This window comes from Aeromonas sp. PS2Canimalfood6 (assembly GCF_048276795.1).
In the GTDB taxonomy this organism is placed as follows: domain Bacteria; phylum Pseudomonadota; class Gammaproteobacteria; order Enterobacterales; family Aeromonadaceae; genus Aeromonas; species Aeromonas caviae.
Genome location: NZ_JBLUXC010000001.1, coordinates 170,086 through 216,323 on the forward strand (window position 1 = coordinate 170,086; position 46,238 = coordinate 216,323).

At 60.1% G+C, this 46,238-nt stretch carries 44 protein-coding genes and 3 tRNA genes (1 of these 47 running past the window's edge); 37 read left to right on the plus strand and 10 right to left on the minus strand.

What is annotated here, in order from left to right:
* A protein-coding gene (asnC, locus tag ACNPAA_RS00760; protein ID WP_010675986.1) for a transcriptional regulator AsnC crosses the window boundary here: on the plus strand, positions 1-58 show its 3' portion. 404 nt of this gene lie to the left of the window's left edge; only the last 58 of its 462 coding nucleotides appear in the window; its start codon lies beyond the left edge, outside the window; the stop codon is at positions 56-58.
* A 93-nt stretch (positions 59-151) separates the two neighbouring features.
* On the opposite strand, the gene ACNPAA_RS00765 is transcribed toward asnC, so the two are convergent.
* Positions 152-907 (minus strand): substrate-binding periplasmic protein, encoded by a 756-nt coding sequence (locus tag ACNPAA_RS00765; RefSeq protein ID WP_233466804.1) that lies wholly within the window; start codon positions 905-907, stop codon positions 152-154.
* Between the two features lie 257 nt (positions 908-1,164).
* Positions 1,165-1,569, minus strand: coding sequence for a CBS domain-containing protein (locus ACNPAA_RS00770; RefSeq protein ID WP_103243872.1), 405 nt, complete (start codon positions 1,567-1,569; stop codon positions 1,165-1,167).
* Between the two features lie 159 nt (positions 1,570-1,728).
* Here ACNPAA_RS00770 and ACNPAA_RS00775 point away from each other — a divergent pair, with 159 nt between their 5' ends.
* The gene (locus ACNPAA_RS00775) at positions 1,729-2,433 is read left to right on the plus strand and encodes an SDR family oxidoreductase (RefSeq protein ID WP_039039618.1); all 705 of its coding nucleotides are present in this window, start codon (positions 1,729-1,731) and stop codon (positions 2,431-2,433) included.
* 58 nt (positions 2,434-2,491) lie between these two features.
* Here the strand turns inward: ACNPAA_RS00775 and folK are convergent, their stop codons facing one another.
* Complete coding sequence (folK, locus tag ACNPAA_RS00780; RefSeq protein ID WP_053288038.1) at positions 2,492-3,037, minus strand: 2-amino-4-hydroxy-6-hydroxymethyldihydropteridine diphosphokinase; 546 nt, start codon at positions 3,035-3,037, stop codon at positions 2,492-2,494.
* Positions 3,038-3,162: 125 nt separating this feature from the next.
* Between folK and ACNPAA_RS00785 the strand changes: the two genes are divergently transcribed.
* The 4 genes from ACNPAA_RS00785 (at position 3,163) to ACNPAA_RS00800 (ending at position 6,720) form a co-directional block, all read left to right on the plus strand.
* The gene (locus tag ACNPAA_RS00785; protein ID WP_010675981.1) at positions 3,163-3,255 is read left to right on the plus strand and encodes a YnhF family membrane protein; all 93 of its coding nucleotides are present in this window, start codon (positions 3,163-3,165) and stop codon (positions 3,253-3,255) included.
* Positions 3,256-3,357: 102 nt separating this feature from the next.
* Positions 3,358-4,770 (plus strand): sensor histidine kinase, encoded by a 1,413-nt coding sequence (locus tag ACNPAA_RS00790; protein ID WP_045522797.1) that lies wholly within the window; start codon positions 3,358-3,360, stop codon positions 4,768-4,770.
* A 105-nt stretch (positions 4,771-4,875) separates the two neighbouring features.
* Complete coding sequence (locus ACNPAA_RS00795) at positions 4,876-5,385, plus strand: hypothetical protein (RefSeq protein ID WP_053288189.1); 510 nt, start codon at positions 4,876-4,878, stop codon at positions 5,383-5,385.
* Between the two features lie 54 nt (positions 5,386-5,439).
* Positions 5,440-6,720 carry a sigma 54-interacting transcriptional regulator gene (locus tag ACNPAA_RS00800; protein ID WP_041214273.1) on the plus strand — a complete coding sequence of 427 codons (1,281 nt, stop codon included), beginning with the start codon at positions 5,440-5,442 and terminating at the stop codon, positions 6,718-6,720.
* A 303-nt stretch (positions 6,721-7,023) separates the two neighbouring features.
* Here ACNPAA_RS00800 and ACNPAA_RS00805 read toward each other — a convergent pair whose 3' ends face one another.
* A complete protein-coding gene (locus ACNPAA_RS00805; RefSeq protein ID WP_042014355.1) occupies positions 7,024-7,497 on the minus strand; it encodes a DUF1097 domain-containing protein in 474 nt (157 codons plus the stop codon).
* A 371-nt stretch (positions 7,498-7,868) separates the two neighbouring features.
* Here ACNPAA_RS00805 and msrP point away from each other — a divergent pair, with 371 nt between their 5' ends.
* The gene (gene msrP, locus ACNPAA_RS00810) at positions 7,869-8,879 is read left to right on the plus strand and encodes a protein-methionine-sulfoxide reductase catalytic subunit MsrP (protein WP_053288039.1); all 1,011 of its coding nucleotides are present in this window, start codon (positions 7,869-7,871) and stop codon (positions 8,877-8,879) included.
* 91 nt (positions 8,880-8,970) lie between these two features.
* The gene (locus ACNPAA_RS00815) at positions 8,971-9,624 is read left to right on the plus strand and encodes a protein-methionine-sulfoxide reductase heme-binding subunit MsrQ (RefSeq protein WP_417891506.1); all 654 of its coding nucleotides are present in this window, start codon (positions 8,971-8,973) and stop codon (positions 9,622-9,624) included.
* A 10-nt stretch (positions 9,625-9,634) separates the two neighbouring features.
* Here ACNPAA_RS00815 and ACNPAA_RS00820 read toward each other — a convergent pair whose 3' ends face one another.
* A complete protein-coding gene (locus tag ACNPAA_RS00820) occupies positions 9,635-9,883 on the minus strand; it encodes a PepSY domain-containing protein (protein WP_010675973.1) in 249 nt (82 codons plus the stop codon).
* Positions 9,884-9,946: 63 nt separating this feature from the next.
* Between ACNPAA_RS00820 and ACNPAA_RS00825 the strand changes: the two genes are divergently transcribed.
* The 4 genes from ACNPAA_RS00825 to ACNPAA_RS00840 all read left to right on the plus strand — a co-directional run bounded on the left by ACNPAA_RS00825 (position 9,947) and on the right by ACNPAA_RS00840 (position 12,972).
* Entirely contained in the window at positions 9,947-10,279 is a 333-nt protein-coding gene (locus ACNPAA_RS00825) for a PepSY domain-containing protein (RefSeq protein ID WP_210538284.1), read from the plus strand.
* Between the two features lie 94 nt (positions 10,280-10,373).
* The gene (locus ACNPAA_RS00830) at positions 10,374-11,030 is read left to right on the plus strand and encodes a response regulator transcription factor (protein WP_005332666.1); all 657 of its coding nucleotides are present in this window, start codon (positions 10,374-10,376) and stop codon (positions 11,028-11,030) included.
* A gap of 31 nt (positions 11,031-11,061) precedes the next feature.
* Positions 11,062-12,408: a sensor histidine kinase gene (locus ACNPAA_RS00835; protein ID WP_010675971.1), complete on the plus strand. Its 1,347-nt coding sequence runs from the start codon at positions 11,062-11,064 to the stop codon at positions 12,406-12,408.
* A 102-nt stretch (positions 12,409-12,510) separates the two neighbouring features.
* Positions 12,511-12,972, plus strand: a complete 462-nt coding sequence (locus ACNPAA_RS00840) for a hypothetical protein (RefSeq protein ID WP_043153921.1) — start codon at positions 12,511-12,513, stop codon at positions 12,970-12,972.
* Between the two features lie 68 nt (positions 12,973-13,040).
* On the opposite strand, the gene torA is transcribed toward ACNPAA_RS00840, so the two are convergent.
* Both torA and ACNPAA_RS00850 read right to left on the minus strand, forming a co-directional pair.
* Positions 13,041-15,521 (minus strand): trimethylamine-N-oxide reductase TorA, encoded by a 2,481-nt coding sequence (gene torA, locus ACNPAA_RS00845; RefSeq protein ID WP_417891507.1) that lies wholly within the window; start codon positions 15,519-15,521, stop codon positions 13,041-13,043.
* 22 nt (positions 15,522-15,543) lie between these two features.
* Positions 15,544-16,674 carry a NapC/NirT family cytochrome c gene (locus ACNPAA_RS00850; RefSeq protein ID WP_202016798.1) on the minus strand — a complete coding sequence of 377 codons (1,131 nt, stop codon included), beginning with the start codon at positions 16,672-16,674 and terminating at the stop codon, positions 15,544-15,546.
* A gap of 298 nt (positions 16,675-16,972) precedes the next feature.
* Between ACNPAA_RS00850 and ACNPAA_RS00855 the strand changes: the two genes are divergently transcribed.
* Positions 16,973-18,982 (plus strand): DNA topoisomerase III, encoded by a 2,010-nt coding sequence (locus ACNPAA_RS00855; protein WP_417891508.1) that lies wholly within the window; start codon positions 16,973-16,975, stop codon positions 18,980-18,982.
* Between the two features lie 73 nt (positions 18,983-19,055).
* Here the strand turns inward: ACNPAA_RS00855 and ACNPAA_RS00860 are convergent, their stop codons facing one another.
* Positions 19,056-20,411: a TrkH family potassium uptake protein gene (locus tag ACNPAA_RS00860; protein WP_309563046.1), complete on the minus strand. Its 1,356-nt coding sequence runs from the start codon at positions 20,409-20,411 to the stop codon at positions 19,056-19,058.
* Complete coding sequence (locus ACNPAA_RS00865; protein ID WP_010675965.1) at positions 20,408-21,061, minus strand: potassium channel family protein; 654 nt, start codon at positions 21,059-21,061, stop codon at positions 20,408-20,410. The genes ACNPAA_RS00860 and ACNPAA_RS00865 overlap by 4 nt, the downstream gene beginning before the upstream one ends.
* Before the next feature lie 125 nt (positions 21,062-21,186).
* Here ACNPAA_RS00865 and murB point away from each other — a divergent pair, with 125 nt between their 5' ends.
* Positions 21,187-22,224, plus strand: a complete 1,038-nt coding sequence (murB, locus tag ACNPAA_RS00870) for a UDP-N-acetylmuramate dehydrogenase (RefSeq protein WP_319886911.1) — start codon at positions 21,187-21,189, stop codon at positions 22,222-22,224.
* On the plus strand, positions 22,221-23,186 hold the full coding sequence (gene birA, locus ACNPAA_RS00875) for a bifunctional biotin--[acetyl-CoA-carboxylase] ligase/biotin operon repressor BirA (RefSeq protein WP_319886912.1): 966 nt from the start codon (positions 22,221-22,223) through the stop codon (positions 23,184-23,186). Before murB ends, birA begins: the two co-directional genes overlap by 4 nt.
* A 76-nt stretch (positions 23,187-23,262) precedes the next feature.
* Here the strand turns inward: birA and coaA are convergent, their stop codons facing one another.
* The gene (coaA, locus tag ACNPAA_RS00880) at positions 23,263-24,201 is read right to left on the minus strand and encodes a type I pantothenate kinase (protein WP_029314861.1); all 939 of its coding nucleotides are present in this window, start codon (positions 24,199-24,201) and stop codon (positions 23,263-23,265) included.
* 263 nt (positions 24,202-24,464) lie between these two features.
* Between coaA and ACNPAA_RS00885 the strand changes: the two genes are divergently transcribed.
* The 22 genes from ACNPAA_RS00885 to gmhB all read left to right on the plus strand — a co-directional run bounded on the left by ACNPAA_RS00885 (position 24,465) and on the right by gmhB (position 45,880).
* Positions 24,465-24,549: transfer RNA gene (locus tag ACNPAA_RS00885), tRNA-Tyr, on the plus strand.
* 38 nt (positions 24,550-24,587) lie between these two features.
* Positions 24,588-24,662 (plus strand) — tRNA-Gly (locus tag ACNPAA_RS00890).
* Positions 24,663-24,834: 172 nt separating this feature from the next.
* The gene (gene tuf, locus ACNPAA_RS00895; protein WP_005306325.1) at positions 24,835-26,019 is read left to right on the plus strand and encodes an elongation factor Tu; all 1,185 of its coding nucleotides are present in this window, start codon (positions 24,835-24,837) and stop codon (positions 26,017-26,019) included.
* A 52-nt stretch (positions 26,020-26,071) separates the two neighbouring features.
* Positions 26,072-26,148: transfer RNA gene (locus ACNPAA_RS00900), tRNA-Trp, on the plus strand.
* 60 nt (positions 26,149-26,208) lie between these two features.
* Entirely contained in the window at positions 26,209-26,580 is a 372-nt protein-coding gene (secE, locus tag ACNPAA_RS00905; protein WP_010675960.1) for a preprotein translocase subunit SecE, read from the plus strand.
* Between the two features lie 33 nt (positions 26,581-26,613).
* Positions 26,614-27,141 carry a transcription termination/antitermination protein NusG gene (gene nusG / locus ACNPAA_RS00910; RefSeq protein WP_197055467.1) on the plus strand — a complete coding sequence of 176 codons (528 nt, stop codon included), beginning with the start codon at positions 26,614-26,616 and terminating at the stop codon, positions 27,139-27,141.
* A 134-nt stretch (positions 27,142-27,275) separates the two neighbouring features.
* A complete protein-coding gene (gene rplK, locus ACNPAA_RS00915; RefSeq protein ID WP_005306313.1) occupies positions 27,276-27,704 on the plus strand; it encodes a 50S ribosomal protein L11 in 429 nt (142 codons plus the stop codon).
* Positions 27,705-27,708: 4 nt separating this feature from the next.
* The gene (gene rplA / locus ACNPAA_RS00920; protein ID WP_010675958.1) at positions 27,709-28,410 is read left to right on the plus strand and encodes a 50S ribosomal protein L1; all 702 of its coding nucleotides are present in this window, start codon (positions 27,709-27,711) and stop codon (positions 28,408-28,410) included.
* 256 nt (positions 28,411-28,666) lie between these two features.
* Positions 28,667-29,167: a 50S ribosomal protein L10 gene (gene rplJ / locus ACNPAA_RS00925; protein ID WP_005339895.1), complete on the plus strand. Its 501-nt coding sequence runs from the start codon at positions 28,667-28,669 to the stop codon at positions 29,165-29,167.
* Positions 29,168-29,218: 51 nt separating this feature from the next.
* Positions 29,219-29,584 (plus strand): 50S ribosomal protein L7/L12, encoded by a 366-nt coding sequence (rplL, locus tag ACNPAA_RS00930; protein ID WP_010675957.1) that lies wholly within the window; start codon positions 29,219-29,221, stop codon positions 29,582-29,584.
* A 223-nt stretch (positions 29,585-29,807) separates the two neighbouring features.
* Positions 29,808-33,836: a DNA-directed RNA polymerase subunit beta gene (gene rpoB / locus ACNPAA_RS00935; RefSeq protein ID WP_010675956.1), complete on the plus strand. Its 4,029-nt coding sequence runs from the start codon at positions 29,808-29,810 to the stop codon at positions 33,834-33,836.
* Positions 33,837-33,927: 91 nt separating this feature from the next.
* The gene (gene rpoC / locus ACNPAA_RS00940) at positions 33,928-38,232 is read left to right on the plus strand and encodes a DNA-directed RNA polymerase subunit beta' (RefSeq protein ID WP_010675955.1); all 4,305 of its coding nucleotides are present in this window, start codon (positions 33,928-33,930) and stop codon (positions 38,230-38,232) included.
* Positions 38,233-38,429: 197 nt separating this feature from the next.
* The gene (locus tag ACNPAA_RS00945) at positions 38,430-39,146 is read left to right on the plus strand and encodes a helix-turn-helix transcriptional regulator (RefSeq protein WP_010675954.1); all 717 of its coding nucleotides are present in this window, start codon (positions 38,430-38,432) and stop codon (positions 39,144-39,146) included.
* A 26-nt stretch (positions 39,147-39,172) separates the two neighbouring features.
* Positions 39,173-39,553, plus strand: a complete 381-nt coding sequence (locus ACNPAA_RS00950; protein ID WP_010675953.1) for a RidA family protein — start codon at positions 39,173-39,175, stop codon at positions 39,551-39,553.
* A gap of 86 nt (positions 39,554-39,639) precedes the next feature.
* Positions 39,640-40,032 carry a sulfurtransferase complex subunit TusD gene (gene tusD / locus ACNPAA_RS00955; protein ID WP_010675952.1) on the plus strand — a complete coding sequence of 131 codons (393 nt, stop codon included), beginning with the start codon at positions 39,640-39,642 and terminating at the stop codon, positions 40,030-40,032.
* Positions 40,033-40,041: 9 nt separating this feature from the next.
* Complete coding sequence (tusC, locus tag ACNPAA_RS00960; protein ID WP_041214281.1) at positions 40,042-40,398, plus strand: sulfurtransferase complex subunit TusC; 357 nt, start codon at positions 40,042-40,044, stop codon at positions 40,396-40,398.
* A 7-nt stretch (positions 40,399-40,405) separates the two neighbouring features.
* Positions 40,406-40,684, plus strand: coding sequence for a sulfurtransferase complex subunit TusB (gene tusB, locus ACNPAA_RS00965; RefSeq protein ID WP_113978517.1), 279 nt, complete (start codon positions 40,406-40,408; stop codon positions 40,682-40,684).
* Positions 40,685-40,865: 181 nt separating this feature from the next.
* Positions 40,866-41,240: a 30S ribosomal protein S12 gene (rpsL, locus tag ACNPAA_RS00970; RefSeq protein ID WP_005306278.1), complete on the plus strand. Its 375-nt coding sequence runs from the start codon at positions 40,866-40,868 to the stop codon at positions 41,238-41,240.
* A gap of 93 nt (positions 41,241-41,333) precedes the next feature.
* Positions 41,334-41,804 carry a 30S ribosomal protein S7 gene (rpsG, locus tag ACNPAA_RS00975; protein WP_010675949.1) on the plus strand — a complete coding sequence of 157 codons (471 nt, stop codon included), beginning with the start codon at positions 41,334-41,336 and terminating at the stop codon, positions 41,802-41,804.
* A 75-nt stretch (positions 41,805-41,879) separates the two neighbouring features.
* Positions 41,880-43,985 carry an elongation factor G gene (fusA, locus tag ACNPAA_RS00980; protein WP_010675948.1) on the plus strand — a complete coding sequence of 702 codons (2,106 nt, stop codon included), beginning with the start codon at positions 41,880-41,882 and terminating at the stop codon, positions 43,983-43,985.
* 54 nt (positions 43,986-44,039) lie between these two features.
* Positions 44,040-45,224 (plus strand): elongation factor Tu, encoded by a 1,185-nt coding sequence (gene tuf / locus ACNPAA_RS00985; protein WP_005306325.1) that lies wholly within the window; start codon positions 44,040-44,042, stop codon positions 45,222-45,224.
* A gap of 113 nt (positions 45,225-45,337) precedes the next feature.
* On the plus strand, positions 45,338-45,880 hold the full coding sequence (gmhB, locus tag ACNPAA_RS00990) for a D-glycero-beta-D-manno-heptose 1,7-bisphosphate 7-phosphatase (protein WP_043153901.1): 543 nt from the start codon (positions 45,338-45,340) through the stop codon (positions 45,878-45,880).
* Positions 45,881-46,238: the final 358 nt, after the last annotated feature.

Genomic DNA, 46,238 nt, shown 5'->3' on the forward strand with positions numbered 1-46,238 from the left:
GTCCACCGAGACGCTGATTTCGCTGCAAAACCCGATCCTGCGGGATGTGAAACCTTAAGGACTGAGGGACGCGGGAGACCCATTTCACAGGCGAAACCCTGATCTCACTGCATAGCCGATCTTGCGAGGCGTGCAGCCCTGACAGTCGGGATCAGGGTTCGATATAGGGGATGCCGTATTTGTCGTAGAGGGCTTTGAGCCGGCCGTCCCGCTTCATGTGCAGCAGTTCGGCATCATAGGCGGCCATCAGGGCCGGGGTGTCGGCATCGGCCCGGGAACGGGTCCAGACATTGAAGTAGGGGCTGGTCTTGAGGGGTTTTGGCAGGTAGTCGAGCTTGCCTTCCAGTCCCTCCTCTCTTATCTGGGTGAAGGCGGTGACCAGGGACATGGGCACCACGTCGATGCGACCGGCGATGAGTTTGCGCAGTTGCAGCTGGTTGATGGGGATCTCCTGGAAGTGATAGCTCGGGTCTGTCATGGCTGCCGCGAGCTCGGGGGTATAGGAGAAATCCCGGGTGACACCGATGCGCCAGGGTTTGAGATCCGTCAGATGGTCATAATGGATCCGGCCTGCGGACTCCTTGCGTATGAAGAAGTGCCAGCTATGGAGCATATGGGCCTGTTTGGGGTAGAGCAGATAGGCCTCCCGCTCCGGTTTGTAGGAGTGGGTCAGCAGCAGGTCATAGAAGCCGCTTTCGGCATTGCGGGTGAGCCTGGCCCCCGAATCGATGAGCTCAATCCTGATGGGGGTATGGAGCGTGCCGAAGATGGCGGTGACGAGATCCACATCCAGCCCGCGAGGGTGTCCCTGTGCATCCAGCCACTTGAGAGGGGGCTCCAGGATGCCACCAATGACCAGCTCCCTGGCTGACAGCCAGCAGGGCAGCAGCAAGCAGAATACGAGCAAGCGTCGCACGTTACATCTCCTGAGCACTCGGGACGGGGTCGCATCCGGCAGGGACTGTGACCGGCACCTATCTAACTAGAGACGACCACGGATGGCAAACCCTGAAATGGGGAGGGGACAAACGAACGGTGGCGGTGGGAGGGGGGCGGGCTGCATCGACAGGCCGCCCCGTGGCAGAGTCGGGCGGGGTGGACCAGCCACTCGCCGGCTGTGGGCGGGAGGGTGGTCGGCATGAAACGTGTGCGAGGTTGCCTGCCTCAGGTTGCCTGACACTGTTTCATCTGGGTGTTGAGGGCCTGCATCACCTGACGACGGCTGATGATGCCCGTCACCTTGCCTCCCTCCATTACCGGATAGACCTTGGGTCTGGCCCCGGCCATCTGACGGGCGAGATCCACGATGTTGTCATCAGGAGAGACGAACAGCGGGGTCCGGCTCATCAGATCTTCGACCAGAGTACGGGTGTCGCAGTGATAGCTGCCCGTGAGCAGGGCGGGAATGCAATCCTGCTCGGAGAGAAATCCGACGAGGTGCTGATGGTCATCCAGTACCGGCAGGCCCCCCAGGTTTGCCCGATGGAGTCTGTCCAGCGCCTCGGTCAGACCGAGGCCGGGGTGCAGTGAGTGGGTCAATGGCTGCATATGATCGCGAATTTGTAGCATGATGGTGGCTCCATGGAGGTCGATGGGGCCACTATGCCCGGTGGCCGTGACAGGGGGCCAATGGGTTTTGCCTCGGACATCGATAGGTCATGGCCGATGAATGGGCCCTCCGTGCGATCCTGCATGGATCGGGGAGGGCGACAACCACAAGGAGAGTGTATGCGTGCATTGGTAACGGGCTGTGGCCGTCGCCTGGGATTCTATCTGTGCGAGCAGCTGGTGGCCGCTGGCTGGCAGGTGACGGGCAGCTATCGCAGCGAACGGCCCGAGCTGGATCGTCTGCGAGACGTGGGCGTCGAGCTGGTACAGGCGGACTTCACCCGGGAAGAGGAGGTGGGCGCCGTGGTGACGGCGCTGGCGGCCCATGAGGATCTTGCCCTGATCATCCACAATGCCTCCGCCTTCGAGCCCCAGGCGGCGGATCCTGCGGTGCAGCTGGCCCAGTTTGATCAGTTCTACCGGGTACACATGGCGGCTCCCTTCCAGCTCAACCGGGCGCTGGCCCCTGCCCTTGCCCGCCAGCCCAACGGGGGCATCATCCACATCACCGATATCTACATCCATGCTCCGGCGCCCCAGTTTGCCGCCTACGTGGCCACCAAGGCGGGAGCCCATTCCCTGGCCATGAGCTTTGCCCGCGAACTGGCGCCTGCCGTGCGGGTCAACACCATAGAGCCTGGCCCCATCCTGTTTCTCGACGAGCACGGGGATGACTGGCGCCAGCAGGTGCTGGCGAAGACGCCGCTGGCGCGGGAAGGGGGTCTGGAGCCCATCTGGCAGGCGGTACAGATGCTGATGAAGAACGACTACATGACCGGGGCCAGCATCCGGGTGGACGGGGGGCGCGCCCTCGCCGTCATCTAGGGCAAGGCGGGCCGCCATGACATGAGGCGCCTTTGGGCGCCTCATGTGTGTGAACGACTCAAGGGTGCCGGATGGCGGCGTGCCGGGAAGGGGGGCCGGGGTGGCCGTTGCCGGGAAGCAGGGCCTCGTCTTGCTGGCAGAGATGGATGGGGGCCTGGCCGATGCGCTGCTTCGCAAACACCTTGCTGCCCGGCAGGCCGAGGGTCACCTTGCCGGAGTCCACACTGCCGCCCTGATACATCTCCGCCAGCAGATCCCCCAGGTAGGCATCCACCCCGGCCTCGGCGAAGTCATCCCGTTCGCCGCAGGCCAGTATGTCGATGTCCAGTGGCCTGTCCGCCACCTTGCACAGGGGGTTGCTGCGATCCCGGCCATGGGCCAGCTCCATGGTGACAAACTCGGCCTTGAGCTGGACGGGGGAGAGGTCGCTCTGGACGGCGAACAGGCAGTTGAGGAAGTCGTGGCGCGAATGCATGCCCACGGGTTTGGTCTGGATGACGGAACTCAGGTGAAGGCGACCAAAGCGGGCCAGCAATTCGGCGACGACCTGACTGACGTGCAGGGCGGGGTCGAGATTGGATCCAATGCTACAGAGGTAAAACATGCTTTCCATTCCTTGGGTTGGGCTCGTCTGAAATATATACGCAGCTCACGGTTATGGGATTCACTATGAATTAACATGTCGTTATCTGTTGTGATCCAACGCTGATTGGCAGAAAGGAGGTTTGCATGAGCGTAGAAATGAAATGGGCACTGTTGGCCGCGTCAGGGGCCCTTGCCATGATCATTGTCATCTGTGTGGCGTCCGTCGGCCTGGCGTGAATCCGGCCTCGGTGAGCAATCAAACCGGCTTTATGGCCGGTTTTGCTTTTTGGGGCAGTGCGGATATGCTGGCTCCCCCATGACGAATCGAGACCGCAGAAGATGACCAAGGTTCGGCCCCGCTCCCTGCTCCAGGTAGTACTGATGGGCTTCGTGCTGGTGCTGATGCCCCTGGGGGGCATGATCTGGCACGACAGTCAGGCTCTCTCCCACCTGGGCCAGCTCACCAGCGACGAGATGGAACGTGCGGTGCGGGACACTCGCCGGGCGACGCTGCTCTCCACTCAGGCCATCGATCTGGAGCGCACCCTGCGCCGCTATGCGGTCCTGGGTGATGACCGCATCCTGGCCAGCTATCGGCAGCAGCTGGTGCGCTACCGGGAACTGCTCGCGACCCATCAGGACTCCATTCCGGATGCCGAGGTCTACGGAGATCTCGAGGCGACGCTGGTCTGGCTCGATGGCCTGCAGGATCTGCGCAAGGCCAGGCAGGAGGCGACCAGCCCCCGTTTCACCGACTTCAACGAACTGAACCAGCAACTGGAAGTGGTCACCCGCAGCCAGGTGGATGATCACGTGACCCGCATGCGGGGCGCCATCGTGGAGCTGAAACAGCAGATCTGGTGGGTCAGCGGCTTCGTGGTCGGGCTCAGCCTGCTGCTGGTGTTGCTCTTTACCTACCTCATCATCCACCCGGTACGTCAGATTGAGTCGCGGATCCTGAGTCTGGGCGCAGGCGTCGAGCCGGATCAGCGCCCGGTGGATGGCCCGGCCGAACTGGTGCTGCTGGGGGAGCGGATCAGCTGGCTGCACGACAAGCTCAAGGAGCTGGAACAGCAGAAATACCAGTTCCTGCGCCACGTATCCCACGAGCTGAAAACCCCCCTTGCCGTGCTGCGGGAGGGGGCTGATCTGCTCTCGGAGCAGCTGGTGGGGCCCCTCAACGGGGATCAGCAGGAGATCTGCCAGATGCTGGAGGAGAACAGCCGCCGTCTGCAGACCCTGATCGAGCGGCTGCTCGACTTCAATCGCCTCAGCCAGCAGGAGGTGTTCACCCTGTCCGAGGTGCCCCTGGCGCCCTTGTTGTCAGACTTGTCCGAAGAGTACCGGCTCGCGCTGGAATCCAAGCAAATCAGTGTACACTTGCCGCCCGAGCCCATCAGCCTGCGGGCAGAGCCCTACCGCCTGCGACTCATCCTCGACAATCTCTTTTCCAACGCGGTCAGCTATGGCGCCAGGGGCGGACAGATCTGGATCCGCGCCGGGGCGGGAGCGGGCGGCGGCTGGCTGGAGGTGGCCAACGAAGGGCCTGTCATCCCGCCAGACGAACGGGAGCGCATCTTCGAGCCCTTTGAGCAGGGCAGCATAGTGCGCCAGGGATTGCTGAAAGGCTCCGGCATGGGCCTCTCCATTGCCCGTGAGTCTGCCATGAGTCTGGGCGGTGAGCTCAGGCTGATCGAGGATGCCCAGGCGGATGTCTGTTTCCGGCTGGATTTGAACGTGCGCCCGAGCTGACGGGCGTGGCGGCGACCCCGCAGGTGCGGGTGGCGCCTTGACACCGAATATTGAGAGGAGCGGGCAGGTGCCTGTTCCCCACCAGGATCTGAAGTGACATTCAAGATGAAACGATTTGTGATTCCCGTATTGATGATGGGCCTGCTCGCTGGCTGTTCCCTGCTGCCTTCTACCAGCCTCACCGAGCCTTCCCAGGAGGCGATCGCCAGGCGGATGGAGTTTGCCAACAAGGAGATGCAGGTGCGCCTGCAATACTCGGACTGGCTGCTGGCCAGCCATCCCCAGCAGCGGATGCAGGAGCGCCAGCGACTGGCCGGCGCCACCGACCTCGAGAGCCGGGTCAGCCTGGCCATGGTCAACACCCACCCGTCCGAATCGGTGGCCAGCCGCCGGGCCGGGCTGGATCAGCTGAAAGCTCTGTTGCCGGAGCTCGGTCTCGATGCCCAGGCCTTCCTGCGCAGCTGGATCGCCCTCGGGGAGGAGCTGCTGGTGCGAGACAGCCGCCGCGACGATCAGAGTCAGGAGGTGAAGCGTCTACGCCAGCAGATAGAGCAGCTCTCCGCCATCGACGAGCAGCTCAACCAGCGTAAGCTCAATGGGGGAGGTCAGCCATGACAGCTCCGGACCGCGCCGCAATGACCGCGTTTTTCGCCAAGAGGGGGTGAGAGCATGAGCCGTATTCTGCTGGTGGACGATGATGCCAGCCTGCTCAAGCTGATGAGCATGCGCCTGCGCAGCCAGGGTTACGAGGTGGATACCGCCGACAGCGCCGAAGGAGCGCTGGACAGGCTGCGCCAGCAACGGGCCGACCTGGTGCTGAGCGATCTGCGCATGGGGGGCATGGACGGGCTGGCGCTGTTCGAGCGGATCCAGTCCCAGTGGCTCGGCATGCCGGTGATCATCATGACCGCCCACGGCACCATTCCCGACGCCATCCAGGCGACCCGCTCCGGGGTGTTCAGCTTCCTCACCAAGCCCATCGACAAGGACGAGCTGCTGGTCACCATAGAACATGCTCTCAGCCTGACCCGTCCGAAGCAGCAGCAGGAGTGGCAGTCCCTCATCCAGACCCGCAACCCGCAGATGGAGCAGTTGCTGATCCAGGCGAGCAGCATCGCCACCATGGACGTGCCCGTGCTGATCCTGGGCCCCTCCGGCGCCGGCAAGGGGGTGATGACCCAGGCGCTGCACCAGGCCAGCCACCGCCGCGACAAGCCGCTGCATACCATCAACTGTGCGGCTCTGCCCTGGCCCGTGCTGGACTTGCAGCTGTTTGGCGAGGATGGCCAGTCCGGCCTGTTTGCCGAGGCCAAAGGCGGCACCCTCTTCCTCGACGAGATAGGGGATCTGTCGGAGTCACTCCAGGCCAAGTTGCTCCAGGTGCTGGCGGAGTATGGTCAGGGTACCCCCGAGGTGCGGGTCATCAGCTCCAGCCATCAGGATCTGGTGACCGCCATGGAAGAGGGGCGTTTTCGCGAGGATCTCTTCTACCGCCTCAACGTGGCCAACATCACCCTGCCGCCGCTGAGCGCCCGCAGCGAGGACATCCCCCTGCTGGCCCGTCAGGCGCTGGACGATTACCGCAACCGTCACCCCGATTGCGCCGCCCTCGGCTTCTCGCCGGAGGCGCTGGCCCTGCTGGCCGCCGCGGCCTGGCCGGGCAACGTGCGCCAGCTCTGCGGGGTGGTGGAGCAGCTCGCCAGCCTCTGCTGCAGCCCGGTGATAGGCGCGGCGATGGTGGAGTCGGCCCTGAGTGGCGGCGGTGGCGGTATTCCCTCGTTCAACGAGGCGCGGGCCGAGTTCGAGAAGGAGTATCTGATCCGGCTGCTGCGCACCACGGAGGGGAACGTGACCCTGGCGGCCAACATGGCGGGGCGAAACCGCACCGACTTCTACAAGCTATTGAATCGGCACGGCATCGAGGCGGCAAATTTCAAGTCGAAGGGATAAATGACAGAGGGGCGGGGGGGGGGGGGGGGGGGGGGGGGGGGGGGGGGGGGGGGGGGGGGGGGGAGGCAGGAGGACGCGAGGGGGAGGGCGCGGCGCGCCGGCGGGCGGCGGGGGGGGGGGCCGCCCCCCCGCCCCACCCCTACCCCTCTTCTCCCCCCCCCCCCGCGCCGGCCGCCCCCCCCCGCCCCCCCCCCCCCCCCCCCCCCCCCCCCCCCCCCCCCCCCCCCCCCCCCGCCCCTCTGGTTTCCGACCGAATCGGTTACCTTGCCAGGCTCAGGCTCAGGCTCAGGCTCAGGCTCAGGCTTATGCCGGGTCGCTGACGCCGCCGGTGGAGAGGGTCTTCTGGGAGAGCCAGAGGCCGCTCGCCTTCATCAGATAGCCAAACAGGGCGCCGATGATGAGGGAGGGCAGAATGAGCCGCCACTCGCCTGCGGCGCCGAAGGTGGCACAGCACCCGGCGAAGGTGCCGGGAATGTAGGCGAGCCACTGCTGCCTGGCCTGCACGCACATCAGGGTGGCCACCACCCCTGTCATCAGATAACCCGCCATGCCGGCTCCCCACCAGGTCTCCCCGTGGATCAGCAGGAGTGCCCACAGCATGCCGGTGGTGTTGCACAGCAGGGTCTGCAACAGCGCCTTGTAACCGCCACTCGAGGCGAAGTAGCTGGTGCAGCCGAGGAAGCCGACCCAGGAGATGAGACCGAGTGCGGCGGCCAGTCCACCCCAGACGGCGGAGAGGATCCCGGTCGTGATGGCGATGGCGAACAGTGGGCTCATGGCGTGACTCTCAGTGGTTGAATCCGGAAAAGGAGGCAGCCTACTCCGCGGTAGAGCGGCAGCAAGCGGGGGCCGGATTGTGTGTGATCCCGATCACTCTTTGCAACTCTGGAATACGCTTGCGCTCGCGAAAAAAATTCATTGGAGACGCCGCAGACCTTGTTCCATAGTTAGAGGCCCTGTCCTGCTCATGGAGTGAGTCTGATGGTGCCAAACGTGATCGTTCCTCTGCTGGTGTTCGTAGTGCTCTTCCTGGCCGGTACCATGGCCAAGGCACTGCCCCTTTACCAACTCATGTAATTCTGTGTGAAATAAAACTTGGCCGGGGCGGGTCTTATGGTTGTCAACCTCATCGTCCCGGGAGTTTTTTCATGTTGATCAAGCGCCGTACTTCTCATCATCCCACAGAGCAGGATGTCACGCCGGAAACCGTCTATCAGGATCGTCGCCGCATCCTGAAAGGGCTGGGCCTGGGCGTCGGTGCCGCCACCCTGGCGTTTCCGGTGAAGGCCAGCCTGCTGGATCTCTTCGCATCGGACAAGCAGGCCCCCGTGGCCCCCACCAGACCCCTCAACATCCGTGCCGCGACCCGGCCAGAGGGATTGATCCTCACCCCGGAGGAGAAGGCCACCACCCACAACAATTTCTACGAGCTGGGGACCGACAAGGGGGATCCGGCCCGCAACGGCCATTACCTCAAGCCCGAGCCCTGGACCCTGAAGGTGGAAGGGGAGGTAGCCAAACCCTTCACCCTGGATGTGTGGGATCTCATCAACAAAAGCACGCTGGAGGAGCGCATCTATCGGCTGCGCTGCGTGGAGGCCTGGTCCATGGTGCTGCCCTGGAGCGGCATTGCGCTGGCGGATCTGATCCGCCGTGCCGAGCCCACCAGTCGCGCCAAGTTCGTGGCCTTCGAGACGCTCTATGATCCGGAACAGTTGCCGGGGCAGGCCTCCCGTGCCCTGGGGGGCGGCATCGATTATCCCTATGTGGAGGGCTTGCGCCTCGACGAGGCCATGCACCCCCTCTCCTTCCTCGCCATGGGGCTCTATGGCAAGACCCTGCCCGCCCAGAACGGGGCTCCCATCCGGCTGGTGGTGCCCTGGAAGTACGGCTTCAAGAGCATCAAGAGCATCGTCTCCATCCGCCTGGTGGAGGAGATGCCCCCCACCACCTGGAACCTGCTGGCCCCCAACGAATATGGCTTCTACGCCAACGTCAACCCGAGCGTGGATCACCCGCGCTGGAGCCAGGCGAGCGAGCGTTTCATCGGCGAGGGGGGTATCTTCGGGGCCAAGCGCCAGCCGACCCTGATGTTCAATGGCTACGGCGACGAGGTGGCGTCCCTCTATCAGGGGATGGATCTGCGTAAATGGTATTGAGACTGACGCGCTGTCCGACTGATCTCTTGCCCCCTTCTCCCCTGGTGGGAGAGGGGATGAGAAGCGGGAAAAACATGACGGGAACTGCAATATGATGCCGAGACTGAAAACAGCCCATGTCAACGGCTTGCGGGCGCTGGTGCACCTTGGTTCGCTCGGCTTTCTGCTCTGGCTGGGCTATGCCGTGCCAGCCGGGCTGCTGGGGGGAGATCCGGTCCAGGGGCTGACCCATTACCTTGGCAAGGGGGCCCTCCACCTGCTGTTGCTGACCCTGCTGGTGTCGCCGCTCGCCAAGCGCTGGCGCCAGGGGCAGCTCATCAAGTTGCGTCGCCCCCTCGGGCTCTGGTGCGCCGCCTGGGCGTCCCTGCACTTCATGGTCTGGCTGGGGCTGGATCTGCAGTTCGACTGGGGGCTGATTGGCGGCGAGCTGGTGAAGCGCAGCTACATAGTGGTGGGCATGGTGGCGCTGCTACTGTTGCTGGCGCTCGGCATCACCTCGATCCCGGCCCTGTTGCGGCGCATGGGGCCTGTCTGGCAGAAGCTGCACAACTGGATCTACGGGGTGGCTCTGCTGGTGCCGGTACACTACTGGTGGTCGGTCAAGAGCGGGTGGCAGGAGCCTCTCATCTATCTGGTGCTGGCCTGCGCCCTGCTGTGGCCCCGTCGGGAAAAGCTGCTGCGCCCCTGGCGCAGGCGAGCGCAAGTAGCCGGGAGGGGGGCGGCGCAACAGCCGTCACGCCCATAGCAAAAGAGGCCTATTCGGCCTCTTTTTTGGTGATCTCGCCGGTGTTGGCATCGACCTGCAACTGGACGCGCTGATCGTCGGCATTCAGGGTATCGACCTCGAATTTGTCCCCTTCCAGCTCCACTTCTCGAATGTCGTGATAACCTTGTGCCAGCAACAACTTGACCAGTCCGGCCATGTCGAGACGTGTCTGCGCCGCCCAGCCAAAGGTGGAAAAGAGGCACAAGATCAGCAGGATACTGCGTGGGATCATATTCATTCCGGATTCATGGCTGGCACACTATAAACGGCATTATGTTAGGTTTTGAGAGATGAATCACCCATGAATAGCGCGCTGCCCCTGCTTGGATTGCTGCTGCCGATGCTGGTTCAGGCGGCCCAGCCGAACGAGGCCTTGCTGCAACAGGCGGTCAGCGAGGGGCGGGTCCGCCCGTTTCATGTGTTGATGGAGGTGGCCTCCCGCCTGCCGGTGCGCGTGCTGCGCGTCGATCTGGGTGAGGAGGATGGCGTCTGGCTCTACGAGCTCAGGCTCATCGACGAGGAGAACAGCGTCATCAAGGTGGGCTATCGGGCTGACAATCTGGAGATGGTGTGGCTCAAGGGTCACCATCTGGAGCGCCTGTTCGCTCCGCGCCCGCCCCCGGAAGAGGAGTAAGGAGTAACGGCGTGAGTCCGCGAACCTACCGTCATCCGGTTCGTCCCCCCAACCGTTGCCGGTGCCGGCACAACCCTGTTTTGGATACCCATGTATGCGCATTCTGATAGTTGAAGATGAAAAGATCCTCGCGGGCCAGCTGGCGGAACAGCTGCGTCTGTCCGGTTTCGTCACCGATCTCTGCCACGATGGCAATGAGGCGGGCTTTCTCGGCGAGACCGAACCCTATGACGCCATCATCCTGGATCTCGGCCTGCCCGGTCGCGACGGCCTGAGCGTACTGAAGGAGTGGCGCAGCAAGGGGATGGACACCCCGGTGCTGGTGCTGACCGCCCGTGGCCAGTTGCACGAGAAGATTGAAGGGCTCAACGCCGGGGCGGACGACTACCTCACCAAGCCCTTCCAGGTGGCGGAGCTGGTGGCGAGGGTGCAGGCGCTGGTGCGCCGGGCGGCGGGGAACGCCAGCTCCATCCTCGAGATCGGTGGCGTGCGTCTCGACATGGCGGCTTCCCAGGTGTGGTACGAGGGGACCCCCATCAAGCTCACCGCCCACGAGTTCCGGGTGCTGGGCTACCTGATGCAGCACAGGGGCAAGGTGGTGTCCCGCAGCGAGCTGATCGACCACATCTATGCCCAGGATTTCGATCGCGACTCCAACACCGTGGAGGTGTTCATCGGCCGCATTCGCAAGAAGACCCACGCCGATCTCATCGAGACGGTGCGCGGCCTCGGCTACCGGATCAACGAATGACATCCTCGCAACCGATGGCGGGGTGGGTTGAATGAGGCTGGTACGCACCCTGCGAGGTCGGCTGGTGGTGATCGCCATGGTCTGGTGCGGTCTCTTCCTGTTCGCCACCGGCTTCAGCCTGCAGACCATGATGCGCAACTACTGGCAGGAGGCGGAGGCCGATGGCCTGCGCCTGCAGCTCTACGATCTGCTCTCCCGCCTCGAGATCCAGCCGGACGGCATGCCGGTGGTCACCGAGCCCATGGCCGACCCCCGTTATCGCCAGCCCTACTCCGGCTACTACTGGCAACTGGAGCTGGGGGAGACGGTGGTCAGTCGCTCCCGCTCCCTGTGGGATGCCCATTTGAGCGCCCACGGCCTGAAGTCGGCCTTCGGCGATCCGGATCTCTTTGTCGGCAAAGGGCCCAACAAGGAGCCCCTGCTCATCATGACCCGTACCGTGCTGCTGCCGGGGTCTGATCGGGTCTTCACCCTGGTGATGGCCAAGGACAGCAGCGCCCTGACCCAGACCCTGAAGAAGACCCGCATCAGCCTGTTCCTCGGCCTCGGCTTCGCCGCCACCGGCCTGGTGCTCGGCTTCATGTTCCAGATCCTCTACGGCCTGCGCCCGCTGCACTTGCTGCGCCGCGAGCTGAGCCGCGTCCATCAGGGTCATCAGGAGGGGTTCCGGCTTCGCTACCCCCTGGAGATCCAGCCGCTGGTGGAGGACATCAACCGCCTGCTGCACCACTATGGCGAGCTGCTGCAGCGGGCCCGCTCCCACACCGGCAACCTGGCCCACGCCCTCAAGACGCCGCTCAGCATCATGCGCAACCAGGTGACCCAGTTGCCGCCGGAGGATCAGGCCGCCCTCGGCGAGCAGCTCGACCAGATCCAGCGCCACATCGACTACCACCTCGGCAAGGCGCGGGTGACCGGCGCCGCCAAGATCCTCGGGGTGTCGACCCCGGTGCGGGCCCGGGTGGAGTACATCTGCCGCGCCTTCTCCCGCCTCTATCCCGGCAAGACGGTGGACTTGCAGGTGCCGGTCAATCTGGCGGTCGGGGTGGAGGAGCAGGACTTCGACGAGATGGTGGGCAACCTGCTGGAGAACGCCTTCAAGTGGTCCGCCAGCGAGCTGCGCATCTCCAGTGCCGAGCTGGGGGGCTGGATCACCCTGCGCATCGAGGACGACGGCCCCGGCATGAGCGAGGATCAGATCGCCAAGGCGGTGCTGCGGGGGGTGCGCCTCGACGAGAAGGTGCCGGGTTCCGGGCTCGGTCTCAACATAGTGTCAGACCTGGCGGAGGCTTACCGTGGCAGCCTCATCATGGGGCGGGCCGAGCTGGGGGGGCTCGCCGCTTCCCTCTCCCTGCCCAAGGTGGCCAGGGTCGAGTGACGGGGGGCCCCGTCGGGGGGCCCCTTTTGTGCCGCCGTGCTGGCAAGGGTGCGGCACCCGGCATAAGATACGTCTCTTGTTTCAGGTGTAGGAAGGGTAGCAATGACTGACGATCCTTGGGCTTTGTGCCATCTCGATGATTCGTTCGATGCCTCGGTGCTGGGCACTAAGGGGGCCCAGATCCAGTGGTTCGAGGACAGGGATGCCCTGATCCAGTTCCTGCTGGAGGATTTTGTCGACCTGCTGGCCGACGTGGGCGAGCTGGACGAGGAGCAGACCGAGAGCGCCCGCGAGCGCTTCACCCTGCTGGTGGAGCAGAGCCTGGATGATCGCACCCTGATGGATGCCATCAACGATCTCGCCTCCGGCCTGCGCCGCATTGCCTGGCTGGGGCCCCTCTCCGAACTGGCGGAGTTGAGCGACGACTTCGCAAGCGGGCTGCGAGCCTTCTTCTGGAGCCAATATGACGGTGACGAGGATGACCCCGAGGCCTGGGTGCCGGAAGATCTCTGGCCCCAGCTGGCGGAGTGCGCCGAAGAGTACATGGTGGAAGGAGACTTCTGAGCCACACCACAAACTGCGATAAGAAAACGGCGCCTTGATGGCGCCGTTTTTGTTGCTCAGTCCTCTACTCAGCCGTTGGCCGGTACCTCGTGCGCCGTGTTGGCGAGCACTGGCCCGATATACTTCTCTATCTGCAATTGGGCCATGTGGCCGCAGTTGCCCTGGGCCAGACTGGACGAACCCTCGTCGAAGGTGAGGCAGTTGACGTTGCCGTTCTTGCAGATGCTGCCCGCTTCCCCCGGCTTGGCCGGATCGTACCAGGCCCCTTCACACACCCGCACTACCCCGGGCCGGATATCGGCGGAGATCAGGGCCCCCACCAGGATCTGGCCGCGCTCGTTGAAGGCCCGCACCAGATCGCCATCCTGGATGCCGCGCGCCTTGGCGTCGTCCGGATGGATCAGGATCGCCTCCCGATCGGCGATGGCGAACTTGTCCCGCAGCGGGGTGTTGTCGAGCTGGGAGTGCAACCGCTGGGTCGGGTGGGAGGTGTTGAGCGACAGCGGATAGCGCGCCGCCACCTCGCTCTTCACCCACTCCTTGGGCTCATACCACTTGGGATGACCGGCGCAGTCGGCATAACCCATCCCCGCCACCGTGTTGGAGAAGATCTCGATCTTGCCGGACGGGGTACCGAGCGGGTTGAGCAGCGGGTTCTCGCGAAAATCGGCGTGACGGATCCACTGGCGGTTGGCCTCCGGGATCGGGAAGCGGATGTAGTTGTTGGACTCCCAGAACATGTTGAACGGCGGCAGCGCCACACGGGCGCCACGGGCCTGCGCCGCCATGCCGTCGTACATCTGCTTGAGCCACAGCATCTCGTCCTTCCCTTCGGTGTACTGCTCCTGCACACCCAGCTTGGCGGCGATGGCGCTGAAGATGTCGAAGTCGTTGCGGGCTTCAAACTGGGGCGGCACGCACTGGTGCATCGGGAACACATAGCGCTGGGAGTAGTCGCCCCCCATCTCCAGATCATTGCGCTCGTAGCTGGTGGTGACCGGCAGCACGATATCGGCGTGCTTGGCGGTAGCGGTCCAGTAAGGCTCGTGAACGATCACGGTCTGCGGTTTGCGCCACGCCTGCAGCAGGTTGTTGGTGTCCTGATGGTGGTGGAAGGGGTTGCCGCCCGCCACGTAGACCAGCTTGATGTCCGGATAGGTCACCTTGCGGCCGTTGAAGTCGATGGTCTTGCCCGGGTTGGCGAGACAGTCGGCGATGCGGGCCACCGGGATGGGGGCCGGGCTGTTCTTCGGGGCATTGCCGGCGGAGATACCCGCCAGAATGCCGCCCTTGGCGCTGGGGCTGCCACCGGAGGAGTAGTGGTAGCTGAAGCCGTAGCCGCCCCCCGGCAGGCCGATCTGGCCCAGCATGGAGGCCAGAGTGACCAGCATCCAGTTCGGCTGCTCCCCGTGGTGCTGACGCTGCATGCCCCAACCGGCCATGATCATGGTGCGCTTGGCGGCCATGTCGAGGGCCAGCTGGCGAATCACCTTGGCCTCGACGCCGCAGATGGCGCTCGCCCACTCGGCGCTCTTGGGCTGACCGTCATCCTTGCCGAGCAGGTAGGCGAGGAAGGTGTCGAAGCCGACGGTGTAGCGATCGAGGAAGGCCTGATCGTGCTTCTTCTCGCTGTAGAGGGTGTGAGCGACACCCAACATCATGGCCACGTCGGTATAGGCGTTCGGGGCAATCCACTCGGCGCCGACCAGCTTGGCGGTCTCGTTGTAGACGGGGTCGATGCTGATGACCCGGGTGCCTTTCTCTTTCAGCGCCTTGAAGCCGGCCTGCCCCTCGTGATCCGGCATGTTCCAGCTGTTCTTCAGGGTCACCTGGGCGTTGACCCCCCAGAGCACCACCAGTTCGGCGTGTTCCACCACGTTGGGCCAGGCGGTCTGCTGCTCGTACACCTCGATGGAGCCCATCACGTGGGACATGATCACCTGGGCCGCGCCGGTGGAGTAGTCACCGGCATAGCCGGTGAAACCCCCGGCCAGGTTCATCAGGCGGTGCAGAAGGGTGCGGCTGTTGTGGAACATGCCCACGCTCTTCCAGCCGTAGGATCCGGCGTGGATCGCCTGCGGGCCGAAATCAGACTGGACGCGCTGGATCTCGCCGGCCACCAGTTCGGTGGCCTTCTCCCAGCTCACTCGCACCCACTCGTCGGCACCGCGCAGCTCCGGTCTGGCACCCGGGCCGTGCTCCAGCCAGCTCTTGCGCACCATGGGGTACTTGATGCGGTTCTTGGCGTGGACCTGGAACGGTGCCATGTCGATGAGGTCATTCGGCGCTGGGTCATCGGCCACCGGCTGGACCCGCACCATGCGGCCCTCGGAGACGATGGCCTCGAAGGCCCCCCAGTGGGCGCCGGTCAGGATGCCTTTCTGGGCGGGCACCAGGGTGGGGAACTGTTCAAGGGCCGTGCTGACGGCCTTGGCCAGGGCGCTTTTCGGGAAGAGACCAGCCAGCAGGGGCAGGGCGGCACAGGCCCCCAGCCCCTTGAGCAGAGTACGGCGGGAGAGGTTGGTCTGTTGGTCATTGAAAAAAGTCATGGGAGAGTCCTCTGTTCCTGCCTTAATGGGCCGCGCTCATGTCGCTGGCGTGTTTCTGCACGTATTGGGTGAGCATGCGCGCCTGCTCCGGGGTGAGGGAGGTACGGGACTCCATCCCCTTGATGACGCCGATCCACTGATTGGCGTTGAAGTGATCCAGCGCGGTGAGGCCGTGACAGCCGGTGCAGTTGTTGGACATCAGGGTGGAGGCGTATTTCCACAGCTTGCCCTGATCGCCGATGAGCTGGCTCTGATCGACCCAGGCGGTCAGGCTGACCTGATGCCAGGTGAGGTTGGTGGCGCTGTCGGTCTCGCTCTTGCCGGTCACGAGGGCTTTTCTGGCGGCTTCGCCGACCAGCACGCTCAGGATCCGTTTGCCGGGGGCGGCGTAGAACACCTCGCTCACACCGTCCTGTTGCCAGCCGTCGATGCGCACCTGGGCGCGGCCGTTGTCGTTGGCCAGCACTTCCACCTGGGTGGAGGGCATCAGAGTGCCTTCGTCAGTCTTGGCGCCGGCATCCAGATAGAGCGGGGTGGTGGCGATGGCATAGCGGGTGGTGACGGTGGCCGGGGTCTGGGCCGCGGCGGCGGCCAGTTCGCTGGCACCGGCGGCAGCCAGGCCGCTCATGTCCGGCATGATGTGGGCGACGCCGCGGTGGCAGTCGATGCAGGTCTGACCCTCCTTGATGGCGACCGGGTGCTCGGCACGGGCATTGGGGCGCTGGGCCAGGATATCCATCGCCGCGTAGCTGTGGCAGCTGCGACAGGTGGCGGAGTCATTGGCTTTGAGCTGATCCCACACGGTCTGGGCCATGCGCAGCTTGTGGGCCTCGTATTTCTCCGGGGTGTCGAGGGTGCCGATCGCCTCGTGATAGATGTCTTTCACGGCGCGGATCTTGGTCCAGAGATAGGCGGCGGGTTCACTGGGGATGTGGCAGTCGGCGCACTCGGCGCGGATCCCCTTCACGTTCTGGAAGTGGACACTGCCCTGATATTCGGCGAGGGGGGTCTGCATGGAGTGGCAGGAGACGCAGAACTCGGTGGAGCTGGTCTTGTGCAGCACGGTGACGGTGACGCCCAGTGCAGCGACCCCCAGCAGGGCCCCGAGCAGCAGAAGCCAGAACCAGGTCTTTCTCAACAGTTTTCCAAGCATGGTGACGGTGTCCTTCGAATTCGGGTATTACCAATATAGTAGTAGTCCCAAGATTCGATGGGTTGACCTCGGTCATGGTTTTTATTTCGTCATATAATTAGTTTTTGGTTTTGTTATTTGTTTTGGCATGATTTCTTGAATTTAAATCGCATTTTTCCCATACAGCGGGAGCGGGATGCGCTGTGGTGAGAGCGATGCCCAAGCCGGGGTGAGGAGGCAGTAGGCCACCCCGGGGCTTGGGGTTTGTGGCGAGAGGATTGTATACTGTTCACATATACAGTATTCAGGTGTATCCATCATGCGACTCTTTATCGCCGAGAAACCCAGCCTTGGCCGCGCCATCGCCGATGTCCTCCCCAAACCGCACAAGAAGGGGGATGGTTTCATCGAGACGGCGCAGGGAGACGTGGTGACCTGGTGCATCGGCCACCTGCTGGAGCAGGCCGAGCCCGATGCCTACGATGCCGCCTACAAGCAGTGGCGCATGGAATCCCTTCCCATTGTCCCGACCCAGTGGCAGCTGGTGGCCAAACCCAAGACCAAGGCCCAGCTGGCCGTCATCAAGGGGCTCATCAAGCAGGCGGACTGCGTGGTCAACGCCGGTGACCCGGACAGGGAAGGGCAACTGCTGGTGGACGAGGTGATCGACTTTCTCGGCTATCCCAAGACCAAACCGGTTCAGCGCTGCCTCATCAGCGATCTCAATCCCCCCGCCGTGCGCCGCGCCCTCGACAAGCTCAGGGACAACAAGGAGTTCGTGCCGCTGGCGGTGTCAGCGCTGGCCCGTAGCCGTGCCGACTGGCTCTATGGCATCAACATGACCCGGGCCTATACCCTGCTTGGCCGCAAGGGGGGTTGCAGCGAACTGCTGTCGGTGGGCCGGGTACAGACCCCCTTGCTCGGTCTGGTGGTGCGCCGGGATCTCGAGATCGAGGCCTTCGTTCCCAAGCCGTTCTACGAGGTGATGGCCCATCTGCTGACCCAGGGCAACGAACGCTTCACCGCCAGGTGGCTGCCATCGGAGGCCTGCCTGCGCTGGCAGGATGAGGAGGGACGGGTGCTCAACCGGGCGCTGGCCGCCAAGGTGGTGGAGCGGATCCAGGGGCAACCTGCCCGGGTGGAGGCGGTGGAGGAGCAGGCGCGCAAGCAGGCGGCGCCGCTCCCCTACAACCTCTCCAGCCTGCAGATCGACGCTGCCAAGCGCTTTGGCATGGATGCCAAGCGGGTGCTGGATATCTGCCAGAGCCTCTACGAGCGGCACAAGCTCATCACCTATCCCAGATCCGACAGCCGCCATCTGCCGAGCGAGCACTTCAACCGGGCCGGCCAGGTGCGGGAGGCCATCGCCAGCACGGCCCCTGCGCTGGCCAGGGCGGTCGCCGAAGCGGATGGCAGGATCCGCAGCAAGGCGTGGAACGACAGCAAGGTGGATGCCCACCACGCCATCATTCCCACCGAGAAGAGGGGGAACGAGGCGAGCCTGGGGGCCGACGAGGCGAAGCTGTACGGCCTGATTGCCCGCCAGTATCTGCTGCAGTTCTACCCGCCGTTCGAGTACAACGACAGCAAGGTGTTGCTGCGCATCGCCGGAGGGCTGTTCCAGGCCAAGGCGCGCCGCATCCTCAAGGCGGGCTGGAAGGCGCTGCTCGGAGTGGAAGAGGATGACGAGGAGGAGGCGGGAACCCTGCCTGCCCTGAAAGAGGGGGAGGAACTGCTGTGCGAGCGGGGGGAACTGCTGGAGAAGATGACCCAGCCCCCCAAGCCGTTTACCGATGCCACCCTGCTGGCCGCCATGACCGGCATCGCCCGTTATGTGCAGGATCCCGAGATCCGTAAGACCCTGCGGGAGACCGACGGTCTGGGCACCGAGGCGACCCGGGCCGGGATCATCGATCTGCTGTTCAAGCGCCGCTTCCTGGTGCGCCAGGGCAAGAGCATCAAGGCCACCCCGACCGGGCGAGCCCTGGTCCAGGCGCTGCCCACGACCGCCACGACACCGGACATGACGGCACTGTGGGAGCAGAGTCTGGGTCAGATCGCCGAACGTCACGGCAGCTACCAGCAGTTCATGGGGCCGCTCACCGAGCAGCTCAACGGCCTGATCGAGGGGGCGCGGCAGGATTCCGGCGCCAGCTTCAGCGCGCTGCCCAAGGCGGCGCCCGGTGACAGCAAGCACCGCTTTGCCCGCCGCAAGCGGACTGCGTCCACCGCCGCACGCCCCCGCACGAGCACAGGCAAGAGTGCTCGTGCGGGGAAGAGCCCTGGAAAGAGCCCCGGCAAGGGGACGACCAGGGGCAAGGCTGCCTGAGGCTGGCGCGCGCCGTGATCACATAAAAATAAGAAGAGGGGCCAGTGGCCCCTCTTTGCATGGGTGGAGCGGCTTACCCCGTGTAGACGCTCTCTTCCGGATAACGGATGCGGGTCTCCACCGGGCGGGCCAGCATGATCGCCAGGGTGAGGGGCCCCAGACGGCCGCAGATCATCACCAGCACCAGGATCAGTTTGCCCGGTTCGCTCAGTGAGGCGGTGATGCCTGTGGACAGACCCACGGTGGCAAAGGCCGAGATGGTCTCGAACATGATCTTGTCGAAGGGTTGCGACTCCGTGAGCATCAGCAGGAACATCGCCAGCATCAGCACCATGGTACTGACGATGATGATGGCCAGGGAACGGGTCACTATCTGGGGTGACAGGGTGCGGCCGAAGGCGGTGACATGGGGGCGCTTGGTCAGAAACGCCCGGGTCGCCAGCAGGACGACGGCAAAGGTGGTGACCTTGATACCGCCCCCGGTCGAGGTTGCCCCGGCACCGATGAACATCAGCATCATCATGAACAGCAGGGAGGCCGGTACCATCTGGCCGATATCCACCGTGTTGAAGCCCGCCGTGCGCGCGGTGGCCGACTGGAAGAAGGCTGCCAGCCACTGGCTCCCGAAGGAGGCGTTGCCCAGGGTGCCAGGGTTGTTGTGCTCCAGCAGCCAGAACATCAGGGTCCCCAGCAGCAGCAGGGCAGGGGTCATCAGCAGCATCAGCTTGCTGTGCAGTTTCAGCTTGCGCCAGCGGCGGTTGCGCACCAGGTCGACGATGACGGTGAAGCCTACCCCCCCCAGGATCAGCAGGGCCGGTATGGTCAGGCTGATGAGGGGGTCATCCCGGTAGTCCATGAGGTTGTTGGCAAACAGCGAGAAGCCGGCGTTGTTGAAGGCCGACACCGCGTGGAAGAAGCTGACGTAGAGGCCGTGGCCCCAGCCCATGTCGGGCACCCAGCGAATGGCCATGATGGCGGTGCCGATCAGCTGGGCAATCAGGGCGAACAGGACGATGCGCTTCACCAGCTGGACGATGTTGACGGACCCCTCCTGGCCCAGCGCCTCCTTGGCCAGCACCTGTTGGCGCAGCCCGACCCGCTTGCTGAACATGGCGATGAGCAGCAGTGTCATGGTCATCTGGCCGAGACCGCCAATCTCCATCAATATCAACAGGATGATCTGCCCCTGCAGGGTGAAGGCGGTGCCGGTATCCACCACCCCGAGGCCGGTCACGCTGATGGCTGACGTGGCGGTGAACAGGGCGTTGATGACGGTGACCTCACCCTTGTGGCTGGAGGGCTGGACCAGAAACAGGGTGCCGACCAGCAGGATGATGAGGAAACTGCCCAGGATGAGCTTGGCCTCGCTCCAGCGGGAGTTGTCTTCCCGATGCAGGGTGAAGGCGTAGTTGCTGCGCCAGTTGATCATAGGGTGTCGAGCCAGTGATCGATGGCGTGCTTGTTGCCGGCCAGGATCAGGATGTCACCGAGTTGCAGCTCCATCTTGCCGGTCAGGACGTTGTGCAGCACCTCACCCCGCTTGATGGCCAACAGCTGGAAATCGCTTTGCTGCAGCAGGCGCAAGTCGGCCAGGGTGCGGGTGTTTTGCTGCAAGCCGATCACGAACTCGGTCAGCACCATGTCGTGACCCAGCTCCAGGTAGTCGAACAGCCGGTTGTCCAGCATGCTCTGGGCTACCCGGCGGCCCATGTCCCACTCCGGGTTGATCACCTTGTCCGCGCCCACCTTCTGCAGGATCTTGGCGTGGAACTTGTCGCGGGCCTTGACCCAGACCTTCTTCACGCCCGCCTCTTTCAGCACCAGCGTGGTCAGGATGCTGGTCTCCAGGTTGTCGCCGATGGCGACAAAGACGATGTCGAAATTCGCCAGGCCCAGTTCGGCGACCGTGGCCTCGTCGGTGGCATCGGCCACGATGACGTGGTTGCAGAGGGTGGCTATCTGGCGGGTCTTGCTCTCGTCGATGTCGATGGCCAGTACCTCGGCATTCTGGCGCTGCAACTCTTCGCACAAGGCGCTGCCAAACAGGCCCAGGCCGATGACGGCGAATTGATTGTTCATGCATGCTTCCTCAGCGGGATGAAGGGGTTACTCTACTCCAGAGCCCTGAGTCCGAAAAGTGTCCGGGTTTTTTGTCCCGGGGGATCTGGGGTAAACTGCGCCCTTGTCCTTGTCGGAACACACAGATGAAACTCACCCCCCACGCCTCCCTGTCGACCCTCAATACTATGGGCCTGGACGCACACTGCCTCTGGCTGGCCGATGTGACCCGGCCGGATGATCTCGCGCAACTGCGGACCAACCCGGAGTTGGCCACCTTGCCGCGCCTGGTGCTGGGAGGAGGAAGCAACATCCTGTTCTGCGATGACTTTGCCGGTCTGGTGGTCCACAACGGCCTGAAAGGGATCACGCTGCAAGAGGAGTCCGAGCACTGGCTGCTACACGTGGCGGCAGGTGAAAACTGGCACGAGCTGGTATGTCACGCCCTGCAACAGGGCTGGCACGGGCTGGAGAATCTGGCACTCATTCCCGGGACGGTCGGGGCGGCCCCGGTACAGAACATCGGTGCCTACGGGGTCGAGCTGGCCAGCGTCTGTGCCTACGTGGAGGCGTTCAACTGGCAGAGTGGCGAGGTTGAGCGCATCGCGGCGGCCGACTGCCGATTCGGTTACCGTGACAGCATCTTCAAGCACGACTATCAGGATTCCCACTTCATCATCGCCGTCGGTCTGCGCCTGCCCAAGGCATGGCGCCCGGTCGCCGGCTATGGCCCGCTGGCGGCGCTGGGGGATGCCCCTTCGCCACAGGCCATTTTCGACACCGTCTGTGCCACCCGCATGGCCAAGCTGCCGGATCCGGCGGTGCTGGGCAACGCGGGCAGTTTCTTCAAAAACCCTGTGGTGCCCGCCGCCCTGGCCGAGACCCTGAAACAGCAATACCCGCAGATGCCCTGCTACCCTGCGGCAGAAGGGCAGGCCAAGCTGGCGGCTGGCTGGCTCATCGATCAGTGCGGTCTCAAGGGGTTTGCCATCGGTCGTGCCGCCGTGCATCAGGAGCAGGCGCTGGTGCTGGTCAATCTGGGGGGCGCCAGCGCCATGGAGCTCATCGCGCTGGCGGCCCATGTCCGCGACAGCGTGGAGCACCAGTTCGGTGTGGTGCTGGAACACGAGGTGCGCTTCATGGGGCGCAGCGGTGAAACCTGGCTCGACGAGGTACTGGCATGACCCTGACCCCCGTCAGACAGACCCTGATCACCCTGCTCAGCGACGGCCAGTTTCATTCCGGCGAGCAGCTGGGCGAGCGCCTTGGCATCAGCCGGGCGGCGGTGAGCAAGCACATGGCCGCACTCAAGGATCTGGGGCTGGATCTCTTCAGCCTGACCGGCAAGGGCTATCGGCTGGCGGTGCCCATGGCCCTCTATCACGAGGGGTGGCTGCAGGCAGAGGCACCGATGGCACCGGTGCACTGCTTCCCTGTCATCGACTCCACCAACCAGTACCTGCTGGAGCGGGTCAACACCCTGAGCTCCGGCGAAAGCTGTCTGGCCGAGTGCCAGACCGCCGGGCGGGGACGTCGTGGCAAACCCTGGGTTTCTCCCTTCGGTTGCCAGCTGATCCTGAGCATGTACTGGCGGCTTGAGCAGGGCATGGCGGCCGCCATGGGACTGAGTCTTGCGGTCGGCGTGGCGGTGGTCGAGGCGCTGGAGTCCCTCGGTTATCCCGGGGTGGAGCTCAAGTGGCCGAACGACCTCTATTACCAGGGCCGCAAGCTGGCGGGCATCCTGGTGGAGATGAGTGGCAGTGCGGGTGCCAGCTGCCATCTGGTGATCGGGGTCGGCCTCAATCTGGCGATGCCGAGTCGGGAGGGGGAGAAGATCGATCAGGCCTGGTCCGAGCTGCGCCATATCCAGCCCGAGCTGGTGGATCGCAACGAGCTGGCCGCCTGCGTGCTGCTGCACCTGCAGCAGGCCATGCAGACCTTCGAACAGACGGGACTGGCGAGTTTCGTCGAGAGCTGGAACCGGCTCGACCACTTCGCCGGCCAGCCGGTGAAGCTGCTGATGGGAGAGCAGGTGATCCGCGGGATTGCCCGGGGGATCGACGAACGCGGAGCCCTGCGTCTGGAGACGGAAGAGGGGCTCAAGCTCTATCTGGGAGGGGAGCTCTCCCTGCGGCGGGGGGACTGAACCCATACGCTCATGACGACTGAATGGAAGAGGGGGCCTGCGGGCCCCCTCTTCCATGTATGCACTGCGACAGTGGTCACTTGCGCAGCTTGATCTGCTCGATGGCGTGCTCATTGCCCTTGGTGAGGATGAGGTTGGCCCGCTCCCGGGTCGGCAAGATGTTCTCTTGCAGGTTCAGGTAGTTGATATCCTGCCAGATGTTGTTGGCGATCTCGGTCGCCTCGCTCTCGGCCAGCTTGGCGTAGTGGTGGAAATAGGAGTCGGGATCCGAGAAGGCGCCGCTGCGGAATTTGAGAAAACGATCGATGTACCAGGTGCGCAGCAGCTCGGCGTCAGCATCCACATAGATGGAGAAGTCGACGAAGTCCGACACGAACACGCGATGGGGGTCCTGGGGATAGTCCATGCCGCTTTGCAGCACATTGAGCCCCTCCAGGATCAGGATGTCCGGCTGTTCCACCACCTTCTTCTCGTCGGGCAGGATGTCATAGATGAGGTGGGAGTAGACGGGGGCCTCGACCTTCTCGTGGCCGGCGCGGATATTGGCGACAAACTCCACCAGATGGCGGATGTCATAAGACTCGGGGAACCCCTTGCGGCGCATCAGGCCACGGGCTTCCAGCTCCTTGTTGGGAAACAGGAAGCCGTCGGTGGTGACCAGCTCCACCCTGGGGTGCTCCGGCCAGCGCTCCAGCAGTGCCTGAAGGATACGGGCCGTGGTGCTCTTTCCCCCCGCCACGCTGCCGGCGATGCTGATGATATAGGTGCCCTTGCCGCGGGACTGACCGAGAAACTGCTCCAGCACCCGGCTGCGGCGCTGCTTGGCCTTGACGTAGAGATTGAGGAGACGGGAGAGGGGCAGATAGATCTCTTCCACTTCCCGCAATGACACCTTCTCGTTGATCCCGCGCAGGGTCTGCAGATCGTGCTCGGTCAGGGTCAGGGGGACCGCATCGCGCAATAACGCCCATTGTTCGCGGGTGAATTGCAAATAGGGGTTATGCTCTGTCGTCATGGTGTCATCACTGTTTCTTGGGCAGGGCGACCATACACCAAGGGATCGGGAGCGACAAGGGACGCGTCCGGTCGGGACGGAGAAGGAGCGTTTTTTTGCCTGGATCCCGGCATAAATGCACTTTTTGCAAGGTGCAATGGTTGCATCCCCAAAATCCTTACCATAAAATGCGCGACGCTTGGATGTCTGTCGTCTATTTGCCCAGCAAAAGCGACAAAAACAACGGGTGCAAGCAGAATTACCGTTGTGGCATTTATGCAACTGGAGGGGTTCCCGAGCGGCCAAAGGGATCAGACTGTAAATCTGACGGCTCTGCCTTCGAAGGTTCGAATCCTTCTCCCTCCACCATATTTCTCTGCGGTTTGAGTTCTTTGGGTTAGAGAAATGCGGGCATCGTATAATGGCTATTACCTCAGCCTTCCAAGCTGATGATGCGGGTTCGATTCCCGCTGCCCGCTCCAAGATGCTGATATGGCTCAGGTAATTCTGAGAGCCACACCTTAGGGTGAGTTCGGCAATCGAACCAGCCTGTCAGCACCAACCTCTCTACTCCCCTTGATTCAAATCCATCATATAAACTGTTCTGTGGTTAGCTTGCCACCGCGTACTCAGCGTTAGTTTAGAGGGACGATCATGTCTAAAGAAAAATTTGAGCGTAATAAACCGCACGTTAACGTGGGTACCATCGGCCACGTTGACCACGGTAAAACCACCCTGACCGCCGCCATCACCAACGTGCTGGCCAAGCACTTCGGTGGTAAAGCTTTCGCCTTCGACCAGATCGACAAGGCACCGGAAGAGCGTGAGCGTGGTATCACCATCAACACCTCCCACGTAGAATACGACACTGCTACCCGCCACTACGCCCACGTAGATTGCCCGGGTCACGCCGACTACGTTAAAAACATGATCACCGGTGCTGCCCAGATGGACGGCGCAATCCTGGTAGTAGCAGCGACTGACGGCCCGATGCCGCAGACTCGTGAACACATCCTGCTGGGTCGTCAGGTAGGCGTTCCGTACATCATCGTGTTCATGAACAAGTGCGACATGGTAGATGACGAAGAGCTGCTGGAACTGGTCGAGATGGAAGTTCGCGAACTGCTGTCCGAGTACGACTTCCCGGGTGATGACCTGCCGGTAGTCCGTGGTTCCGCACTGAAAGCGCTGGAAGGCGAAGCTCAGTGGGAAGAGAAGATCCTGGAACTGGCTGGCCACCTGGACACCTACATTCCGGAGCCGGAGCGTGCCATTGACCAGCCGTTCCTGATGCCTATCGAAGACGTGTTCTCCATCGCAGGCCGTGGTACCGTAGTAACCGGTCGTGTAGAGCGCGGTATCGTCAAGGTTGGTGAAGAAGTGGAAATCGTTGGTATCAAAGATACCACCAAGACCACCTGTACCGGCGTTGAAATGTTCCGCAAACTGCTGGACGAAGGTCGTGCAGGTGAGAACGTTGGCGCGCTGCTGCGTGGCGTGAAGCGTGAAGACGTAGAGCGTGGTCAGGTACTGGCCAAGCCGGGCACCATCAAGCCGCACACCAAGTTCGAATCTGAAGTGTACGTGCTGTCCAAGGAAGAAGGTGGTCGTCACACCCCGTTCTTCAAGGGCTACCGTCCGCAGTTCTACTTCCGGACTACCGACGTGACCGGTACCATCGAGCTGCCGGAAGGCGTAGAGATGGTCATGCCTGGCGACAACATCAAGATGGTTGTTACCCTGATTGCGCCGATCGCGATGGACGACGGCCTGCGTTTCGCCATCCGTGAAGGTGGCCGTACCGTAGGTGCTGGTGTTGTAGCCAAAGTTATCGCTTAATCTTGGCTTACATAAATAAAGCAGAGCCCCTATAATAGGGGCTTTCTTATGCAGGGGCGTAGTTCGAATTGGTAGAACAGCGGTCTCCAAAACCGATGGTTGCGGGTTCGAGTCCTGCCGCCCCTGCCATATACCTCGTCTCGTACGGGGCTTTTGTGTCTTTGGTTACGTCAGATACAGGTGGGTTGTATGAGTGTTAGTTCTGAGGGTCAGGGCGGAAGCAAGGATACCCTGCTTTGGGGCCTGGTTTTCATCATCCTAGCGGCCGCTGTAGTGGGCAATTACCTGCTGAGCGACGTTATTGCTGCCGTCCGCGCCCTGGGTGTGGTCGTTGTCATCGCTGCTGCCGGTGCAGTGGCCCTGCAAACCACCAAGGGCAAGGCAACACTGGCGTTTGCCCGTGAGTCTCGCCTGGAAGTCCGCAAGGTCGTATGGCCGACCCGTCAGGAAGCCATTCAGACAACCCTGATTGTGCTGGCGGTGACTGCCGTGATGGGGCTGCTGCTGTTCGTGTTGGACGGCGCCTTGGTCTGGTTGGTCAACCTGATTACCGGTGTGTAAGGATAAGCCATGACTGAACAACGTGAACAGCGTATGAGATGGTATGTCGTGCAGGCTTTTTCCGGCTACGAAGGCCGTGTTGCCAAATCCCTGCGTGAACATATCAAGATGCATGGCATGGAAGAGCTGTTTGGTGAAGTGCTGGTCCCGACCGAAGAAGTGGTCGAGATGCGTGCTGGCCAGAAGCGCAAGAGTGAGCGCAAATTTTTCCCGGGATACGTCCTGGTCCAGATGGTGATGGATGAAACCACATGGCACTTGGTACGCAATGTACCACGTGTAATGGGTTTCATCGGCGGTACCTCCGATCGCCCTGCTCCTATCTCCGATAAAGAAGCGGATGCCATCCTCAATCGTCTGCAAGATGCCCACGACAAGCCGCGTCCGAAAACCCTGTTTGAACCGGGTGAGATGGTCCGGGTTGCCGATGGTCCGTTCGCCGACTTCAACGGTACCGTTGAAGAGGTGGACTACGAAAAGAGCCGCGTGAAGGTCTCCGTACTGATCTTCGGCCGCTCAACGCCGGTAGAACTGGATTTTGGTCAGGTCGAAAAAGGCTGATTAATCTCTGTACGTTTAACGGTTGTCAGGGGCAGCGATTATCTCTATAATTCGCTGCCCCTTTATTTGTTGGGGAGCCGTTTGCAGGAGCATGTCTCCGAGGCGTTAGAACCCATTTTTGAGGTATTTTTGTAATGGCTAAGAAAGTCACAGCTTATATCAAGCTGCAAGTTAAGGCTGGCAGTGCTAACCCCAGCCCTCCCGTTGGTCCTGCTCTGGGTCAGCACGGTGTGAACATCATGGAATTCTGTAAGGCATTCAACGCCCGTACAGAAAAGCTGGAAAAAGGTTCTCCGACTCCGGTCGTGATCACCGTTTACAGCGACCGTTCCTTCACCTTCGAAACCAAGACTCCGCCCGCTTCCTTCCTGCTGAAGAAAGCCGCTGGTATCCAGTCTGGTTCCGCCAAGCCGAACAAAGACAAGGTTGGTAAGGTGACTGTGGCTCAGCTGCAAGAAATCGCCAAGACCAAAGAGCCGGATATGACTGGTGCCGATCTGGATGCAAAAGTACGTTGCATCGCCGGTTCCGCTCGTTCCATGGGCCTGGTAGTGGAGGAGTAAGACAATGGCTAAACTGTCCAAGCGTATGCGCGTTATTCGCGAAAAAGTTGACGGTACCAAAGAGTACTCCATCAACGAAGCCATTGCCCTGCTGAAAGAACTGGCTACTGCCAAGTTCGTTGAAAGCGTTGACGTTGCTGTCAACCTGGGTATCGATGCTCGTAAATCCGACCAGAACGTACGTGGTGCAACTGTACTGCCGCACGGTACCGGTCGTGACATCCGTGTCGCCGTGTTCACCCAGGGTGCCAACGCCGAAGCCGCCAAGGCTGCCGGTGCTGAACTGGTTGGTATGGATGACCTGGCTGAGCTGGTCAAGAAAGGCGAGATGAACTTCGACGTCGTCATCGCATCCCCGGATGCCATGCGTGTTGTTGGTCAACTGGGTCAAATCCTGGGCCCGCGCGGTCTGATGCCGAACCCGAAAGTGGGTACCGTCACTCCGAACGTAGCCGAAGCCGTCAAGAACGCCAAGGCTGGTCAGGTTCGTTACCGTAACGACAAGAACGGTATCATTCATACCACTCTGGGCAAGGTCTCTTTCAACGAAGTTCAGCTGAAAGAGAACCTGGAAGCGCTGCTGGTTGCCTTGAAGAAGGCCAAGCCGTCCTCCGCCAAGGGTGTATTCATCAAGAAAGTCAGCATCTCCACCACCATGGGTGCCGGTGTTGCCGTAGACCAAGCTTCCCTGGAAGCTCAGGCCTAATTGATGGGTTTTACAAGGCGCAAAATTTAATCTATAATTTTGCGCCTTGATTGGTTGGGGGTTTCGACCTCCGTCCAAGACCGCAGGAGGCCGCAAAGCCTTAATTTTTCCTGCGTAGACGGTGCCGGAAACCCAGCGAGAAAGATTCTTTCTCTTCTGGAATCCTGCTACCGCATCGTTCCCCTCTGTTGTAAAGGTAGGGGGGATGTGTCAGTACTGGGTCAACAGACCCGGATTCAATCCAGGAGTTAAGCCAATGGCATTGGGACTCGAAGACAAAAAGGCAATTGTTGCTGAAGTCAACGAAGCTGCCAAAGGCGCTCTTTCTGCAGTTGTAGCCGATTCTCGCGGCGTCACTGTAGACAAGATGACCGTCCTGCGTAAGACCGCTCGTGAAGCTGGTGTGTACATGCGCGTTGTGCGTAACACCCTGCTGCGTCGCGCGGTAGAAGGTACCGAATACGAGTGCCTGAACGACGCATTTACCGGTCCTACCTTGATTGCTTTCTCCAACGAACACCCGGGCGCTGCCGCTCGTCTGTTCAAAGAGTTTGCCAAAGCGAACCAAAAGTTCGAAATCAAGGCTGGCGCTTTTAACGGTGAGTTTATCGCCGCAGCACAAATTGATCGTCTGGCCACGCTGCCGACTTACGAAGAAGCAATTGCGAAGTTGATGGCTACCATGAAGGAAGCCTCTGCTGGCAAGCTGGTTCGTACTATCGCTGCTGTTCGCGACCAGAAACAAGCTGCTGCTTGATTCTCGCCTATCTAGGCTGTTTGAGTTTATTCAACATCAGGAATTTTTGTCATGTCTATCACTAAAGACCAAATCATCGAAGCCGTTGCTTCCATGTCCGTAATGGAAGTTGTTGAGCTGATCGAAGCTATGGAAGAGAAGTTCGGTGTTTCTGCCGCTGCTGCCGTCATGGCCGGCCCGGCTGCTGCTGAAGCAGTAGAAGAGAAGACCGAGTTCGACGTAGTTCTGACTGCTGCTGGCGCCAACAAAGTTGCCGTCATCAAGGCCGTTCGTGGCGCTACCGGTCTGGGCCTGAAAGAAGCCAAGGACCTGGTAGAAGCTGCTCCGACCAATCTGAAAGAAGCCGTGTCCAAGGACGAAGCTGAAGCTCTGAAGAAAGAGCTGGAAGCTGCCGGTGCTTCTGTTGAGATCAAATAATCTGCATTTATGTAGATTAGCCTGATAAAACAGGCTAAGGCTGGTGAATCTTTATTCACCAGCCTTTTTGCGCTGTAGACTGAGAGTATTTCACACCGTTCACGACTCTCGGTGCACCAGCAATCCGGACCGCCTCATCGTCCGGGCCAACACAAAACGGTGTTGAGACAGAGCTGTCCCGTGGGGACAGAGTGGGTCACTTATCAGCGAGCTGAGGAACCCTATGGTTTACTCTTATACCGAAAAAAAACGCATACGTAAGGACTTCGGTAAGCGAGACCAGGTACTGGACACGCCTTATCTGTTGTCCATTCAGCTGGACTCCTTCAAGCAGTTCATCGAGGCTGACCCGGAAGGTGAGTACGGCCTAGAAGCCGCCTTCCGTAGCGTTTTCCCGATCACCAGTTACTCCGGTAGTGCTGAGCTTCAGTATGTCAGCTATCGCCTGGGTGAGCCGGTATTTGACGTAAAAGAATGCCAGATCCGTGGAGTGACCTACTCCGCGCCGCTGCGTGTCAAGCTTCGTATGGTTCTGTACGACCGTGAAGCAGCTGCCGGCACCGTCAAAGATATCAAGGAACAAGAAGTATACATGGGCGAGATTCCGCTCATGACCGAGAACGGCACCTTTGTCATCAATGGTACCGAACGGGTTATCGTCTCCCAGCTGCACCGCAGCCCGGGCGTCTTCTTCGACCACGATAAAGGCAAAACACATTCATCCGGTAAGGTACTGTATAACGCCCGCGTTATCCCCTACCGTGGCTCCTGGCTGGACTTCGAGTTCGATGCGAAAGACAACCTGTTTGTCCGTATCGACCGTCGTCGCAAACTGCCGGCCTCCATTATTCTGCGCGCCCTGGACTTCAGTTCCGAAGAAATCCTGGCCACCTTCTTCGAGACCATCGGTTTCGAGGTCAAGGATGGCAAGTTGATGATGGATCTGGTGCCCGAGCGCCTGCGTGGCGAGACCGCGACCTTCGACATCATTGCCAATGGCGCCGTGGTGGTTGAAACCGGTCGTCGTGTCACTGCCCGTCACATCCGTCAGCTGGAAAAAGACGGCATCACCCAGATCGAGGTGCCGGTAGAGTATGTTGTTGGCAAAGTTGCAGCCAAGAACTACGCGCACCCGCAGACTGGTGAGATGGTCGTGACTGCCAACCAGGCGCTGAGCCTGGAAGCGGTTGCCAACCTGTCCCAAGCCGGCTTCAAGCACTTCGAGGTTCTGTTCACCAACGAACTGGATCACGGTGCCTACATGTCCGAGACCCTGCGTATCGACTCCAGCTCCAGCCGCCTGGAAGCCCTGGTCGAGATCTATCGCATGATGCGTCCGGGCGAGCCGCCCACTCGTGAAGCGGCCGAGCAGCTGTTCGAGAACCTGTTCTTCTCTTCCGAGCGTTACGACCTGTCTACCGTAGGTCGGATGAAGTTCAACCGCCGTCTGGGTCGTGAAGACGAGACCGGCGTTGGCGTGCTGACCAAAGACGATATCGTCGAGGTCATGAAGCGCCTGATCGACATCCGTAACGGTAACGACGAAGTGGACGATATCGACCACCTGGGTAACCGTCGTATTCGTTCCGTCGGTGAAATGGCCGAGAACCAGTTCCGTGTCGGTCTGGTCCGTGTCGAGCGTGCGGTGAAGGAGCGCCTGTCTCTGGGCGATCTGGACACCCTGATGCCGCAGGATCTGATCAACGCCAAGCCGATCTCCGCCGCGGTCAAAGAGTTCTTCGGTTCCAGCCAGCTGTCCCAGTTCATGGACCAGAACAACCCGCTGTCCGAAGTGACCCACAAGCGTCGTATCTCCGCGCTGGGCCCGGGCGGTCTGACCCGTGAGCGTGCCGGTTTCGAAGTTCGAGACGTACACCCGACCCACTACGGTCGTCTGTGCCCCATCGAAACGCCGGAAGGTCCGAACATCGGTCTGATCAACTCGCTGTCCGTGTATTCCCGCACCAACGAGTACGGTTTCCTCGAGACCCCGTACCGCAAGGTGATCGACGGTGTGATCACCGACGAAGTGGATTACCTGTCTGCGATTGAAGAAGGCAAGTACGTGATCGCACAGGCCAACGCCGCGACCACCGAAGATGGCCGTCTGAAAGATGAATTGATCCCGTGCCGTCACAAAGGTGAATCCACCTTTATGAACGCCGACCAGATCCAGTACATGGACGTGAGCCCGCAACAGATCGTCTCTGTGGCAGCGGCCCTGATCCCGTTCCTGGAACACGATGACGCGAACCGCGCATTGATGGGTTCAAACATGCAACGTCAGGCTGTACCGACCCTGCGCGCTGACAAGCCGCTGGTTGGTACCGGTATGGAACGCGCAGTGGCCGTTGACTCCGGTGTGACCGTAGTGGCCAAGCGTGGCGGCATGATCGACTATGTCGATGCCTCCCGTATCGTTATCAAGGTCAATGAAGATGAGCTGCTGCCTGGCGAAGCCGGCATCGACATCTACAGCCTGACCAAATACACCCGTTCCAACCAGAACACCTGTATCAACCAGCGTCCGTGCGTGATGTTGGGCGAACCGGTGATGGCGGGCGACGTACTGGCTGACGGCCCGTCCACCGATCTCGGTGAACTGGCGCTGGGTCAGAACCTGCGCGTCGCGTTCATGCCGTGGAACGGTTACAACTTCGAAGACTCGATCCTGGTGAACGAGCGTGTGGTTCAGGAAGATCGCCTGACCACCATTCACATCCAGGAACTGGCCTGTATCTCCCGTGACACCAAGCTGGGTCCGGAAGAGATCACTGCTGACATCCCGAACGTGGGTGAAGCCGCTCTGTCCAAGCTGGACGAGTCCGGCATCGTCTACGTGGGTGCGGAAGTGAAGGGCGGCGACATTCTGGTCGGCAAGGTGACTCCGAAAGGTGAAACCCAGCTGACCCCGGAAGAGAAGCTGCTGCGCGCCATCTTCGGTGAGAAGGCGTCCGACGTGAAGGACTCTTCCCTGCGTGTACCGAACGGTGTGTACGGTACCGTGGTTGACGTGCAAGTCTTTACCCGCGATGGCGTGGAAAAAGACAAGCGCGCCAAAGAAATCGAAGAGATGCAGTTGAAGGAAGCGAAGAAGGACTTGACCGAAGAGTTCAAGATCCTGGAAGACGGCATTTTTGGCCGTTCCCGCAACCTGCTGCTGGCCGCCGGTTACAGCGAAGATCGTCTGAACAAGCTCGATCGTTCCAAGTGGTTTGAACTGGCCATCGAAGATGAAGCCAAGCAAATCGAGCTGGAACAGATCGCTGAACAGCACGTTGAGCTGAAGGCCGAGTTCGACAAGAAATTCGAGAACAAGCGTCGCAAGATCATCCAGGGCGATGACCTGGCGCCGGGCGTACTGAAGATCGTCAAGGTCTATCTGGCCGTCAAGCGTCGCATCCAGCCGGGTGACAAGATGGCGGGCCGTCACGGTAACAAGGGTGTTATCTCCAAGATCTGTCCGGTCGAGGATATGCCCCATGACGAGTACGGCCGTCCGGTCGACATCGTACTGAACCCGCTGGGTGTACCGTCTCGTATGAACATCGGTCAGATCCTCGAAGTGCACCTGGGCCTCGCGGCCAAGGGCATCGGCGAGAAGATCGACCGCATGATCAAAGAACAGCGCGAGCTGCACGAGATGCGCGAGTTCCTGCAACAGGTCTATGACCTGGGCGAGAAGGACTCCCAGCAAGTGAACATTGCTGAGCTGTCTGACGACGACGTGCGTACCTTGGTGGGTAACCTGCGTAAGGGTCTGCCGGTGGCTACACCTGTCTTTGATGGTGCCAAAGAGCGCGAAATAAAAGCCTTGCTGAAGCTGGCCGATCTGCCGGAATCCGGTCAGATCTCCCTGTTCGACGGTCGTACCGGTAACGCCTTCGAGCGCAAGGTTACCGTGGGTTACATGTACATGCTGAAGCTGAACCACCTGGTAGACGACAAGATGCACGCGCGTTCTACCGGTTCCTACAGCCTGGTTACCCAGCAGCCGCTGGGTGGTAAGGCGCAGTTCGGTGGTCAGCGGTTCGGTGAGATGGAAGTGTGGGCCCTGGAGGCTTACGGTGCGGCATATACCCTGCAGGAAATGCTGACCGTCAAGTCTGACGATGTGAACGGCCGTACCAAGATGTACAAGAACATCGTGGATGGCGACCACCGTATGGAGCCGGGCATGCCCGAATCCTTCAACGTATTGCTGAAGGAAATCCGCTCTCTGGGTATCAACATCGAGCTGGACGAAGAGTAAGAGCTCGCTCTTATTGTTCGAGAATTGACGTGGGCGCCCCGCTGTTTCGGCAGCCGGGGCGCCGAGGTTAGACTCCTGACAGGGGAAACACGTGAAAGACTTACTCAAGTTTTTGAAGGCTCAGACCAAGACCGAAGAGTTTGACAGTATCAAGATCGGTCTGGCCTCTCCTGACATGATCCGCTCCTGGTCATTCGGTGAGGTCAAAAAGCCTGAGACCATCAACTACCGGACTTTCAAGCCGGAGCGTGATGGTCTGTTCTGCGCCCGTATCTTCGGACCGGTGAAGGACTACGAGTGTCTGTGCGGCAAGTACAAGCGCCTGAAACACCGTGGTGTGATCTGCGAGAAGTGCGGTGTAGAAGTGACCCAGACCAAGGTCCGTCGTGAGCGCATGGGCCACATCGAGCTGGCCAGCCCGACTGCCCACATCTGGTTCCTGAAGTCCCTGCCGTCCCGTATCGGTCTGCTGCTGGACATGACCCTGCGTGACATCGAGCGCGTGCTGTATTTCGAATCCTATGTAGTGATCGAACCCGGCATGACCAACCTCGAGCGCAGCCAGATGCTCTCCGAAGAGAACTATCTGGACGCACTGGAAGAGTGGGGCGACGAATTCGACGCCAAGATGGGTGCCGAGGCCATTCTGGCTCTGCTGCGCGCCATCGATCTGGAAGGCGAAGTCAAAGCCATGCGTGAGGAGCTGGATCAGACCAACTCCGAGACCAAGCGCAAGAAGACCACCAAGCGTCTGAAGCTGATGGAAGCCTTCCTGCAATCCGGCAACAAGCCGGAGTGGATGATCATGACAGTGCTGCCCGTGCTGCCGCCGGACCTGCGTCCGCTGGTACCGCTGGACGGCGGTCGTTTCGCGACCTCCGATCTGAACGATCTGTACCGTCGCGTGATCAACCGTAACAACCGCTTGAAGCGTCTGCTGGATCTGGCTGCGCCGGACATCATCGTGCGCAACGAAAAGCGTATGCTGCAAGAGTCCGTGGATGCCCTGCTGGACAACGGTCGTCGTGGTCGTGCCATCACCGGTTCCAACAAGCGCCCGCTGAAATCCCTGGCCGACATGATCAAGGGTAAGCAAGGTCGTTTCCGTCAGAACCTGCTGGGTAAGCGTGTCGACTATTCCGGTCGTTCCGTTATCACCGTAGGTCCGACCCTGCGTCTGCATCAGTGCGGTCTGCCGAAGAAGATGGCACTTGAGCTGTTCAAGCCCTTCATCTACGGTAAGCTGGAATCCCGCGGTCTGGCGACCACCATCAAGGCCGCCAAGAAGATGGTGGAGCGCGAAGAAGCCGTCGTCTGGGACATCCTGGACGAAGTGATCCGCGAACACCCGGTTCTGCTGAACCGTGCACCGACTCTGCACCGTCTGGGTATCCAGGCGTTTGAACCGACCCTGATCGAAGGGAAGGCCATCCAGCTGCACCCGCTGGTTTGTGCTGCGTATAACGCGGACTTCGACGGTGACCAGATGGCGGTCCACGTACCGCTGACCCTGGAAGCCCAGCTGGAAGCGCGCGCCCTGATGATGTCCACCAACAACATCCTGTCGCCTGCCTCCGGTGAGCCGATCATCGTTCCTTCCCAGGACGTGGTCTTGGGTCTGTACTACATGACCCGTGCCCGTATCAACGCCAAGGGCGAAGGTATGGTGCTGTCCGGTCCGAAAGAGGCCGAGAAGGTCTACCGTGCCGGTCTGGCCGACCTGCATGCTCGCGTCAAGTGCCGCATCACCGAGTACGTGAAGAACGAAGCCGGTGAGCTGGTTGCCAAGACCGAGATGAAGAACACCACCGTTGGTCGTGCGATCCTGAGCCTGATCCTGCCCAAAGGCATGGAGTATGCGCTGATTGACGAGCCCAAGGTACTGACTGCTGCAGAGCAGGCTGACCTGGACGCCAACCCGCAGAACTGGATCAAGTGCGTCTCCAACAAGGCGCTGGGCAAAAAGCTCATCTCCCGTCTGCTGAACACCTGCTATCGCAAGCAGGGCCTGAAGGATACCGTCATCTTCGCTGACCAGCTGATGTATACCGGTTTCCACTACGCGGCCCTGTCCGGTGCCTCTGTTGGTATCGATGACATGGTCATCCCGGATGCCAAGAAAGACATCATCGCTGCTGCAGAAGCCGAAGTCGCCGAGATCCAGGACCAGTTCCTGTCCGGTCTGGTGACCGCGGGCGAACGTTACAACAAGGTTATCGATATCTGGGCCAGCGCGAACGATCGCGTCTCCAAGGCCATGATGGACAACCTTTCCAAGGAGCGTAACGTCAACTCCCTGGGCGATGAGGAAGAGCAAGCTTCCTTCAACAGCATCTTCATGATGGCCGACTCTGGTGCGCGGGGCTCCGCCGCCCAGATCCGTCAGCTGGCCGGTATGCGTGGCCTGATGGCGAAGCCGGATGGCTCCATCATCGAAACGCCGATCGTGGCGAACTTCCGTGAAGGTCTGAACGTACTGCAGTACTTCATCTCCACTCACGGTGCTCGTAAAGGTCTGGCGGATACCGCACTGAAGACAGCGAACTCCGGTTACCTGACCCGTCGTCTGGTTGACGTGGCCCAGGACATGGTGATCACCGAGGACGACTGCGGCACTACCGACGGTCTGTGGATGACTCCGCTGATCGAGGGTGGCGACGTGGTCGAGCCGCTGCGTGAGCGCGTGCTGGGTCGTGTGGTGGCCGAAGACGTGATCAAGCCGGGTACCGAGGATGAAGTGCTGGTAGCGCGCAACACCCTGCTCGACGAGCAGCTGTGTGACCTGCTGGAGCGCAACTCCGTCGACCGCGTGAAGGTACGTTCTGCCATCACCTGTGAGACCGACTTCGGTAACTGTGCTCACTGCTACGGCCGTGATTTGGCCCGTGGTCACCTGGTTAACAAGGGTGAGGCTGTCGGTGTTATCGCCGCTCAGTCCATCGGTGAACCGGGCACCCAGCTGACGATGCGTACCTTCCACATCGGTGGTGCCGCATCCCGAGCGGCTGCCGAGAGCAGCATCCAGGTGAAGAACACCGGTAGCATCAAGTTGCAGAACGCCAAGTTCGTTCTGAACAACTCTGACAAGCTGGTTATCACCTCCCGTTCTACCGAGCTGACCATCATGGACGAGATGGGCCGTACCAAGGAAAGCCACAAGCTGCCTTACGGTTCCGTGCTGGAAGTGAAGGATGGCGAAGCGGTGAACGCCGGTGATACCGTCGCGAACTGGGACCCGCACACCCACCCGATCATCACCGAAGTGGCGGGTCGCCTGCACTTCGAACACATGATCGACGGTGTGACCATCACTCGTCAGACCGACGAGCTGACCGGTCTCTCTTCCATCGTCGTGCTGGATGTCAACGAGCGTCCGAGCGCCGGTAAAGAGATGCGTCCGACCGTGAAACTGGTCGATCTGAACGGCAAGGATGTGATGATCCCGGGCACCGACGTTCCCGCCCAGTACTTCCTGCCGGGCAAGGCGATCGTGAACCTGGAAGATGGTGCCAACGTGGGCGTGGGTGATGCGGTTGCGCGTATCCCGCAAGAGTCCAGCGGTACCAAGGACATCACCGGTGGTCTGCCGCGCGTTGCGGATCTGTTCGAAGCACGTCAGCCGAAAGAGCCGGCCATCCTGGCCGAGATCTCCGGTACCATCTCCTTCGGGAAAGAGACCAAGGGCAAACGCCGTCTGGTCATCACCCCGACCGATGGTGGCGAGATCTACGAAGAGATGATTCCGAAATGGCGTCACCTCAACGTGTTCGAAGGTGAAAAAGTTGAGAAGGGTGAAGTGCTGGCGGACGGTCCCGAGTCTGCTCATGACATCCTGCGTCTGCGCGGTATCAGCCCGGTCGCCAACTACATCGCCAACGAAGTGCAGGACGTTTACCGTCTGCAAGGCGTTAAGATCAACGACAAGCACATCGAAGTCATCGTGCGTCAGATGCTTCGCAAGTGCGAGATCCTGAGCGCTGGCGACACCGACCTGATCGAAGGTGAGCAGGTTGAAGTGGCCCGTGTGAAGATTGCCAACCGTAAACTGGTTGCCGAAGGCAAGACCCCGGCTACCTACCGTCATATCCTGATGGGTATTACCAAGGCATCTCTGAGCACCGAGTCCTTTATCTCGGCAGCTTCCTTCCAGGAGACCACCCGCGTGCTGACCGAAGCAGCCGTTGGTGGCAAGCGTGATGAACTGCGCGGCCTGAAAGAGAACGTGATCGTGGGTCGTCTGATCCCGGCTGGTACCGGCTTTGCCTACCACCACAGCCGCATCAACCAGCGTGCCGCCGCAGCCCGTGCTGTCGGTGTGCCGCAGGTGACTGCCGATGAAGCTCAGCAAAACCTGGCGGATCTGCTCAACGCAGCCGGCAGTTTTGACGAAGAGTAATCTTCCGCTGCAGTGATCGAAAAGGGCCCCTTCTAGGGGCCCTTTTTTTATTTCCCATCCGGCGCCCAGCGTGCACTGGGCTGGGGCAGGGGGATGATCCAGTGCAAGGTTATAGAGCAAAAAATCAAAAAAAGTTGACATTGCCCCGTCGCAACTGAAAACTCGGGAAAGTTGAATGGGTATTACAGGGGTAGAACATGGCTGTCGGTATCGAGGAAGTACTGCTTCCCGAAGAGCAACTGAGCGGTCGCGCTTTTACAGACGAAGACAGGGAGCTGTTGCGTTCATATGGGGGCCTTATCGAAGGCCTGGCCGATCTGTTCGGCAAGCACTGCGAGGTGGTGCTCCACTCCCTGGAAAATCTGCATGAGTCCGTGATCCAAATCGCGAATGGTTTCAATACGGGTCGAACTCTGGGGGCGCCGATCACCGATCTCGCCCTGCGGATGCTCAAGGATATCGAGAGCACGGGTCAGGATCACACCCAGAGTTATTTTGCCCGCAGTCGGACCGGTGCCTTGATGAAGTCGAGCACCATCGCCATCCGTAACCGCGACAAGCAGGTGATCGGCCTTATCTGCATCAACCTGCACATCAATGCACCTTTCCACGAGTTCGTGGCCGAATTCTTCCCGACGCCACAGCAGGTGGAGCGGCAATCACCGGAGACCTTCGCCAACAGCGTCGAAGAGCTGGTTGCCCAGACGGTGGACAACACCATCGACGAGATCAATCGTGATCCCTCCGTGGCCAACAATGCCAAGAACCGTTTTATCGTGACCCAGTTGTTCGAGAAGGGCATATTTGATATCAAGGATTCGATCAACCTGGTCGCCGACAAGCTGAATATTTCCAAACATACCGTGTATCTCTACATCCGACAGCGCAAGCAGGGTGAAGAAGAGAGCGAGTAAGCGCCATAGATAGGGGATAGATAACAATGGCTAAAGAAGTGATTGCAACCGACAAGGCGCCTGCCGCAATTGGCCCTTATGTCCAGGCTACCAAGCTGGGTGAGCTGGTCTTTACCTCCGGGCAGATCCCGCTCGATCCGGCCACCATGGACATCGTTGCCGGTGGCATCGAGGCTCAGGCAGAGCAGGTGATGAAGAATCTGGTTGCCGTCTTGAAAGCTGCAGGAGCCGATACCAGCAAGGTACTGAAGACCACTTGCTTCCTGAGTGACATGAACAACTTCGTGGCCTTCAACCAGGTGTATGCCCGCTACTTTGGCGAATCCGCTCCGGCACGTTCCTGCGTGGAGGTCGCTCGTCTGCCCAAGGATGTGCTGGTCGAAGTCGAAGCCATCGCCTACGTCTGAGCCTGTTTCATTGGAAAAGCCCCTCCCAGGAGGGGCTTTTGCGTCTGTGAGGTAGAATGGATGCACCGCTGTGCAGGAGTGCGATCATGAGTCTGAATTTTGCTCTGCTGGTCACCGGGCCCGCCTATGGCACCCAGACGGCCAGCACGGCCTATCGTTTTGCCCTGAGTCTGGTCGAGCAGGGACACCGCTTGTCCCACCTCTTCTTCTATCAGGAGGGGGTGTGCAATGCCAATGGCCTCCATGCGCCAGCCAGCGATGAGACCGACCTGGTGGCGTTGTGGCGCGAGTTGGCCATCCAGCAGGGCATCCGCATCGATGTGTGTGTGGCTGCGGCCATGCGCCGTGGCGTGCTGGATGAGCAGGAGGCCAAGGGAATGGGACGGGAGCATTTCAATCTGGAAGCCCCATTCTGCCTGAGCGGGCTCGGTCAGTTGGCGGAAGCCGCACTGACCGCTGATCGCTTCGTACAGTTCTAGGGGGACAAGATGACCAGAATAGCGTTTATCTCACGGCGTGGTCCCCATGGTTCGGCGAGTGGTCGGGAGGGGCTGGATGCCCTGCTGGCCACCTCTGCATTGACGGAGTCCCTGGCCCTCTTTCTGGTGGGCGATGGCGTGATGCAACTGGTGAGGGAGCAATCGCCACACGCCATATTGCAGCGTCACTACGCCCCGACCTTCAAGATGCTGGAGCTGTATGACATCGAGGAGGTCTATGTCTGTGCGGTGTCACTGGCTGAGCGAGGACTGACGGCGGCGGATCTGCTAATCCCAGTTATTCCGCTCTCTCCTGCGGAAATTCGCCGTAGCTGGGCGGGTTTCACCACCCACATCTGCTTCTGAGGTGCCCGTGATACAGCTGATATTGAACTCTCCCTTCATGAGCCAGGATCTCGAGTTGGCGTTGCGTTACCGCATGGAAGGGGATCTGGTGGTGTTGATGCAGGATGCCGTGATGGCGGCGGCTGCCCCCGGGTGGTGCGAGCGCTTGGCAGACGTCCCCCTTTACGTCATGAAGGAAGACCTGCAAGCGAGAGGCTTGTCACCCGGGATCGGGATGGAACTCGATATGCCGGGTTTGATCAGGTTGATCGCCGAGCACGGATCACCGCAGACCTGGGGCGGTTAGACTTGGTTTTCCTTTTTATCTCAGTTGCTTAGCATAATGTCATTCGACTGTCATTTGCCATTTCGGTGTGCAAATTGTATAAATCTTGACTCCCCAGACAACAGGGCATAAAATTTCGCGTCCCCGTATCTGCGGGGAGGATTTTTCACACGTTTATGAAGTCATTATCAGGAGCCTTTTGATGGCAACTATTAACCAGTTGGTTCGCAAGCCACGCATCAAGCTCGTTGTGAAAAGCAACGTGCCGGCGCTGGAAGCGTGCCCTCAGAAGCGTGGCGTATGCACCCGTGTATACACCACCACCCCGAAGAAGCCTAACTCTGCACTGCGTAAAGTATGCCGTGTACGTCTGACCAACGGCTTCGAAGTCACCTCCTACATCGGTGGTGAAGGTCACAACCTGCAAGAGCACTCTGTTGTTCTGATCCGTGGCGGTCGTGTAAAAGACTTGCCAGGTGTTCGTTATCACACCGTTCGTGGTGCGTTGGACTGTGCCGGTGTTAAAGACCGTAAGCAGGCTCGCTCCAAGTACGGCGTGAAGCGTCCGAAAGCTTAATGGTTCTCCGTTAAGTAAGGCCAAACGTTAATTCGTTTCTAGTTAGATAACTTTCTAGTTTTGGGTAACCCCTGAAGTTACGGAGAATTTGAAATGCCAAGACGTCGTGTTGTTGGTCAGCGTAAAATCCTGCCGGATCCCAAGTTCGGATCTGAGCTGCTGGCTAAATTTGTCAACGTAGTAATGGTTGACGGTAAGAAATCTGTTGCAGAAGCCATCGTTTATGGCGCCCTGGACATCATTGCCACCAAATCTGGCAAAGAGCACCTGGCCCTGTTCGAAGTCGCTCTGGACAACATTCGTCCGGCGGTCGAGGTTAAATCTCGTCGCGTCGGTGGTGCAACCTATCAGGTGCCGGTAGAAGTTCGTCCGGTACGTCGCAATGCTCTGGCAATGCGCTGGTTGGTTGATGCCGCTCGTAAACGTGGTGAAAAATCAATGGCTCAGCGTTTGGCTGGCGAGCTGCTGGATGCCGCTGACAATAAGGGTTCGTCTGTCAAGAAACGTGAAGACGTTCACCGTATGGCTGAAGCGAACAAGGCCTTCGCTCACTTCCGCTGGTAATCCGCTTGCGCAGGGTCTTATGACTCTGCGCACCTTTAATTATCTGGGGACAAGCGCCCTAGTAAGAGGATGACAATGGCTCGTACAACCCCCATTGAGCGTTATCGTAATATCGGTATCTCCGCTCACATCGACGCCGGTAAGACTACTACTACCGAGCGCGTTCTGTTTTACACCGGTGTAAGTCACAAGATCGGTGAAGTTCACGATGGCGCCGCCACCATGGACTGGATGGAACAGGAACAAGAGCGTGGTATCACCATCACCTCCGCCGCGACCACCGCTTTCTGGTCCGGTATGGGTAAACAGTTCCAACCGCACCGTATCAACATCATCGATACCCCGGGCCACGTTGACTTTACTATCGAAGTAGAGCGTTCCATGCGTGTTCTGGATGGCGCCGTGATGGTGTACTGTGCCGTAGGTGGCGTACAGCCCCAGTCTGAAACCGTATGGCGTCAGGCTAACAAGTACAAGGTTCCCCGTATCGCGTTCGTCAACAAGATGGACCGTACCGGTGCCAACTTCCTGCGCTGCGTTGAGCACATCAAGACCCGTCTGAAAGGTAACCCGGTTCCTCTGCAACTGAACATCGGTTCCGAAGAGAACTTCAAGGGCGTTATCGACCTGGTCAAGATGAAAGCCATCAACTGGAGCGAAGCTGACCAGGGCGTATCCTTCGACTACGAAGACGTCCCGGCTGAGCTGCTGGAACAGGCGCAAGAAATGCGCATGAACCTGGTTGAAGCCGCTGCTGAAGCGTCTGAAGACCTGATGGAAAAATACCTGGGTGGTGAAGAACTGACTGAAGAAGAGATCAAGAAAGCTCTGCGTCAGCGTGTTCTGAACAACGAAATCATCCTGGTTACCTGTGGCTCCGCGTTCAAGAACAAGGGCGTACAGGCCATGCTGGATGCCGTGGTCGAGTACCTGCCGGCTCCGACCGACGTTGCTGCTATCGACGGTCTGAAGCTGGATGGCGAGACCAAGGACGAGCGTCACGCTTCCGATGACGAGCCGTTCTCTGCTCTGGCATTCAAGATTGCTACCGACCCGTTCGTGGGCAACCTGACCTTCTTCCGTGTTTACTCCGGTGTGGTCAACTCCGGTGACTCCGTGCTGAACTCCGTTAAAGAGAAGCGCGAGCGTTTCGGCCGTATCGTTCAGATGCACGCCAACAAGCGTGAAGAGATCAAAGAAGTTCGCGCAGGCGACATCGCTGCTGCCATCGGCCTGAAGGACGTCACCACCGGTGACACCCTGTGTGACGAAAGCGCACCGATCATCCTGGAGCGTATGGAATTCCCGGAACCGGTAATCTCCATCGCCGTTGAGCCGAAATCCAAGGCTGACCAAGAGAAGATGGGCCTGGCTCTGGGCCGTCTGGCTCAGGAAGATCCGTCCTTCCGCGTATGGACCGACGAAGAATCTGGCCAAACCATCATCGCCGGTATGGGTGAGCTGCACCTGGACATCATCGTTGACCGTATGCGTCGCGAGTTCAAGGTAGAAGCCAACGTAGGTAAGCCGCAGGTTGCCTACCGTGAAACCATCCGCAACACCGTCAAGGACATCGAAGGCAAGCATGCCAAGCAGTCCGGTGGTCGTGGTCAGTACGGTCACGTCGTTATCGACATGTACCCGCTGGAAGAAGGCAAAGCCTACGAATTCGTCAACGACATCAAGGGTGGCGTGATTCCGGGCGAATTCATCCCGGGTGTTGACAAGGGTATCCGCGAGCAGCTGAAGTCCGGCCCGCTGGCAGGCTATCCGGTAATGGATCTGGGTGTGCGTCTGCACTTCGGTTCCTACCATGATGTCGACTCTTCCGAACTGGCGTTCAAGATCGCTGCTTCTCTGGCGTTCAAGGCTGGCTTCATGAAGGCCAACCCGGTACTGCTCGAACCGATCATGAAGGTCGAAGTCGAGACTCCGGAAGACTACATGGGCGACGTGATCGGTGACCTGAACCGTCGTCGCGGCCTGATCGAAGGCATGGAAGATGGCCCGTCCGGCAAGATCGTACGTGCGCTGGTGCCGCTGGCCGAAATGTTCGGTTACGCCACCTCCCTGCGTTCTGCTACCCAGGGTCGTGCTTCCTACGCCATGGAATTCGCCAAGTATCACGATGCCCCGACCAACGTCGCCCAGGCCGTGATCGAAGAGCGCAAATCCAAGTAATTTAAGATTCCCCGCCTACGACGGTAGGCGGGTTTAACCTAGAAGGACTACGTCGTGTCTAAAGAAAAATTTGAGCGTAATAAACCGCACGTAAACGTCGGCACCATCGGCCACGTTGACCACGGTAAAACCACCCTGACCGCCGCCATCACCAACGTGCTGGCCAAGCACTTCGGTGGTAAAGCTTTCGCCTTCGACCAGATCGACAAGGCACCGGAAGAGCGTGAGCGTGGTATCACCATCAACACCTCCCACGTAGAATACGACACTGCTACCCGCCACTACGCTCACGTAGATTGCCCGGGTCACGCCGACTACGTTAAAAACATGATCACCGGTGCTGCCCAGATGGACGGCGCAATCCTGGTAGTAGCAGCGACTGACGGCCCGATGCCGCAGACTCGTGAGCACATCCTGCTGGGTCGTCAGGTAGGCGTTCCGTACATCATCGTGTTCATGAACAAGTGCGACATGGTAGATGACGAAGAGCTGCTGGAACTGGTCGAGATGGAAGTTCGCGAACTGCTGTCCGAGTACGACTTCCCGGGTGATGACCTGCCGGTAGTCCGTGGTTCCGCACTGAAAGCGCTGGAAGGCGAAGCTCAGTGGGAAGAGAAGATCCTGGAACTGGCTGGCCACCTGGACACCTACATTCCGGAGCCGGAGCGTGCCATTGACCAGCCGTTCCTGATGCCTATCGAAGACGTATTCTCCATCGCAGGCCGTGGTACCGTAGTTACCGGTCGTGTAGAGCGCGGTATCGTCAAGGTTGGTGAAGAAGTGGAAATCGTTGGTATCAAAGATACCACCAAGACCACCTGTACCGGCGTTGAAATGTTCCGCAAACTGCTGGACGAAGGTCGTGCAGGTGAGAACGTTGGCGCACTGCTGCGTGGCGTGAAGCGTGAAGACGTAGAGCGTGGTCAGGTACTGGCCAAGCCGGGCACCATCAAGCCGCACACCAAGTTCGAATCCGAAGTGTACGTGCTGTCCAAAGAAGAAGGTGGTCGTCACACTCCGTTCTTCAAGGGCTACCGTCCGCAGTTCTACTTCCGTACTACCGACGTGACCGGTACCATCGAACTGCCGGAAGGCGTAGAGATGGTCATGCCGGGCGACAACATCAAGATGGTTGTTACCCTGATTGCCCCGATCGCGATGGACGACGGCCTGCGTTTCGCCATCCGTGAAGGTGGCCGTACCGTAGGTGCTGGTGTTGTAGCTAAAGTTATCGCTTAATCGATACTTTATATGCACACATAAAAGGGGTGGCTTCGGCCACCCCTTTTACTTTTGGGGCTTTAAATGGCTTGTGAGATACTTTTGCGAAATCATCTATAGAGGTAGTTGCTGTGAGTAAACCCGCCATTTTTCTGGATCGCGATGGTGTCATCAACAAAGACACGGGTTATGTCAGCCAGGTTGATGACTTCCATTTTCTGCCCGGGGCGATTGAGGCCATGCAATTGCTGAAGAAAAAAGGCTATTTGCTGGTCGTGGTGACCAACCAATCCGGCATTGCCCGTGGTTACTTCACTGAAGATGACTTCATGAACCTGACCGAGTGGATGGATTGGTCATTGGCCGATCGCGATGTGGATCTCGATGGTATCTACTTCTGCCCCCATCACCCGAACCACGGTGCCCCCTGCGACTGCCGCAAACCCGAACCGGGTATGTTGTTGCTTGCCCAGCGGGAGCTCGGTATCGATATGAGCCGCTCTTATATGGTGGGTGACAAACCTTCAGACTTGAAGGCGGCCATCAATGCCAAGGTCGGTCACAAGATAATGGTCAGAACGGGTAAGCCGATTACTGATGCGGGGATTGAACTGGCCGATGCCATCTACGACAACCTGCATGATTTTGCCGTTGCAGCACCTGTCGCAGGCTGATTTCGCTGGATTAAGATGCTTTTTGGTGGCTTTGTGAGCGATTGAACGATGGAAGCCATCTTTTTGCAATTATCCCCTTGCCAGAACGAATTCGCTCCCTATAATGCGCCTCCATCGACAGGGCAAGCAGCAACGCAAAGCCTGAGTCGATAGCCTCGAAAAGCCTGTAAAAATAAGGCTTGACTCGAGAAGGCGGTTGAGTAGAATGCCACTCCCGCAGCAGCGCAAAAGCTGCGTCGCTCTTTAACAATTTGAATCAAGCAATCTGTGTGGGCACTCACAGCATCGAGCATCAAAAACAATTTTTGATATCAATGTCTGATGAAGTGACCAAAGCAACGAAAGTTGCAGCAGTTAA

What these genes read in the sequence shown, in the direction of transcription:
- tusD (WP_010675952.1), top strand. Translation starts at nt 39,640, where the DNA reads ATGAGTCTGAATTTTGCTCTGCTGGTCACCGGGCCCGCCTATGGCACC.
- ACNPAA_RS00950 (WP_010675953.1), top strand. Translation starts at nt 39,173, where the DNA reads ATGGCTAAAGAAGTGATTGCAACCGACAAGGCGCCTGCCGCAATTGGC.
- ACNPAA_RS00795 (WP_053288189.1), top strand. Translation starts at nt 4,876, where the DNA reads ATGAAACGATTTGTGATTCCCGTATTGATGATGGGCCTGCTCGCTGGC.
- ACNPAA_RS00865 (WP_010675965.1), bottom strand. Translation starts at nt 21,061, where the DNA reads ATGAACAATCAATTCGCCGTCATCGGCCTGGGCCTGTTTGGCAGCGCC.
- ACNPAA_RS00825 (WP_210538284.1), top strand. Translation starts at nt 9,947, where the DNA reads ATGAATAGCGCGCTGCCCCTGCTTGGATTGCTGCTGCCGATGCTGGTT.
- ACNPAA_RS00850 (WP_202016798.1), bottom strand. Translation starts at nt 16,674, where the DNA reads ATGCTTGGAAAACTGTTGAGAAAGACCTGGTTCTGGCTTCTGCTGCTC.
- ACNPAA_RS00820 (WP_010675973.1), bottom strand. Translation starts at nt 9,883, where the DNA reads ATGAATATGATCCCACGCAGTATCCTGCTGATCTTGTGCCTCTTTTCC.
- rpsL (WP_005306278.1), top strand. Translation starts at nt 40,866, where the DNA reads ATGGCAACTATTAACCAGTTGGTTCGCAAGCCACGCATCAAGCTCGTT.
- ACNPAA_RS00830 (WP_005332666.1), top strand. Translation starts at nt 10,374, where the DNA reads ATGCGCATTCTGATAGTTGAAGATGAAAAGATCCTCGCGGGCCAGCTG.
- murB (WP_319886911.1), top strand. Translation starts at nt 21,187, where the DNA reads ATGAAACTCACCCCCCACGCCTCCCTGTCGACCCTCAATACTATGGGC.
- birA (WP_319886912.1), top strand. Translation starts at nt 22,221, where the DNA reads ATGACCCTGACCCCCGTCAGACAGACCCTGATCACCCTGCTCAGCGAC.
- ACNPAA_RS00860 (WP_309563046.1), bottom strand. Translation starts at nt 20,411, where the DNA reads ATGATCAACTGGCGCAGCAACTACGCCTTCACCCTGCATCGGGAAGAC.
- coaA (WP_029314861.1), bottom strand. Translation starts at nt 24,201, where the DNA reads ATGACGACAGAGCATAACCCCTATTTGCAATTCACCCGCGAACAATGG.
- folK (WP_053288038.1), bottom strand. Translation starts at nt 3,037, where the DNA reads ATGTTTTACCTCTGTAGCATTGGATCCAATCTCGACCCCGCCCTGCAC.
- ACNPAA_RS00800 (WP_041214273.1), top strand. Translation starts at nt 5,440, where the DNA reads ATGAGCCGTATTCTGCTGGTGGACGATGATGCCAGCCTGCTCAAGCTG.
- ACNPAA_RS00945 (WP_010675954.1), top strand. Translation starts at nt 38,430, where the DNA reads ATGGCTGTCGGTATCGAGGAAGTACTGCTTCCCGAAGAGCAACTGAGC.
- ACNPAA_RS00855 (WP_417891508.1), top strand. Translation starts at nt 16,973, where the DNA reads ATGCGACTCTTTATCGCCGAGAAACCCAGCCTTGGCCGCGCCATCGCC.
- rpoB (WP_010675956.1), top strand. Translation starts at nt 29,808, where the DNA reads ATGGTTTACTCTTATACCGAAAAAAAACGCATACGTAAGGACTTCGGT.
- ACNPAA_RS00785 (WP_010675981.1), top strand. Translation starts at nt 3,163, where the DNA reads ATGAGCGTAGAAATGAAATGGGCACTGTTGGCCGCGTCAGGGGCCCTT.
- nusG (WP_197055467.1), top strand. Translation starts at nt 26,614, where the DNA reads ATGAGATGGTATGTCGTGCAGGCTTTTTCCGGCTACGAAGGCCGTGTT.
- ACNPAA_RS00775 (WP_039039618.1), top strand. Translation starts at nt 1,729, where the DNA reads ATGCGTGCATTGGTAACGGGCTGTGGCCGTCGCCTGGGATTCTATCTG.
- rplK (WP_005306313.1), top strand. Translation starts at nt 27,276, where the DNA reads ATGGCTAAGAAAGTCACAGCTTATATCAAGCTGCAAGTTAAGGCTGGC.
- ACNPAA_RS00835 (WP_010675971.1), top strand. Translation starts at nt 11,062, where the DNA reads ATGAGGCTGGTACGCACCCTGCGAGGTCGGCTGGTGGTGATCGCCATG.
- ACNPAA_RS00840 (WP_043153921.1), top strand. Translation starts at nt 12,511, where the DNA reads ATGACTGACGATCCTTGGGCTTTGTGCCATCTCGATGATTCGTTCGAT.
- tusC (WP_041214281.1), top strand. Translation starts at nt 40,042, where the DNA reads ATGACCAGAATAGCGTTTATCTCACGGCGTGGTCCCCATGGTTCGGCG.
- ACNPAA_RS00790 (WP_045522797.1), top strand. Translation starts at nt 3,358, where the DNA reads ATGACCAAGGTTCGGCCCCGCTCCCTGCTCCAGGTAGTACTGATGGGC.
- secE (WP_010675960.1), top strand. Translation starts at nt 26,209, where the DNA reads ATGAGTGTTAGTTCTGAGGGTCAGGGCGGAAGCAAGGATACCCTGCTT.
- rpsG (WP_010675949.1), top strand. Translation starts at nt 41,334, where the DNA reads ATGCCAAGACGTCGTGTTGTTGGTCAGCGTAAAATCCTGCCGGATCCC.
- rplL (WP_010675957.1), top strand. Translation starts at nt 29,219, where the DNA reads ATGTCTATCACTAAAGACCAAATCATCGAAGCCGTTGCTTCCATGTCC.
- torA (WP_417891507.1), bottom strand. Translation starts at nt 15,521, where the DNA reads ATGACTTTTTTCAATGACCAACAGACCAACCTCTCCCGCCGTACTCTG.
- fusA (WP_010675948.1), top strand. Translation starts at nt 41,880, where the DNA reads ATGGCTCGTACAACCCCCATTGAGCGTTATCGTAATATCGGTATCTCC.
- ACNPAA_RS00805 (WP_042014355.1), bottom strand. Translation starts at nt 7,497, where the DNA reads ATGAGCCCACTGTTCGCCATCGCCATCACGACCGGGATCCTCTCCGCC.
- tuf (WP_005306325.1), top strand. Translation starts at nt 24,835, where the DNA reads ATGTCTAAAGAAAAATTTGAGCGTAATAAACCGCACGTTAACGTGGGT.
- msrP (WP_053288039.1), top strand. Translation starts at nt 7,869, where the DNA reads ATGTTGATCAAGCGCCGTACTTCTCATCATCCCACAGAGCAGGATGTC.
- rplJ (WP_005339895.1), top strand. Translation starts at nt 28,667, where the DNA reads ATGGCATTGGGACTCGAAGACAAAAAGGCAATTGTTGCTGAAGTCAAC.
- ACNPAA_RS00815 (WP_417891506.1), top strand. Translation starts at nt 8,971, where the DNA reads ATGATGCCGAGACTGAAAACAGCCCATGTCAACGGCTTGCGGGCGCTG.
- rplA (WP_010675958.1), top strand. Translation starts at nt 27,709, where the DNA reads ATGGCTAAACTGTCCAAGCGTATGCGCGTTATTCGCGAAAAAGTTGAC.
- ACNPAA_RS00770 (WP_103243872.1), bottom strand. Translation starts at nt 1,569, where the DNA reads ATGCTACAAATTCGCGATCATATGCAGCCATTGACCCACTCACTGCAC.